Genomic DNA, 57,671 nt, shown 5'->3' with positions numbered 1-57,671 from the left:
GGCTCCTTTATGAAAAGCAATTAAATTAATTGCGGCGAATTTCTTCAGAAGTTTTTTCAGCAGTGCCAGTTACCGCTTGACCTGCTTTAGACACATCTTTACCTACGCCTTTAAAGGTGTTACATCCAGTTAATACAAAAGCCATGACCAAAGAAGTAGCTAGAATTTTTTTCATCATCATCTCCGTAATTATCAATAATAAAATTATTATGATGTGGAGTTAGAGTAAAAAATATACGCTACAAACAGTATGTGGTTTTCATAGTGCTTCGGTAAATAAATGTAATAGAAGTAGATTAATTTATGGAATCAAGGGTGTAAATTTCATCTGCCGATACATATAAAAATCCTGACTGCATTGTTTCTTATATAAACCATCTGTCCACCAGAGGGCAGGATCACTGGTTGGATCTACTTCTGGATAAATCCATTCATGGCGTTGCAGGCGATAATAAGCCTCTGCTTGATGGGGAATGTGATGATCCCATAAGCCAATGCGCCGTTGAGTATTGACCCAATCAGGCAATTCGTTAGGGTTGATATGAGGTGGGATGTATAGTTGTCCTTTCAGCATGCAAAAGCGTCTTTCAATCTGATACCCGAGAGCATCTTCAAATTGGAACTGCTTTTGGGTGAAATGCTTTAGTTTTCGTTGTAGCGTGTCACTACGATTGAGTCCATACCAATGTGGCAAACTTAAATCAGCTTCTGCTAAATAATATTTTAAAGCCACTTCCCAATGCTCAATCTGTTGGGTTTGATTGTTTAAAATAACAAAATCCAATTCACCGAGCGTTCTTGGTCCAGCAATTTTTTGAATACTATGACCGAGTAAGGTGTAGTGATGATAGGCATCATCCAAAAGCCAAAACCAAACGAACATTTCAAAGCGTAAGCCCAAACGGGTACTTTTTAAGGTGCTCACAAAATCAATGAGTGCCGTCGGATCGCGATCTAGTTGTATTAAACGCGGATGATAAGCGTCTAAATGAGCTTGCCACACAATATCAGAATGCAACTCAAAATCATGATGGATCTCAAGTTCTTGTGGGATTTGACAGAGAATATTGGGACTGCCAATGGCAAACGCCAATTGGCGCACTAAAGGATGTTGATAAGATAGCCATGCTTCATTGAGCTCGGTCTTCAACTGGGGAGAGGGCATACAACATCCTATTTGAAATGTTTTAAATACAACGAATACAACCAAAACACTTTATACTACCGCAATTGTGTGCTTAAGGTTGTTTTATGAAAACGTTGTTTTGGCGAGGCTTGGTAATACTATTTGTATTGCTTGGTTTTATCGGTGCATTGCTTCCGGGTATGCCAACGACGGTCTTTTTGATTCTTGCGGCATGGGCAGCATCAAAAGGTTGGCCACAAATGGATGCGTGGTTGCTCAATCATCCTAAATATGGCGCAACCTTACGCGCATGGCGTGAAAATGGCACAGTTCCTCGCAAGGCAAAATGGTTTGCCAGTAGTATGATGTTGTTGAGCGGTATCATTATGCTGTTTACCAATGCCCCAATTGCCGTGAAAATATTTACCGATTTAACTATGTTGATTGTGGCGATTTGGTTATGGCGCCGTCCTGAACCTCAAACGCAGATCTTAAAAACACAAAATGATGAATGATATGTCTGTTAATTCGATAGAAAAGCTTAGGATTGATCAGGTTGATATTTTGATTGATTTAGCAGCCCAAAAACTTTATCTGCCAAAACTCAACAAAAGCTATAGCGTGTCCACGGGTTTAAATGGCATTGGCGAAGCGGAAAATAGTGGCAAGACGCCACGAGGTTTCCACTGCATTGCAGAAAAGTTTGGTCATGATCAACCGATGAATAGTGTATTTATTGCAAGACAAACGACTGGTGAAATTTATAGCGCTGAATTAGCACAACAATATCCTGAACGGGATTGGATTCTGAGTCGTATTTTGCGATTAGGCGGTTTAGAGCCTGGGTTCAATCAAGGCAAGGGCTGTGATAGTTATCAGCGTTATATCTATATTCATGGGACACCCGATTGTGAGCCGATGGGGCAGCCTTTATCGCATGGCTGTATCCGGATGCGCAATAAAGATGTAATTGAACTGTTTGATCTCGTCGATGAACACGCCTTGGTTTATATTTCAGAGCATAGCATTTAAGGTTGTGCTTTTTTTTAGATGGATCGAAGTGGATGTGTACTGCGCCATAAAAAGAACAAAGCAGCCGTTATAAAAGAAGACTTCAATAAAAAAGTGAATATTCTCGTATTTTGAATCCTTGATTAAAAAATGGGATGAAAGTTTTTAATGCTCTCATCTGTATTGAAATCCAATAAAAGCACTTTTGATTATTTTTTGGTCTTAAACGATCGTTAAAATAATAAGAGCCGACTCCTATAGCGGTTGAGTCAGTGATCTTGGTTTAATTAATGTGCAATAAAGGTGGGGAAAGCCTTTTTACAGAAAAAGATTCTTAAAAAAACTAAGTCAGTTTTAGCTAAGCAATAAAATTTTTTCGCTATAAACTTAAAAAATATACAAAAAGTGTTGTTTTTTTTAACAATTAACCTATTTTTTAATCACTCGTAACTAAAAAGTGGAAAACAGTCAGAAAAGCGTTTGACACACCGTGAAGATTCTCTATAATGCACCTCATCAAGCGATGAAGTCGATTTGAAAGGGCGCTTAGCTCAGTTGGTAGAGCGTCTGCCTTACAAGCAGAATGTCGGCGGTTCGATCCCGTCAGCGCCCACCAAGTTTCTTTCATTTTTGAGATTTTATAGTGCAGCGGTAGTTCAGTTGGTTAGAATATCGGCCTGTCACGCCGAGGGTCGCGGGTTCGAGTCCCGTCCGCTGCGCCATTTTAAAATCTTGATCATTCGTTTGCCACAATAGCGACATTGTGAAATTGCAGCGGTAGTTCAGTTGGTTAGAATATCGGCCTGTCACGCCGAGGGTCGCGGGTTCGAGTCCCGTCCGCTGCGCCATTTTACGATAGACCTTTTGAGGGCGCTTAGCTCAGTTGGTAGAGCGTCTGCCTTACAAGCAGAATGTCGGCGGTTCGATCCCGTCAGCGCCCACCAGATTTTTTTGTGATGCAGCGGTAGTTCAGTTGGTTAGAATATCGGCCTGTCACGCCGAGGGTCGCGGGTTCGAGTCCCGTCCGCTGCGCCATCTTAAGAATCAAACAGTTTGACCCTTTAAGGGCGCTTAGCTCAGTTGGTAGAGCGTCTGCCTTACAAGCAGAATGTCGGCGGTTCGATCCCGTCAGCGCCCACCATATCTTTGAAAGATATATGCGATGCAGCGGTAGTTCAGTTGGTTAGAATACCGGCCTGTCACGCCGGGGGTCGCGGGTTCGAGTCCCGTCCGCTGCGCCATTTTTCATTCCTGAGATGAAAGATGTGATCAAAACACCAAGACGACACACTTCGTTTGTCTTGCGTCATAAAAGCAACACTGTTGTTTTTATTCCTCAGGGCGCTTAGCTCAGTTGGTAGAGCGTCTGCCTTACAAGCAGAATGTCGGCGGTTCGATCCCGTCAGCGCCCACCATATTCTCTTCTTGCTTAAACTCTCAATTTTCCATAAAATCCAAATCTATAATAATTTTAAGATTTCATGGCTATGAGAAATCCATATCAACGCAAGGCTGCGTCTAAAACTCAAAATTCCGCTTACGATCCTCTACAAGTCTACAAATCGTTTATTGAAACTATCGTGGCTCAAGCCAGTATTTATGCCTTATATCAGGATGGATGGGCACTTTGTGCAACACCTACTGGCCAAAAAGCATTTGCAACGTGGCAAAGTAAGGGGCTTGCAAAGTTACTGATAAAAGATAATTGGGAAAAATACGAAGTTCAGGAAATCACCTTAAAAGATTTTGTAGAAAAAGTGATTCCTTTTTTACGTCAAGAGAACACCACATTGTCTTTAGACTTGACGCCTGAAGGGCAGAATATCTTGGTTGCACCAGAAAAATTTCTCTTAGATATCAAAAATTATCTTTATCAGATTTATGTTCAAAAACCTGAACTGTTTAAAAATGCTGCCATACCACTACCACGCCAGATTCGCCTGAATTCTTAATGTACTTTAACGATTAATATTCATTCAATAGCCAACCACTGATATAAGCAAAATATTCACGTAACCATGAATGATAGCGAATATATAGTGGGGTATCTGCACTGACAGCGATGATCTGTTGATAGCCTTGATGTTTCGCAATAGCTTGAGCACGTAATAAGTGGAAATCGCTGGTTACAATGGCAATAGGTTGCGTGAGCGAAATACTATTTGCATTCAAGATGTCTTTTGAATAACTTAAATTTAATGCAGTACTGGTACTGCGATCTTCCTGCACAATTTTATTTTTTAAATTTGGATGTTGCTGTAATAAATATCGATGCATGACAGATGCTTCATTATAACTTTCTCCTGAAACTAAGCCACCCGATACAATCATAAGGGCTGATGGATAAGTTTTTGCATAATATGCAGCAGCATCTAAACGTTTTCTTAGACTTGGGGTGGGCTCAGCACGTTCAACACCACCACCTAAGACAATAATTGCTTGCGGTGGTTGTTGATCAGTTTGAAATTTGGCATTGAATTGAATGTAGCTAAAAAATACAGCCACAGTAAACAGCCATAGCCATATACCTGCCCAAAGGCTTTGCCATATTCTTTTTCTTAAAATAGAAGAATTGTGCCAAAGCTGAATTCTCTTGAAAAAGAGAAAATAAAGGCTCAGGAAAATACCGAAAAATAACGTCACGAAAATACCGAAATGCATCTTTTCAAGACTCATCAGCCATAGGCTGTATGTCACTAAGACAAAGCCAATCACTAAACTGAATATTCTTTTAAGCTGATGAAGCATTTTTTAACCTTGAACCTTTTTGTAGAATCATTATAAATAAAAAAACCGAGCACGATGGCTCGGTTTTTAGGTTTTGATTTTTATGGATTAATAGACATCACGGCGATAACGTCCATCTAAACGAAGTTGATCAAGATGTGCTTCGCCAAGAATTTGACGTAGAGCATGGTCAACATCGCTCGCCATACCATTGATGCTACCGCAAACATAGATCACGGCACCTTGATTGATCCAAGCTTTTAATTCTTCGGCATTTTCTTGCAATTTATGATGCACATAGACTTTTTCAGCCTGATCGCGTGAGAAGGCAAGATCAAGACGTTTTAAGGTACCCATTTGCAGCCACGTTTGTAATGTTTCTTCATAGAAGAAATCATGTTCACGCTGGCGTTCACCAAAGATCAGCCAATTGTCAGTATATTCTAAACGATGACGCGCATTTAATAGACTCATTAAGCCTGCAATGCCCGTACCATTACCGATATAAATAATTGGACGATTATCTGCAATTAAATGGAACGATTCATTGGTGCGAATACGTAAAGCAACCTCGGCGTTGATCTCGGCATGTTTAGTTAACCAGCCTGAACCGAGTCCTAATTGACCATGTTCATCCGATTGTTGGCGTACCACTAGACGCAAAACTTGTTGTGCAGGCACGCTGGCAATCGAATATTCACGTGTTGGTAGAACAGGGAACTGTTCAAGCCATTGATCTAAAATTGCAGTTTTAGGCACATCAACCGTAAGATCTCGATTCCATACATAGTTTTCAATGCTTTGACCTAAAACCTGTGTATTTGGATTCAGTTCATATTTCGCTAAGAATGCCTGAATTCGTTCACGGCTATTTGCAGGTTGAATTTCAGCAATATCACCAGCTTGCCAATGTGCACCTTCAGGCATTTTAAACTCAATATTAAATGCTGGTGCACCTAAACTATTCGGATTCAATAGCTCACGTTTACTCAATGTCCACGTATCAAAAGTCTTATCAATGTGCATGGTGTTCAGCTCTAACTCTGTTGCTTGTGCTAGAGCAGTATTCCAAGCTTGAATCTGTTCAGGATTCGCATTGTCCACTTCAATAGTATTAAACATCGCTTGAGCTGAATTTTGACTTAGCCACTGATCAATACGATGACCGAAGCTACAGAACGTGTCTGGATATTCTTTAGAACCCAGAGCAAGTACTGCATAGTTTAAATGGCTTAAATCTACTTGAGTTGTTAATATTTTTTTCGCAAAACTTGAGGCTAAATCCGGTGCTTCACCTGTACCGTAAGTACTTGCAATAAACAGGACTTGTTCAAATTGCTTTAAATCATCAATAGTTAAGTGTTGTACTGCTTTAACCGTAACGGGTTGTCGTGCTTGTTGAAGTGATGTTGCTGTGCGCCAAGCCAATTGCTCAGAGACACCTGTTTGTGATGCATATGCAATCAGCCATGGTTTTGCATTTGGATCGACGGTCACCGCGACATTATTTTGACGTGCAGCAGATGTTAATTTCTTCTGTTTACGACGTTTTAAATACAATAACCAACCCGTCACAAAGAACAGCGGCATTGAAAGTGCAGCAAGCATGGCAAAGAATTGATAAACAGGACCGAAGAAGCTACCGCGATGCACGGGCAATAAGCTGCTCATGATTTTTTCATTGAGCTTTTTATCTTCGTAGAGTTTTACGTCTTTGAATTCAGCGGTTTGATAATCAAATTTTGCATTATTACGTGCACGTTCATGTTGAATGTTGGCATCAACAAAGCTGAGTTCAATTTGATGATCAGGTTTTTTGGGAATATTGAAAGTTACTGATGAATAGTTGGTGGCAAATTTTTGATTAAATGCAGTCCATGACTGATTCAACGCATAATCAATTTCTTGTGCAGGCAGTAGTTTTTCCTCACCATGACCTTTTTGCCCGTCACGAGATTTGGCTCCTGCGTGCTCTTTATCAGGCGATTTTTCAGAATGACCAGACTTTTCGCCAGGACCTGATTTTTCACCTTTGCCGCCTTGATTACCCTGCATTTGGGCTTTCGGAGGCTCTACGCCAAGTACAGTGTATAAACCATTTTTCCACCAGCTATACGACCAAGTTAAACCTGTGGTCGCGATAATCAAATAGAAAATGGCTACCCAAGTGCCGACAACCGCATGCAGATCCCAAATGAAATTACGACCTTTTAGCTTTGGCTTAAGCATAAACCATTGCTTAATGGTGTGACGTTTCGGCCAGCGTAAGTACAGACCTGACAACACAAAGAACAGCAGCATTAAGGTACATGCACCTGTAATCTGCTTGCCGACAGGACCAACTGTTAAATTGCGATGCAGTTGCTCCACAAATTTGAAGAATTTTTTACCTTTAATTTCAGGTAAAACTTCAGCAGTGTAGGGGTTAACCAGCATGTTATAGCCACGACGTTCACCTTCTTTGGCAATATTGACCGTGCTGGCTTGTTCAGGCAGTGCTGCAATTGTGACACTATTAATTTTGATGTCTGGTTCTTGTTTTGTGAAATGCTGATAAAGCTCGGCAGGGCTTAGCTTATTTTGATTTTGCACCTCAACGACATAGCTGTCTGGATTCATCCATTTTAGAATTTGTTGTTCGTATGAATAGATGGCACCAGTGACACCCATCAGCGACAGAATTAAACCTGCAGTGATACCGAGGAACCAGTGGATTTGAAAGAAGGTTTTTTTGAACATAATCGTGAATATAACGAATAAATATCAAGAGATGTGCGAAGTATAACGGAACATTTATGAGCTGTAATGAATTTTACAAATAATTTTCATTCTCATTTGCATTTAAGTTAAAAAAAACCTCCAAGTCGAAACTGGAGGTTTTTTTGAAAAGTGGAGCGCTTAGATTTTTTTCGCTGCGCCTACTTCTTCATTTAAATGTTTACGAATCGTGCTGAATGGGAATTTATTGCTGTCCATACGTTTTGGCAAGATATAAGCACCATCTTGACCTTTGACTTTGAAATTGACAAGAATAAATTCAGGTGTGTCATACCATTCATGAATATCTTTCCAGCCCACAGTCATTGTACCCATATTGGCACCGACACGTTGCTGCATTGAAATACCATGTGGTTGTACACCCATGCGTAGCCCTTTAATTTCTTGCACAGGAACTTCATTCAGTTTGCGTTTGGCATACCATTCAATCCCGAATTTGCGGACTAAAAAGTAAATCACGACACAAACAATCGCTACCCAACAAAAAATGGTTGAGTAGTTTTTGATGAAGATCAAGCCCAAGATTGCAAGAGCAATAATCGCACCCATAATCAACCATGCTTTTTGGCCGATTTTGAAGTTGCTACGAGACAGCGCGAGTTGAGCATTGCGCTGCTCTTGTTCAGAAATTTCATAGTTCACAGGTTGTAAACTATAAGCGTATACATTTTTGGCGGTCATAATGAAATTAACAGATTTAAAACTGTAAAAAGTTTAGCATTATTTGTGCCTATTCAGTGAGTATATTGTTTCAAAATCAGCCAAATTATATTGCGACTGATTGTGCAGGTTTATCGGTGCCTTCATGGCTTAACGTCTGTTTTAAACGATTGAGCTGTTTCAAAATACTGAAAATCAAAGAGACTTGTTGCAAGATAATCAGCGATTTATGATCTTCAGGAATACTTTGCACCAAACGCTGACGAATATTTTGCAAACGTTCATCAATATTGAAGTCAAGCGCTTCGTCACGTAATAATGTCGCTTGAATCTGCGCGAGCGCATCTTCCATCAACTGAATAACCTCTTGATCTTGAATTTGCTCACGATGCGCGCCCAAAGCAGCAATGTAGCTCATAAAGGTATGGTTTAAACACAAGAACTCAAAGGCGAGGGTTTTTTCTTTAGGATCAAAATCAGGCTCAGTCGCTAATGTTGAAATCAGTGATGCCACTTCAGCTTCAGTGTTGTGTGCAGCACGGCGTACCATACGATAATTTAGGCCATGGTTATAACCCGATTTATACTGTGTGGTGACTTCGCTTAAATAATCACACTGGGCTTGCAATGAACGGTTGATGGTACGGGGAAGGCGACGGAATTTCCAATCGGGGAAAATGAAGCTCACACCGAACCATGCAATCGCACAACCAATGAGCGTGTCGAGCATTCGTGGTACAGATGCCATAGAGCCTGTACCATCGAGGTTAAAGTTAATGAGTGCCAAAATGGTAATAAAGGCAGTGGCATGCGCATACTGTTTACTACGTAAACTTAAGAATAACGTCCCGCCGATAATGAGGAAAATAAGCTGACCTTCTAAAGACGGAATGAAGTAAAGAATAATATCGCCAATAATAATCCCGACCAGCGTCCCCATCATCCGGGTATAGAGTCGACGTTTGGTGGCATTAAAGTTGGGTAAGCAAACAAATAACGAGGTTAATAAAATCCAGTAGCCATACTGTACATCGGTAAATTGCACCACCAAGTTACCCATAAACAGCACCAGTGATAAACGAATGGCATGACGGAACAGTACCGATTCAGGTGTTAAATGCTGTTTTATACGAACCTTAATATCTTCCCAGCCTTTCAGATCATCATCTTTAAGTTGATTGAGTACAGGGTTCTTTTTGTCGAGCAGAATATGCCGTTCGGTCTCGACGTTTTGTAATTGTGCGTCAATGGCTTTTAGGTTTTCGTACAAAGAAAACAGGGCATTGATCCAATCGGGGGCATATTGTTTTTCGCTACGTAGTTTATCGAGCGATTGTTTTAAATTGGCAAGACTATGTTCAAAACGTTTGTTGTGTTCATAAGTCGTACGTTTAAAAATACTGTTACTTAAGTCTTTACAGGCTTTGGCTTGCAAAAACAAAATGCGTTGGAAGCGGAATAAAATATCACTGTGTTCAAATACTTTAACCAATTTTTGATAATCGGTATGTGCAGAGTCAGCACGTTCATGAATGTCCAATGCAACAAAATAATATTGTAAGCTGCGACGGGTATCTTTTTGCCCACGGTCGCCTTTAAGACGCGTGAGTAGGACCGTTTTCATCTCATTAAAGATATTATTCAGCTGACTGTTCTTTAAAGAGACTTCAATCATGCTCTGTTGATAACTTTTTGCGGTCATATCGACATCAAAGAGATCGGATTTGGAGAATAAAAAGTCCCCTAAAGATGAATAGCATTCGGCAAGATTGTCTTGCGCTTGGCGCGCAGGGAACAATAAAAAGCTAATGGTCGATAATAATCCGTACCAAGCACCGCCAATAAACAGCAAAGTGGCTTGCGTATACCAGTTATCAAACAGTTCGACACCCAGCATGGCGTACACCGAGGCGACCAGACAGCCGTACGAGATACTCGAATAGCGCCTTCCAAGAGAGCCAAGTAAAATAAAGCCGACACAGGCAACAAGTAGACCAATGGCGAATAGAACAGGGTGGGGAAACAGTATATAAATACACACACCTGTAATAAAAAAACCAATATAGGTGTAGAGTGAATTCATGATACGCACAGAGAAGCGATCATCAATATCACTTAAACCTGCCGCAACCACCCCGAGAGAGAGGGGAATCGTTGCGATTTGCATGTCTAGATAGTAGGGAACAAAAGCCGTTCCTGCGAAAGCGATAATTAAACGCAGGTTATACATAAAGGTCGTGTTATACGTCTTTTGCTTTAGACGCGCGAGCCAAGAGTTCAAGAGTAATCCTTGCCAGAAAATAGGGTGAAGCAGGTAGAAATGGGGAGAAAGTGAAGAGAGTCACAGTTATATCGGTAAATAATACTATGTCTGGTGTAAACTTGTCTGCAAACACTTTGTAGAATCCGTCATTATTCTCATGAAAGTTCAACCAATAAAAAAACAATACTCCAATACGTGGATTCTTCTCCTTGCGTTATTAACCGCTTTAGGACCCTTGTCGATTGATATGTATTTATCGGCATTACCCGATATGGCGAAAGACTTTGGGGTCACGACCCAAATGGTGTCTAACAGTCTTCCGGCTTACTTTTTAGGGCTTGCCATTGGGCAGCTCATTTATGGTCCAATTAGTGATCGAATTGGACGTAAACCACCGCTTTATTTTGGCTTATGTCTTTATATCGTTGCGAGTTTACTTTGTGTTTTAGCGCAAGATGAATGGAGTTTGATTGCAGCACGGATCTTACAAGCATTAGGTGGCTGTGTGGGTGTGGTTATTGCACGTGCTGCCATTCGTGATCGTTTAGATTTACAGGCGTCTGCGCAAGCATTCGCCAGTATGATGATTGTGACCACCATTGCACCGATTGTTGCGCCAAGTTTAGGTGCGTGGGTTCTCGTCTTTTTTAATTGGCATATCATTTTTGTTGTATTGATGCTTTGCGGTTTAATCAGTTTGGCTTGCGTTCATTTCTTTTTTAAAGAAACGCTAGAGCCCGAACGCCGTCTCACGTTAAATTTTAAACAAGTGATTAGCTTATATGCCTCAATTGTGCAAGATAACAGCTTCCGTCGTCCGATGATGGCGGGTTGTTTTTCAAGTGCAGTGCTGTTTTGTTATATCAGTGCCTCTTCTGCAATTTTAATGGATCATTATCATTTGACTCACCAGCAATTTGGTTTTGCTTTTGGTGCCAATGCCATCGGTATTATGCTGTTTTCCACTTTAAATAAACACATTGCGCACCGTGTGCATGTCACCTCACGTTTAAAAATAGGCACGTCCTTGCAAATATTGGGCGTGATCGCACTGATTGTGCTCGGTATCGCACAATTGGATTCCGTCATTCCTGTGTTATGTGCCATGTTTATGGTGGTGGCAGCGATTGGTTTTACAGGACCTAATGCGATGGCATTGGCTATGGCTGAACAAGGTGCACGAGCAGGTACAGCAAGTGCGGTAATGGGCAGTGCACAATTTATGTGTGGCTTGCTTGGCGGTGTGTTGCTGAACTTTATGATGTGGAATGCGCTGTTGAATATGGCATTAGTAATGAGCCTGTTTGTGGTCATTGCATCATTCACGATTTTCAATCTGAAAAAAGTTTAGCTATTAACCATCAAGGTGACGGACAATCTTGATGGTTAAGATATTTGATCAAGAATGCTATTTAGTCGACAAATATCGTAAATTCTTCAACGGGCACACGTGGAGTAATAAAGGTATTCACAATATGTGCTGGGTCTGCATAACCGAGTGACATGCCGCAAATCAGCTCTTCATCCTCAGGTGCGCCTAAAATTTTTAAAATAATACTGTGGAATTGATTCCATGCGGCTTGCGGACAGCTGTCTATACCGCGTGCTTTCGCGGCAAGCATCACGTTTTGAATCATCATAGATGCATCCATTTTTGAACCAATGCCTAACGATTCATGCACCGTAAAAAATAAACCCACAGGCGCATCAAAAAATTCAAAATTTCTCATTTGTTGGCGTGCCATTTTCTGTTTGTCGCCCTTTTGAATATTTAACAACCCATACAGCCCCCAACCATTTTCACGGCGACGCTCTATGAAGGGCGATAGCCATTTTTCGGGGTAGTACGCAAATGTTTCTGTATATTTTTTGCTAAGTTCTGGCTGGTTAAAGATCTCCATTTGCGCTTTGCATACCTGTTTAATAATTTCAGCACGTTTTTCGCCTGTAACCACATACACTTTCCAAGGCTGTGAATTGGTGCCAGAAGGCGCGCGACTTGCCACCTTTAGAATGTCTGTTAAGGTTTCTTTGCTTATCGGGGTATCTAAAAAAGCCCGTACCGAATGACGAGATGTAATGACCTGATCGACGAGATTTACATGTTGCTGATCCATGTTGTATTGTCCATAGAGATTGATTGTTATTGTTTAATCCTAAGCATCTAAATTTACCTACACATTAGTCATGCTTTGAGTTCAAATGTCGCTAGGGTTGAGACTGAATTGATTTCACCAACCTTACTTTCTTATAGCACAAGCTTTCATCAGAAGCATGTCTGATGAATAGATTGAACTTTAGTGGGGTAAGTGCCTTGATGGGTGGGTAAATCGTTTATGTATTTCTATTCTGAAATTCAATTACAAGATGTTTTAGATCGTAGATTTGTAATAATTATTTAACTAAACTCAAAAAAAACGCTACATTTCTATTCATTTACAATAAATTATGAAGAATAGGGAAGTTGCTCAAAACGTGACTTATAATAATTTTTTATGTGTTTTATGATTATTGTTAATAAAATACAATAAAACTTTATCTCAAGACACAGCATAATGTGCGACTTTCCATTCTTTTACATATGCTTGCATGCATAGGTAAATGAGTGGATAAAATATTTTGAAATATCATTATTCCAATGGCTTGTGAAAGTCACTTAGGTTGAAAGTACGGTCTTATCGTTTGTGTTGGTTTATCTAAGATGTCGGTCTTACTTTTTTAAATATATATTTAGAATAAGACGGGTGACATTGCAGATAATGTTCAACACGGTACTTTTGTTAATCTCTCTTAGATGGGTGCAATTGTTGAAATTGTATTCATTCGTTTGAATCGGGTGAATGGATTAATTTTGGGTTTTTAAAACTGAGTTGTATGGTGAAATTTATGCTGAGCTGCAATTCAAATTTTATGCTGTAAACACAATTTTAAAAATGAGAAGTTCAAAATCATCTTGGGCAAATATTTATGGATTTTACTTTTAACGCATTTTATACCTTGATCGCAGCAGTAATTGTGTTATTGCTTGGACGATTTTTGGTAAATAAAATCGATTTTTTAAAACGGTACAATATTCCTGAGCCTGTTGCAGGCGGACTTGTCGCTGCAATTCTCTCATTACTTGTCCATAACTTTTGGGGTTACAGCATTACGACCAGTGCTGAGCTTCAAACCAGTTTCATGTTAATTTTCTTTGCCTCCATTGGTTTAAGTGCAAACTTTGCCAAGTTGCGTGAAGGTGGTATTGGTCTCGTTATTTTCTTAGTAACGGTCTCTGTTTTCATCGTTGTGCAAAATGGTGTCGGTATGACACTGGCAACATTACTCGGTATTGATCCTTTAATTGGTTTGATTGCAGGTTCAATTACCTTGACAGGTGGTCATGGTACTGCGGGTGCATGGGGTGAGATTTTCGAAGTTCAGCATGGTATTCAAGGTGCTTTAGCACTGGGTATGGCAAGCGCAACCTTCGGCTTGATTATCGGTGGAATTATTGGTGGACCTTTAGCGAAATTGCTGATTAATCGCCATAGTTTGGCGACGCCTCGTAGTGGTACTCAAATCGAGACACGCCACAATGCACCTGTTGATATTAATTCGACTGAATATGTGCCATTTGAATATCCACATCGTGTCCGTTTGATTACCTCAGACAATGCGATTACCACTTTAGGTTTATTTGCTGGTTGTTTGGCGTTTGCTGAGTTTATGACGGGCTTTAGCAAAGGAACCATGTTTGAATTGCCAACCTTCGTATGGGCATTGGCGGGTGGTGTTTTAATCCGTAATATCCTTGAGGGGATTTTTAAGGTTCAAATCTTTGACCGTGCAATCGACGTGTTTGGTAATGCTTCTTTATCGCTCTACTTAGCGATGGCATTGTTATCCCTTAAATTATGGCAATTGGCAGATCTTGCAGGTCCGCTTATGGTGATTTTAGGTGCACAAACCATCACGATGGGTCTTTATGCTGCATTTGTGACCTTCCGTGTCATGGGTAAAAACTACGACGCTGCGGTATTGGCTGCGGGTCATTGTGGTTTTGGTATGGGTGCAACGCCAACCGCTGTTGCGAACATGCAAGCGATTACCAACATGTATGGTCCATCGCATAAAGCCTTTTTAATCGTTCCACTCTGTGGCGCATTCTTTGTCGATTTAATTAATGCAACCGTGATTCAAATGATTTTGAAATTCTTTGCATAAGTTAAATTGGATTAAGTCATTAATTTAGAAATGAATAAGGAATCGCCAAATGAGTGATCAGTGGAATGAAACCCTGTTGTCTTGGGTGAATGCGTTAAATGGTCCGCTTTGGGATTTTCTCGTTGTCTTTTTGGTGGTGGTTGGTGTGTTTTACACCATCGCCACTGGTGCCGTACAGATTCGTCTGTTTTGGCACAGTGTAAAAGTCATGAAAGGCAGTCGTACGAAATGTGATGACGTGCATGGTATTACCCCTTTTCAGGCGTTTGTAACAGGTTTAGCCAGCCGTGTTGGTGTGGGTAATGTGGCCGGTGTTGCCATCGCGATTGCGATTGGTGGGCCCGGTGCCGTGTTCTGGATGTGGTTAACAGCATTTTTAGGGATGAGTTCAGCTTTTGTAGAATCTTCCCTTGCGCAGTTATTCAAAATTCGTGATACCGAAAATAAGCAGTTCCGTGGTGGACCTGCGTATTACATTACTCAAGGCCTAAAGCAAAAATGGTTAGGCGTGGTTTTTGCCGTTGCTTTAATTTTAACTTATGGTTTTGTATTTAATGCAGTGCAAGCCAATGCCATTATTGGTGCAACCTCACATGCGTGGGGGTGGGATCAAGCCAATGTCATGTTGCCTTTGGGTGGTTTTGACTTCGAGATTTCATGGTTAGGTTTGGTGTTGGTCATCATGACGGCTGCGATTATTTTTGGCGGTATTAAGCGAATTGCCAAAGTCGCAGAGAGTTTTGTGCCATTTATGGCCATTCTGTATTTGATGGTGGCGCTTTACATTGCCGTGATTAACTTTGATATCTTGCCATCTATTTTCCAACTCATCTTTAGCAAAGCTTTTGAATTTGAAGCAGCTGCAGGTGGCTTCTTCGGTGCCATGATTTCAATGGCAATGATGATGGGCATTAAGCGTGGCTTATTCTCTAATGAAGCGGGTATGGGTTCAGCACCGAATGCTGCTGCGGCATCGGATGTGAAGCATCCTGTGAATCAGGGCTTGGTGCAAATGCTGGGCGTATTTGTCGATACCTTCGTGGTATGTTCATGTACGGCGATTATCATTCTTGCATCAGGTTTGTATGAAAATGCGGGCTTTGAAGGGGTTGCCTTGACGCAAATGGCTTTAGAGAGCCAAATTGGGTCGTGGGGAGATGACTTCTTGGCTTTGATTTTGTTCTTATTTGCCTATTCTTCCATCATTGGTAACTATGCTTATGCAGAAGGCAATATCCAATTTATTAACAGTAGCTCACGTATGATGCTGGTGTTCCGTATCTTGGTATTGGTCATGGTTTACTTTGGCGCTATTGCCAGTGTGCCATTAATCTGGAGCATGGCGGATTTATTCATGGGTGTGATGGCAAGTATTAACTTAATTGCAATTTTATTGCTGATGCCATTTATCATGATGTTGCTGAAAGATTATACTGGTCAGTTAAAACGTGGTGTTAAAGAGCCTGAGTTTAAATTGGACAATCATCCGAAATTCAAAGACAAAGTGAAATCGGATATTTGGTAATTTTAAGCTGATAAAAAAGCCTCGACACTTTCGGGGCTTTTTTATGCAAGAATACCGTTGGGTTTGAAGATGCTGATGATAAAAGCCAAACGATACGGCATTCATCTTCTCTACCAGATCCCACTGTATAATCATACATGCAGTAACTTTAGCCCAGTGCTATATATTGCAAGCATTGAACATGGCGATCATGTGCAAAATAAATAGATCTTCATCCACCCATACGTTGGATTACGCATGGTCTGGATATTTTAAAACATTAAAAGGATGGCGTACTGCATGCAGAAACATGTGTTGAATTTAATGGCATTTGCTTCATGCATTTTGGTGGGTTGTCAGACGACACCTCAAAGTCAGCACTTAAAACCTGTGATTAAACCTGTTTTGGCATCGCACACTGTAGCCGAAGCACGTCCAAATCAGATCGATTTTAAAAAAATTAAAGAGACTCAGCATCGTCCAGTGATTGCTTTGGTTTTAGGCAGTGGTGGCGCGCGTGGGTATGCCCACATTGGTGCAATTGAAGTATTGGAACAAGCCGGTATTCATCCTGATTTTATTGTCGGCACTAGTGCAGGCAGTATTGTGGGTTCAATTTATGCCAGTGGCAAACCTGCGATTGAACTACGTAATATCGCGCTGAGCATGAAAGCCAATGATGTTCGTGATATTCGACTAGACATGAAAGGTTTTTTTGATGGTAAAAAAGTAGAACATTATGTCAATTTACAAGTCGATGAAACGCCTTTAGAAGCCATGAAAATCCCGATGTTCGTGGTGGCAACGCAGCTGAAACAAGGCAAAAAAGTGGTTTTTAACTACGGCAATACGGGGCAAGCTGTACGTGCATCTGTGTCTATTCCGAGTATGTTTATTCCTACCACGATTGCAAATTTGGAATATGTCGATGGTGGCTTAGTCAGTCCTGTACCTGTAGATGTTGCACGAGAATTAGGTGCGGATATTATTATTGCAGTCGATATTCTGGCGCAGCCTGAACATACCGAGACCACCAATGTATGGGGCTTGTTTAACCAAAATATTAATATTATGCAAAATCGTTTAGCGCAAGAAGAACTCAAACATGCCGATGTCGTGATCCAACCTGATTTACGTGAAAAAGGGCATATTTTTGATGTGAGAGGTCGTGAGCTCACCATGCAAGCGGGTGCCGATGCGACTTTGGCAAAGTTGTCTGAAATTCAACAGGTATTTAAGCAACATCAATATGATGCGGGTCAGCAGAGGCTCAAGCTTTTAACTCAGCAACATTAAGAGATCGCAACCAAACACCTAGATAATATTCTCGGATTTGAATCCATCAGCATAGAAAATGTTGAATTAAGCGTTTTTAGCAATAAATTGATTGGCAAAATCTATAGATACATCGTGTTTTTAGGTTTATAAAAAAATGAAAAATATTAAATCATTGAAATCTTTATTGATAATTTTAACGTAGTGGAATTTATTCTTATTTATTTATATAAGACTATTTTATTCATAGACTTAAGTTTATCAAATGTTAGAAAACTACAGAAAGCATGCCAAAATGTTTGAGATCATTCAGACATAATCATAGAGAAATTATGAATAACATTGAAATTGGCTGCCAAGTGCAACTGGCTCAATTTGAGCAATATATTTTTACGGTGACCCAACGCCATGCCGATGGCTCATTTACAGTCGAAACTGAACTGGATACCACGCAAAAATTGGTGTATCAACATGTTGCACAAGAAATGTTTAAAATCATTTAACATGAAAATCATGTGTGATCACTGAAATAAAACCATGTTATTGATTTGGATTTTGCCATATTACATATGGGTTTAGATTTAAGTAATCACGGTTATTTGAGTCATGACATACAGTTTGATGCAGCTTGTTTTTAGCAGGGTATATGTCTTTTCGTGTATGAAAATGATTTTGTCATAAAAAATTATGATGAATGAATTGCCGAATTGAACATTTCATCTTGTCTAAAAACGATATAATAATGGCACATATCATTGGCATTCAAAGAGTTCAAAGAAAGCGATGGCTCCTTTAGATCAAATTGCACCAGCTACAGATGAACAGTCTCAACTCACCATGAGCGTTTTGATGACCCCAGACATGGCGAATTTTTCAGGTAATGTACATGGTGGTACCATTCTGAAATTATTAGATCAAGTCGCTTATGCATGTGCAAGCCGCTATTCAGGTAGCTATGTGGTCACACTTTCTGTCGATAAAGTGAATTTTAAAGAACCGATTCATGTGGGCGAATTGGTGACTTTCTTGTCTTGTGTGAATCATGTCGGTCGTACGTCAATGGAGATTGGCATCCGTGTTGAAGCACAGAATATTCAAAAACGTACGGTACGTCATACCAATAGCTGCTATTTCACCATGGTTGCTGTCGATGAAAATGGTAAACCAAAGCAAATTCCACCGTTGAACTTGGACAATGATTGGAAACGTTGCCGTTTTGAAGCAGCGGAACAACGTAAAATTGCTCGTTTACAAGAAAATCATCATCCATCTTGTAGTATTTATAAAAAGACGCAAAGCGTTTAATACGCTAAATAAAAAAAGATCCTCCAGTAGGATCTTTTTTTATTTCTAATGAGTTTATGAAAGATATATGAAAAGCGTCATATTTATCTTATTATGAAACGATACGTATCGTTTTGTTTTAAATTCCAATGACTGAAGAAAAAACCTCACGCCGTCAAGATTGTATTTTAAATGCTGTTGCCGAAGCGTTGTCTGAATATGACTATGACCAATTGACCATTGAAGATATTGCAGCACGTGCTGGTGTTGGCAAATCCACAATTTATCGTTGGTGGAAACACAAGTCAGATTTGGTGTTGGATACTTTCAGGCGACATACCGCATCTGTATTTGAGATGGATCTGCAGCAAAGCTTGGCATGCAATCTCAAACAACAACTTTTTAAGCTATCTGTTGCACTGAATCATCCGATCGGTCGGGCGTTATTGGTGGTCATGGCAAATCATCGTGAATTGGCAGGAGAATTTTTTAAACATTATTTGCTGCCCCGTCGTGAAGAAACCTATGCACTCATTACTTTAGCGATTCAACGTGGTGAAATTCGCGCGGATTATCGTTTTGATTTATTGCTCGATTCAATTTATGCCCCAATTCATTATCAGACGATTTTCTTTAATACCATGCCTGATGAAGTTTATATCGGCGCACTTGTAGATCTCGCTTTAGCACCTGTGTTGCTCATGCCTACATCCGCTGTGGAGTCTTAAACATTGAGTACGCTAACGGAATCTGTACAACGTTTGTGGAATCGTTCTTTCACTTTATGCTTGCTCAATAATTTCTTTTTATTTAGTTATTACTATGCGTTATTGACTGTTTTGCCCATTTATATTTTGAAAGAATTGGGCGGAACGGTGCAAGAAGCAGGTTTAGCATTGACGCTATTTTTACTGTCCTCTATTACGGTACGTCCATTTTCCGGACTCATTATTCAAAAAATTGGTAAAAAATATGCGATGCGCGGTGCAGGGACACTATTTGCCCTGTTTGCCTTTGCTTATTTGCTGATTGATAGTATGTGGTCATTATTGGTTATCCGCTTTATGCATGGGATTTGGTTCAGTATATTAACCACAGTCGCTGTACCTGTTGCTACAGATTATATTCCTGAAGATCGTAAAGGTGAGGGCATTGGCTACTTTGTGATGTCAACCAATTTAGGTTTAGTGTTTGGACCACTGCTTGCACTCACTGTGATTCAATACGCTAGTTTTACAGTTTTATTTGCTGTCTTAGCAGCGATTATTTCAATCGGTTTACTGTTTAGTTGGTTGCTGAACATCGCAGAGCAACGCGTTTCTTTATCGAATACAGCAGCAAAATTCACAATTCATGACATTTTAGAAGTTAAAGTCCTTGCCGTGAGCATAGTCGCTTTATTAACAGCATGTGCCTATTCGAGCGTGATGAGCTTTATTACCGCCTTTGCGGAAAGTAAAGATCTATTAGCCTACACGAGTATGTTTTTTATTGTGTTTGCGGTGTCCATGTTGGTGGTACGTCCATGGGTGGGCAAGCTTTATGATCGCAAAGGTGCGAGTACGGTCCTTTATCCGTGTTTTATCTTCTTTGCGATTGGTTTACTGATCATTAGTCTGATTTCAAATCAGTGGGTACTGTGGTTGTCTGCAGTATTTATTGGTATTGGCTATGGCTCAGTATTTCCATGTTTACAAACCCTTGCGATTCAATCTGTCGAAAAAGCCCGTATGGGCCATGCCATTTCTACCTTCTTTACACTATTCGATATTGGGCTTGCGCTTGGTTCGGTCTGTATGGGTATATTGATTGCGTGGTGGGGCTTTGCAATTACCTATCAAATTTGTGCAGTGTTGGCGCTTGTGACGTTATGGGTATATCGTCATTTTGTTGTGGTGAAGCCTTTAATTTTAGATCAAAATTAAAAAATCACATGAAAGAAATGTTCAAAGTTATTTACATTCCCATGGTCTAACGCTGCCGAATAATCTCTCTAATGAGGCGATCATTCACGTGCTCCAGATTTTTATAATTTGTGATATTTCGTTTGAATCAGTAGATCGTGGAGTGAGTAAAAGCATATAAAAATGCTGAACCAACAGTGTTGATTCAGCATCGAGCGACATCTATTCAACAATAGGTTCAACCTACTGGAGATTTGTTGATAAAGACGTCTTAAACATCATGTTGAGGGGAACATGAAGAAGGGCTTATTGAGCTTGCTCAGTTTGTTCCTCTGCACTTGCTTCAGATGCAGGTTGTTCTGTCGTCGGTGCTGTCGCAGCTTCAGGTAATTCTTGAGTGCTGACAATCACGTTGTCTTCTTGGTCAGAAACGGTGGTTGATGTAGATGTAGCAGCAAAACTGCTCGCAGCAGCAATAGTTAATGTCGTTGCAATAAGCATTTGAGAGATTTTCATATCAGGCATCCTTTGTATTGTCATAAGTTTTACCAAGTGAACCATCACATTCATTTGGCAGGCGTTCATCCTAGGTCGATATAATTGGATGATCAAACCATTTCATAAAAGCGATAACGAACTGATAACCTTCGATATACAAAACTTGGAAACTTGTTTTTTTCTTGTAAGTTATGCACGTGAATAATCACTGTAAATGTGTGTAAATATTTCAAAACCATGTCGGATGAGTTGAACAAATCTTGTAAAAATCATCAAAATTTAGCTTTCATAATAATAAATCTCAGTTTTGAAACCTGACTTCAGTCAGTGAAATACATTCTTGCTATACTCAAAGTGCTTTGTTTTTTATGATGGGTTAGGTTTATTTTGAACGTACTTTCGAGCGCTGCTGCTGTGCCCGTGCACATTATTTCTGGCTTTTTAGGTGCAGGTAAAACCACCTTATTAAAACATTTACTGACTCAAAAACCTGAACATGAAACTTGGGCTGTGCTCATGAATGAATTTGGTCAAATTGGTGTCGACCAACAGCTCTTGCCTCAAGATCAAGGTTATGCCGTAAAGGAGCTGTTAGGCGGATGTTTGTGTTGCAGTAGCCAATTGCCCATGCAAATTGCATTGTCTCGCTTACTGTCTGAGTCAAAACCACATCGATTGTTTATTGAACCCACTGGGTTGGGGCATCCAAGTCAATTGTTAGAACAGCTGACAGAACCTCATTGGCTCAACCATTTAAATATGCAAGCCTTGGTCACGGTTATAGATGGCTCACGATTACATGACTCAGCGTGGACAAAGCAAAACTTATATGCAGATCAACTAAAAGCTGCACATATTGTCGTCATTTCACATGCCGATTTAATGACAGATGCAGATCAAAGCGCATTGGTACAGTTACAAGCTGAATACGCTGTCTATAAACAACAATGGCTCATAACCGAACACGGCAAATTAGATATTGCAGCGATTCAACAGGCATATGCAGGTTCACCGCGTCGAATTCAACCGTTATTGAAAATACAGCGCGAACAGGCATCAGAACAAGCAGAAACCATTATTCAACAATTACCATATCACTATGTAGAACAAGCACAGGGTTATACAGTCGCAGGTTGGAAATTACCAAAACGCTGGAAATTTCAATGTATGGACGTCCTTGATTTACTGTGTGAACAACAAGACTGGCTCAGAATTAAAGCGATATTTCATACAGATGAAGGCTGGAAAAGTTTTAATTTCAATCCTGAACAATTTAACTATCAATCTTGCGAAGAGGCGATTGATAACCGTATTGAAGTGATTTATCAGCATTCACATGATTGGTCAGACTTTGAAAGCAGTTTACTCAAATGTCGGATCGACGCATTGCCTTAAATCAGTTCTGCAAAATACGCTTAAATCTTATATGCTATGCGGCAAATTTGAGGAATTGAGTATGGCGCTTAAAGCAACGATTTATAAGGCGGATTTAAATATTGCAGATATGGATAATCATCGTTATGAAGATTTCCAATTGACGATGGCACAGCATCCGTCTGAAACAATCGAGCGTTTAATGGTTCGAATTTTAGCCTATGCACGCTTTGCTGATGAAGCTTTAGAATTCACCAAAGATTTATTTGAAACCGATGAGCCTGCATTGTGGCAAAAAGACCTCACGGGGCAGCTCATGAAATGGATTGAAGTCGGTAGCCCAGACGAAGATAAAGTGAAAAAAGCCAGTGCGCGTTGTAAACAGGTGGCAGTGGTGACATATGGATCTTCTGTAGATGAGTGGTACAAACGCAATACCAAACTTAAAACCTTGTCGAATGTTGAAGTGTGGAAATTATCGACTGCGAGCACTGAAGCGATTCAAAAACTCTGTGAACGTACCATGCAGTTGCAGCTCAACATCATGGATGGCGAGTGGACATTGATCGGTGATCAAGCGCAAGCTGTGATTGAATGGGAACAATTGCAATAATGGCACATGGCATATCAGGATTTTAAAATCCTTAAAGAATATGCAGATTGAAGCAGCAATCCATCAGACAGTGTGATGGATTGCTGCTTATAATATTTTGATTGATTGGCTGAAGGAAATGACGATGAGCGCTGAATTAGAAATTATTGATTTAACCGTAGGTGAAGGTAAAGAAGCAGTAAAAGGTGCATTAATTACCACACATTACACGGGTTGGTTAGAAGATGGCACGAAGTTCGATTCATCTGTCGATCGTGGTAATTACTTTGAAACTGTCATTGGTACAGGTCGTGTAATTAAAGGTTGGGATCAGGGCATTATGGGGATGAAAGTCGGTGGTAAACGCAAATTGATCGTTCCTTCACATTTGGCGTATGGTTCACGTAAGATGGGCAATGTGATTCCTGCAAACTCAAACTTAATTTTTGAAATTGAATTGTTTGATGTGAAAACCCGTGACTAATATGCGCTGCTGTTAAAATTTAAGGAATGAACAGTGCCAGATGCTGTTCATTCCTATTGTTTAAAATGATGTCATCAAAATACTCATGCCATATTCAGAGTGGCAATGACTAACAATAAAAAGAGAAATCACACATTTTTACTTAATTCTGAGTAGGTTCTCAAAGCTTTAACTTCATATTTAACGACCACACGTTTAGATGCCCATTGGCAATTTTATCCCCGTCAATTTATTATGATACCAAGTCTTGGTTTAAATACTCACATCGTGATGCTAAAGGCTTCTTTTAGCGATTCGATAACGAGTAAGCTGTCTGTAAAACATGCCTGAGCAGATGTCCGAAAAGCAAAGATTGAACATAGAAATCGCCCTGATGAGAAAGATTATGTAACCGTCAGCATCGGTGCTACCTGTACACTTCATGCACAGGATTTTCGAATGCTCATTGACTGATGAAAGCTGCAGATTTCAAGCGTTATGAAGTCAAAAATGGACGAGATCAATTAAAAATATAAATAGAGTGTTAGAACAAATATTTATACAGCGTCTGATTTAGATCGAGTCCAGAAGGTCGATGGGTTTGAAAGCCCAAATTCAAATAATAGGGAATAGACGATAAAGTACTGTCTACATCGATTTTACTGATGTTTTTTAAGCTGAGTTTACTGAGCATATGCTCATACAAGGCGCTGCCAATTCCCATTCTTTGCGAAGGCATGGCGACGAAATGCATTTTAATATGTCCCTGATCTGTGATCATGATAATTCCCACCACCTGATCATGAATAAGGTAGACCCAACAATCATTCGACAGCATGTCACTCATGAGCTGTGCATCTGTATAGCGTTCTAACCAAGCTTGAATGTCACTTTCATGACGATGATGGTCATCAACACAAGAACGGATACTGTCTTGAATGACGTTAATGATTTGTGGAATATCTTGAACTTTTCCTTCACGGATCATGGCAATTTCAGTATTTAATGTATGACAAGAACAAGATTACATTTCAGGCGAATTGAGTGCTTTTTTATAGGAAGGAATTGTAGTTTTTTAAGACTTAAAGATAATTTCAGCACATTTATCACATAAATTTTGTGCATTCTATGTAACTCAAAAAGTAATAAAATGAGATAAGTACACTATTTGATCATTATTATTTGGCATGATTGTTTATAACAGCTAAAAAATGAAAGCTTGGTATTTACCTTATCTAGCTAGACTTGCCGTTCAAGATTTCAGTGCATTTATAGCGCGATTTGGCGTTATACTTTATTTAAACGTTATCTGTATGACCTGTAAATGTCGCTTCAAAAATGAATAAATGAACAATAAAGTAGTGAGATGATCATGCTCAAATTATTGCTGTTATTACTCATCTTTATCTGTGTCTATGCACTTTGGATGGTTATGCAAAAAGTGCAGAAAAAGCAGCGTGCTGTGCAACGTTCATCTTCTTACCTGATAAATAATCAACACGTCGCTCAAGCTGATGTACAGAAAAAAGAGTTTAAGGATTCGATTCATCCTGATCAAAAACGTTTATTTGATGACATGGCGCAGCTTTTTTTGCAGCAGTATTACTGCCTAACAGAGATTCAGCAAGGACAAGTATTACAACAAGAATGGTTGAGCAAAATGCCGCTGCGAACCGTAACAGAAATTCGACAACTCGATTTAGGTGAATGGTCCATTGTTTGGAGTTTAGCGCAACAATCCCTTGAGTATTATGTGGGGACATATGGCTGGTTTTATACCCATGTCGACCTAAATGGTGTTGAACATCGCAATGAAATTCGGCAACCAGGCAAACTAAGCTAAGATATTCTTTATTCGCTCAGATTTTAAAGAATGGGAAAGCCTGCCGTGATCATTGATTTTCATCATGCACAGATTCAAAAGTTTCTGAATTTAGCGCAAGCTATTGTGCAAGTACCTGAGCAATATATTCAGTTTGATCATGTTTCAGATTTTTATAAAGCCGCTTGGCTTAAAGATTTTCCGCATACAACAACGTGGTATGTCACAGGTTTAGATGATGGTGCAGAAGATTTTTATATCTCAATTCAATTTGAAAATTATCATTTAAATATTCAAGCTGGCAGTCACGTCACTGCAGTTTTAACCCAAAAAGATTGACTAAAATGACCAATAAAAATCCTAAAACATGAATGACTTTGCGCAATAAATTGATTTAAATAGCATTGAAATACTTATTTTAAAGCAGTTGTTGGCATAAGCCTCAATTGAAATAAAAACAACAAAGGAACACAATATGGCGCATCAATTTACCATTGAAGCTAAAATTCAAGGGATTTCACTCGCGGATTTCACCCGTTTAGCAACAGATATCAAAATGCATGAAACGGTTTGCCAACGTATTCCTGCACAGAATTTGGAAATTTTAGAATCTCATTTAGACGGTGATATTTATACGCTGAAACGTGCCTATAACTTAGATGTTAAAATTCCAGATATGGCAAAAAAAATGCTGAAAGATGCTTTTCGTTTACATCGTACTGATGTGAGTAATTTTGCAAATATGACCTCAACCGTCAAGTTAGGTGCAAATTTACCGATTATTGCCTCATGCGAGCGTAGCGTGAAAGGCAATGACTCAGAGATTGAGCTTCGACTACAATGGACAGTAAATGTCAAAGTGCCTCTCATTGGTGGCATGTTAGAGAAACATGCGGAAGGTGAGATCCGTAAATTTAGCGGCATTGAAATCGACATTATTGAAGATGAACTTCGTAAACAACTCGTAGCATAACTTCTCATGTTCAATTAAAAAGAGCGCCATTAAGCGCTCTTTTTTCATGTCAAAATTTACATTATTTTTCGAATTTCGCGCGATAGACAAAGGTCGTTAAAACAGTCACAAGACAAATCGTCCAAATATAGTACAGCGCCCCAATATTGCTATATAAGCTTAGCCATTGTACCAACGGTAAGGTGATACCACCGGCAATTGCATAGGCCACGTTGTAGGAAAATGAGATGCCCGAGAAGCGAATTTGAGCAGGGAACATTTTGACCATGCTATAAGAAACCATGCCGACTGTACCCGAACTTAAGCCCAACAGCATATACAGCATGAACACGGTAGATGGTGCAACATGACCTAAACTGTTATAGAAAATACCTGCGATCAGCGCGACAAGTAACGCGCCGAAGAGCATCACTTTGCCCGCGCCAAAACGGTCAGCCAACAGTCCTGCTAAAATACAGCCGATCATTTGCATGACAATGGCAGCACTTTGCATTTTAAAGGCATCAGAACGTTCAAAACCGAATGCCCCGACCAATAAGTTTGGCATCGCTAAAATTAAAACCACCACACAACCAGTCAAGAACCATGTAAACAACATGCCAATGACAGTAGCTGTTTTATGATTGGCTAAGACTTGTTTGACGGGTAACTCTTTTGCTAACTCCTTTTTGGCTTGCATGGCTTTAAATACTGGGGTTTCTTTTAAATAACTGCGTAGGTATAACGCCACGAAACCGAAAACACCGCCTAAAATAAACGGAATACGCCATGCCCAATCTTTAATTTCAGGCTCGCTAAAGTTCAGTGAAATAAACAGTGACATTAACGCGCCAAGCAAAATCCCTAAGGATAAACCCGCAGTCAGCACACCATTGGCAATCCCAATTCGACGTTCAGGTACATGCTCTGAAACAAAGGTCCATGCTGCAGGAATCTCTCCGCCAATGGCAATGCCTTGCATCATTCGCATGAGTAGCAGCAAAATAGGTGCTGCATAACCAATCGATTCAAAGGTTGGCATTAAACCAATCATCAGGGTTGGTAAAGCCATGAGTAAAATAGACAGGCTAAATAGGCGTTTACGACCAATCAAGTCTCCAAAATGCGCCATAACCACGCCACCGAGGGGTCGGAAGAAATAACCCGCTGCAAAAATCCCGTAAGTATTGAGCATTGCCCAAAATGGACTTAAGGTACTAGGGAAAAAGAGTTCCGAAATCAATTTTGCGTAAAAGACATAAATCACAAAATCATAAAATTCGAGCGCACCACCGAGGGATGAAAGCCCTAAAGTGCGTTTATCGGCTCGGCTAAGACGTGGAGCTGCATCCATGCTTCAATTCCATAGGTTAAAAAAAGGGCAGATATATGGTTGATATTAAAAGATGATTTTTTTGTTGAATAATCAATCTTTCTTTTTATTCGCTCAACTAAAAGTTATTAAACAAAGCATCGAATCATTTTTTATTTACTTTTTCTTTTAATGAATAGATCCATCCTTTGAAAGGATTAGATGTCCTGATTGTTCATTGAAGAAAAATGGGTCCATTGCCCTGTTCGAATCGCATCTAAAAAAGCGGCGTGTTCGTGCTGATCAGCAACCAAGGTGTACTGATTATTGAAGTCTTGCTGTTTTTCATCCGGCAAGCTGGCAATAAAATCTTTGATTTTTGCGTGAAAATTAGGATGACCTGCTTGCAGCATGCTGAGCAAATAAAAGAAATATTGGTCTTGGAATTCGGCAGACTCGACATCTTTTAGTTTACTCAATGCCTTTTTATACAGTTGAGCCGCTTGGCTATAACAGGCTTCAATCTTTTTATCAGAACGATCCAATACTTCTAACAAAGTGCAATTGAGATAACGGGTGTCAGCGTTGGGTTGCAGATAAAAAAGTGCATTATTGAGTTTAATCGCTTCTTCAAAATGCCCCAACTGAATTTGAATGTCACTTTGCACTTGCAAGATATGCGGCGTATCGGATTGCGTTGGGGCAGTCAGCATTAACGCTGTTAATTTTTCCTGAAAACTCGCATCATCAGCATCTTGTAAATATTCATTTAAGGTACGTTGATAGCTTTGTATAAAGGCAGCTTCAGCAGGTGTTAAATCTGCATATATCGCATTTTGATGGCTGGGTTGACATGCGGTTAATACCACAAGCAAAGCAATATAGAAAATTCCATTTTTCATGTATTGAGTACTTTAGAAGATAAATAAATGAACGGTTTAAGAATGAATGTTCTATATTTATCATGAATGTTGACACAATCCATAGCTGATTTTAATCATTTCGATGAACTGTTGGTGTGCTTTCATTCGCCTAAGATGATGCGATGAATAAATAAAGGGGATACTTATGTCAGAGGTTTTATCCGTTGCGCAGCAAGGTGAAGAAATTTTAAAGCTCGTCGCAGCGCCTGTTGCTTTAACAGAAATCGGCAGTGAGTGGTTCAATCAATTGACTGTGGCGATGATGGCAACCATGCTTGAGCGTCAGGGTGTGGGTATTGCAGCCCCACAAGTATATGTATCAAAGCGGGTGATTATTGTGGCATCTCGTCCAAACTTGCGATATCCCGATGCGCCTGAAATGGATGCCATTATAATGCTTAATCCTGAAATTTTAGAGGCATCAAATGAGCAAGTCCTTGGACAAGAAGGTTGTTTAAGCGTTCCTCAGCAACGTGGAGATGTGGCACGCGCTGAACATATTCGTGTGCGTTATCTGAATTTACAAGGTGAACCATGTGAGCTTCATTTAAGTGGTTTTCCTGCGCGCATTGTGCAACATGAAGTAGATCACCTAAATGGGCTTTTATTTGTAGACCGAATGGATGCCATGCAACCATAGCATCGTGTTAGTTGGCTTTAATGGCTGTCCCTAGCGCGAATACTTCAACCATACCACCTTGCATGCCAAGTTCAGTCGTGTTGAGGCGTAAACCCATAATGTGTGTGGCACCCATCTGCTCAGCTTCTCGTTTTAAGCGCACAATGGCTTCTCGACGGGCACGTTCTACAATACTTTCATAACTACTTAAACGCCCACCGAAAAAATTTTGTATATTGGCAAGCACGTATTTGAAATAGTCATGAGAAATAACCACATTACTGCTGATCATGCACCCAGTATGTGTGGATACCGTAAAGCGATTGGTATCAATGCGAATATGTGCAAATTGTTTTTCAGCTTGTTCTAATTCGCGTAAATGCTTGTGTTCATTATGTCGACCAAAAGCAAAACCAATAATAAACAAGATGACAAATAGCCCAATTTTGAAGATCAGCGCATCCATAAGCTATCCTTGGGTCGGGAAGGGATCAGGAAGGTGGTGATGATTCGGGGTTACGACCACCGCAGTGCCATAAACAAACAGTTCTGATGCACCTTGCGCAATATTTGAGGTGGAAAAACGAATGCCGACAATGGCATTGGCACCCAATAAACGCGCTTTTTCAATCATTCGATTCATGGCTTCTTGACGCGATTCTTCTAATAGCTCGGTATAAGCTGTGAGCTCACCACCAACAATGTTTTTCAGACTTGCCATTAAGTCTCGTCCAACATGTTTACTGCGAACGGTACTGCCATAGACCACATCCAATTGTTTGCAAATGGTATGTCCTGGCATAGTTTCTAAATTACTCAATTGCATATTGCTTCAGTTCTTATATGAATGCGTCCAAGATAGAAAATTCGGCTTAAAAAAGCAATAAAAAAGCCCACCGAAGTGAGCTTTTAAAATTATAGCTGATGCAGCTAAATTATTGAGCTGTTTGACGTTCAGCGCTTGAAGCAGGTGCAACCACTTGTTGATTGGTTGTTGCTTTTAAACCGCCACCTAAAGTTTTATACACTTCAATTTGGTTGTTTAAATTGGCTTGCTCAAGTAGCAATAAACCTTGTTCAGCAGCATACGAAGTACGCTGTGCATCCAATACGGTTAGATAGCTATCGATCCCTGCACGGAAACGGGCATTGGATAAACGATAGGTCGTATTGGTAGCATCGACTAAACGACGTTGCGCAGCAACACGATCAGCAATATTTTGACGAACAGCTAAGGCATCATTGGCTTCACGGAACGCAGATTGAATGGCTTGTTCATATTCAGACAATGCAATTTTTTGATCTGTTTCTGAAATTTTGATATTGGCTTTACGAGTGCCCCAATCCCATAGCGGAATGTCAAGACTCGGACCAATAGACCAAGCAAATGAACCTGATTTAAATAAATCAGATAATTCAGTTGAGCCGTAACCCGCAGAACCCGTTAAACGAATACTTGGGAATAATGCCGCTTTTGCCACAGCAATATTGGCACCTGCAGCAGAAAGACGATACTCCGCTGCACGAATGTCAGGACGGTTGCTTAACAAGTCACTTGGCAAGCCTGCAGACAATGCTGTACTAGACGTTACCTTCGTTACACGTTGGCTAGGCAACAAGCTACTTGGCACTTGCTCACCGACTAAAAGGTTAAGTAAGTTTTGTGCTTGTGCAACTTGGGTCTTATATTCAGCAACATCGCTACGTGCTGTTTCAACAGAGATTTGTGCCTGACGAACAGGAACTTCACTATCAATACCAACATCAAAGCGTTTTTTATTGAGATTATACGATTCAAGTTGTGTTTTAAGCGTTTGATCGGCTAATTTCAAATTTGCATTGGCATACGAATAAGCCACCCATGCTTGGGCAACCTGACCAATCAAAGCAATTTGAGTTGCATCACGCGCACTTGCAGTCGCTAAGTACGTATCTAGAGCATTGTCTTTCAGGCTACGAACACGACCCCAAAAATCTAACTCATACGCTGTAACACCCAAGCCAACATTGTAAGCACTTGAAGCGCCACGCGTCGTTGCAGTATCTTGGCGCAGTACACTACCAGTTACCCCAATAGAAGGTAATTGGTTGTTTTGCGTGATTTGATACGCTTGTTGCGCGCGTTCAATATTGAGCGCTGCTGTGCGTAAATCGCGGTTATTGTTTAATGCCAAATCAAGGACTTGAATCAAGCGTTGATCTGCAAAAAACTCTTTATAACCTTGTTCAGCCACTGACGTACCAGATGCAGCACCAATATAGTTTTGTGGAATATTGCTTTGGGCAACGGGCTCTGGACCACGCATGCTTTGACATGCAGTCAAAGCAAGCGCAATTGCAGACACCGCAATGCTACGACCTGAAACAGACCATATTTTTTGCATCACAAGGTTTGCTCCTGATGATTTTGTTTTTTAGGTTTAAATTTGAAGATACTTCGGATCCAAACGTAGAACACCGGAATAAAGAAGATACCCAATAAAGTCGAACTGATTACGCCACCCAATACACCATAACCGACAGAGTGTTGGCTACCTGCACCTGCACCTGAAGAAAGGGCAAGAGGCAGTACACCAAAGCCGAATGCCAAAGTGGTCATAATAATTGGACGTAAACGCATTTTTGCAGCATGCAGTGTCGCTTCAAGTAAAGGCTCGCCTTTGTCTTCTTGCAGTTCTTTCGCGAACTCTACAATCAGGATCGCATTTTTTGCAGCCAAACCAATGACGGCAATAATCGCAACCTGGAAGTAAATATTGTTCGAAAGATTTGGATCTTTAAGCAGTACCATCGCTAAGAAGGTTAAGCCAATGGCACCAACAATACCCAATGGAATGACTAGCATCACTGAGAATGGAATCGACCAGCTCTCATACAATGCAGCCAAACATAAGAATACAATCAGCATAGAAAGTGCATACAAGCCAAGGGTTTGTGAGCCGGATTCACGTTCTTCTAACGATAAACCTGTCCACTCATAATCTAGACCTTGTACACCCATTTCAGGCAATTTCGCAATGATTTCTTCCATCGCAAGCATTGCATCACCTGAGCTTACACCCGGTGCTGGTGTACCTTGAATATTGACCGATGAAATACCGTTATAACGTTCAAGACGTGGTGAACCATAGGTCCATTCACCTGTTGCGAAGGCTGAGAACGGAATCATTTGACCTGCGTTGTTACGAACATGCCATTTGTTGATATCTTCTGGCATCATGCGGGCATCAGGAACGGCTTGTACATAGACTTTCTTAATACGACCACGGTCGATAAAGTCATTAATGTATGAACCACCCCAAGCAATACTCATGGTGCTGTTGATTTCAGAAATGCTCACACCCATGGCACTGGCTTTTTCGTTATCGACATAGATTTTGTACTGCGGCGTATCTTCTTGACCGTTTGGACGTACACCTGCAAGACGTTTGTCTTGTGCTGCCATGCCTAAGATCATATTACGCGCATTTAATAGACTTTCATGACCGTTACCCGCAGCATCTTTCAACTGCAAGTTAAAGCCAGCAGAAACACCCAATTCTGGCATTGCAGGAAGCTGCAATGGCATGACATAAGATGCATCTTTCGCAATCACATTCAACGCCATACCACGTTGAATAATCGCACCCACCTGTGATTCAGGCGATGTACGTTCGCTCCAGTCTTTCAACTTAATGAACGCAAGACCCGCATTTTGCCCGACACCGGTAAATGAGAAACCTGCGACACTGAATACAGAATCGACATTGGCTTTTTCACCTTCCATAAAGAAGCCAGTCATTTGATCAATCACTTTCTCAGTGCGGTCAAGTGTAGCGTTCGGCGGAAGCTGAACCAAAGTCATCACTACGCCTTGGTCTTCATCAGGCAAGAATGAACTTGGTAAGTTTTTAAATAGGAACAATAAACCAACGATGACGACCGCATAAATTGCACCGGCAAAGATTTTATGAATCAGCAGTTTGCCGACCCATTTTTGATAGCCTTCAGCGGTACGTTCAAAGCGGTCATTGAACCAACGGAAGAAGCGAGCAGGGAGGCTATTGCTTTGTGGTTTATTTGGATCATGTTGTTTCAACAAAGTCGCACAAAGCGCAGGGGTAAAGGTCAATGCCACAATCAGTGACAATACCATTGCAGTCACCAAGGTAATGGAGAACTGACGATAAATAACCCCTGTCGTACCACTGAAGAATGCCATTGGAACGAATACTGCGGATAAGACCGTCGTAATACCAATGAGGGCGCCCGAGATCTGACTCATCGACTTTTCAGTTGCTTCAACAGGTTCGAGATGCTCCTCCGACATGATCCGTTCAACGTTTTCGACCACGACAATCGCATCATCCACCAATAGACCGATGGCAAGTACCATCGCAAACATGGTGAGTGTGTTAATCGAGAAGCCAAATAAGTTGATGATTGCAAATGTACCCAAGACCACAACAGGCACAGCCATGGTTGGAATCAAGGTTGCGCGCCAGTTCTGTAAGAACAAGAACATCACCAAGAATACAAGAATAATCGCTTCAACTAAGGTATGAACCACACTTTCAATCGAAAGCTTAATAAATGGTGTGGTATCAAACGCCAACTGATCTTTTAAGCCAGATGGATAGTTTTTACGTAGCTGCGATAAACGCTCTTCTACAGCAGTTGCTGTGTCCAATGCATTTGCACCTGTTGCCAATTTAATCGCAACACCGCCTGCAGGCTTACCATTGAATTTAGACGTGAACTGATAGTTGTCCGAGCCTAATTCAACTTTGGCAACATCGCCAATGGTCACTTTTGCACCAGAACCTGCATTTTTCAAGAAAATGTTTTTGAACTGTTCAGGTGTTTGCAACAGGCTTTGAGCATTTACAGTTGCATTCAGTACTTGACCTTCAATCGCTGGCGCACCACCCAATTGACCTACAGCAACTTGCGCATTTTGAGTACGCAAGGCAGCAACCACATCACTTGGGGTAAGTTGATAGCTGCTGAGTTTTGCGGGATCTAACCAGATACGCATCGCATATGAACCACCAAATACTTGTACTTCACCGACACCTGCCACACGGCTGAGCGGCTCAGAAATATTAGAGTTCACATAATCTTTAATATCGGCATCGGTTAATTCACCATTCGGTGAATAGAACGCTAATACCTGTAAGAAGCTCGCACCAGATTTGGTTACGCGAAGCCCTTGACGTTGAACGTCTTCAGGAAGTAATGCAGTTGCTGATTGTAATTTGTTTTGTACTTGAACTTGGGCGATATCAGGATCGATACCTTGTTCGAAGTTCAATGCAATCGATGCCTGACCGTTACCCGCACTATTTGACGAGATATAACGTAAGCCATCTAGACCATTCATTTGCTGCTCAATGATCTGTGTCACTGTATTTTCTACAGTTTCCGCAGATGCACCTGGATAAGTCGCAGAAATGCTAACCGTTGGTGGAGCAATGGTTGGATATTGTGCAATGGGCATTTTTGTGAGGGTAAGAATACCCGCCAACATAATGACCAATGCAATCACCCATGCAAAAATCGGGCGATGAATGAAAAATTGAGCCATCTAGTCTACCCCTTATGATTTTGAAGTAGCTTTTTGTTCAGGTTTTGCTTCTGATGCGGCTTGTGCGTCAGCGGCTGGTTTTGCACCTGCATTGGCTTGTGGGGCAGCAGCTTGCGGTTGATACGGCTTAGCTACTACTTGTTGTTCAGGTTTTACTTTCGCAATACCATCCACAATCACTTTATCGCCTGGGTTTAGACCTTCAGTTACAATCCAATCTTTACCTTGAGAACCTGAAGTCACCACAGGACGCGCTTCAACTGCACCTTTCGCATTCACAATCATGGCCATCGCTTGACCTGTTGGGGTACGCGTTAAAGCAACTTGAGGAATCAAGTAAGCATTCGGCACTTCGCCTTGTACAATTTGCGCCGTAGCGAACATACCTGGCAGTAACATGTGATCTTTATTTGGGAACACGGCACGAAGAGTTACTGTACCTGTTTCCGGATTCACACTGGCATCAGAGAAGGCAAGACGACCTTCAACGGGGTAGACGCTGCCATCTTCAAGTTTTAACTTCACGCGAGTGTTGTTTGAACTGTTCAGGCTGCCTTTATTTAATTGCTGACGTAAACGGAGTAATTCAGCGCTTGATTGGTTGATATCCACATAAATCGGGTCAAGACGTTGTACAGTCACCAATGGTTCAGCTTGGTTTGCAGTCACTAAAGCACCTGCAGTCACCGTTGAACGGTTGGTTTGACCTGAAATTGGTGAACGCACTGTAGAATAGCCTAAGTTGATTTGTGCATTACGCAATGTTGCACGACTTGCATTCAACTCTGCTTCTGCCAATTTCACTTGCGCCACGATGTCATCAAATTCTTGTTTAGAAATGGCATTGCTACCCACCAATTGACGATAACGTCCTTCCTTCACACGAAGTACACCAAGATTCGCTTCAGCACGTGCAATAGATGCATTTGCATTGTCTACAGTTGCACGATTGGTACTTGAATCGATTTCATAAAGTGCCTGACCTTCGCGGACATAGCTACCTTCAGTGAATAGACGTTTCAAGACCACACCACTGGTTTGTGGGCGAACTTCTGAAATCTCAAATGCTGTTGTGCGTCCAGAGAGTTCTACTGACTGCTCGACACTTTGCGGCTGAGCAACGATTATGCCCACTTCAGTTGGGGGCATTTTCTGTTCAGCACCCGCTTGTTGGGCGTCTTTATCATTTTTGCTACAACCAACAAGCGCGATACTTGTTGCTAATGCGCAAGCAGTCAGGGCAGGTGCCCAAAGCTTTGCAGACATCATTGTTCCACCTCAGTTAGATTTTTATCTAAATTTTTCATTTGTATTCCACGCTATATTTTCTTAAAACCAAATACAACGCAGAAATCCAAATAAAACTAATACTCCAGCCGGATATTACATCCGAAGGAAAATGTACCCCTAAATAAACTCTAGAAATGCCCATACAGGACATCCAGATCACAGCGCATAACGCAATGATTGATCGCTGAGGATGATGCTGATAAATCAACAGCATGAGTCCAGCAATGCAAGCGGCATAAGCACTATGGGCACTAGGAAAGGAACTTCCAAAGCTCTCAACTAAATGTAAATGTGCATCAGGTCGAGGGCGTGCATAAAGAAACTTGAACAGCCAACTTAGGGATATTCCTCCAAGAATTCCGATACATATAAAAATTATATTCGTATACTTTTTATACCACACTAAATAAATACACCAAAGTGTGGTGAAAAGTAATACAAATGGCATGCCACCCATGACTGATAAAGCTTGAGTAATTTGATTGAATAATGTGCTGCGATGTAAGCTCATCCAAAGCACTGCTATTGTATCGAAGTCGTTTAAACCCGAGATCGAAAGAATCAATATGCTGATTATTAAAAAGAATATACCAAAGCTCAGTAACAGATAATGCATACCGAAAATCCTTGTCCATTTGAATCGATCTTCAGTCGATCAACTGTCTGCCTCGAAGTGTACTTGTCAGTACACTTTTTTTCAAGCGCGTGTAATTTGTGCAAAAAGCAGAATTTTCATGAAATAAGATGCTTGAAAATTGGGCATATTATCTCAATTTTGTGATTTGTTCGATGTATGATTTTCGTCAATCGTATTGTTTTTCTTAGGCGGCCAGAAGAAATCACTTGGACGTGTTAAGAAGTGTGTCATCACCAATTTGGCTAAAGGTTTCCATTGTTCAAACCGAACTCGGCGGGCACGTAATGCCACGATAATCGTCAAAGTGAAGCTTACAAATAAGTTGGTTAAACCAATCAAGAGCACGCCCATAAAGGACACGATCACCAAACCGATATCAGGGCCATTAATATGCATTAACCCTTGAATAAAGTTTGCAGAAGCAAATGCAATATGACGAATATCGAGCGGTAAACCTAAAATAAAGCCAATCGTGCCCATGCTCCCGAGCATGACCCCAAAAATAAAATTACCCGCCAGTGCACCTAAATTGCGCTCAATATAGTCAGCAAAGCGCGTGAGACGTTCTTGCCCCATCATTTTTGCTAAAGCTACATGTGCTTTAATCCGCGGACCGACTTTACGATACACCGCCATATTGTCAAAGTAACCGGCAAGTAAGCCAGATAAAAATAGACAAACTCCCGCAATGGCAGCATGAGGAATCGCGAGTGACGTGAAGGGGTTAAGATCGTGCAGGGTTTTAGACGCTTTCACGTGCGACATGAGTGGTTCATGTAAAGCGCTATCCCACAGAAATGCAATCAAAGCCGCAGTCGGAATCGCAATAGAGATATTCCCTAAAATTGCAATAAACTGGGTGCGAATAATATTCACAATCAATGCTGCCAATTCAGCAATTTGTGCCATGCGCGAGCCTTTACGCTGTTGCACGGTAGAGGCAAGTGCCGCAGCCGTCATGGCGGGCTGTTTGGTCGCAACGGTAAAATGCAGGACATGAATTAACATAAAGCCGAGTGAGTAATTCATACTGTAGCTGAAGGCTTGCATCAAGGGTGCTAAGGACACACGTGCCATTAAGGTTTTTAAGGTCGCCATAATGGCAATGATGACACCGGCACCAGCAGCTGACTTATACATGGCAAAAAAGCCTTTTTTGTCAGTGCTTACATAATGCTCACCCGTTTTACTGGCATTTTCCGTGACTTGTAATGCCAATAACTCACTGTTCGTTGCTAATAAAGCCCGCACACTACGTTCGCTATAAATGGCTTCGGTCAGATCAACTAAAAAATGCCCAATCGATTGATAACGCAATTGGTCATCATCCATCATCATGTTCAGTAGAATTTCAATGCGTTCTAAACATTGTTCGAGTAGCGCCAACATATAGGTCAGGCTGACACTAACTCCAATACGTTTGGTCGAACGGCGTATCTTTGCGACCACATCATGACATTGCTCGAGCATCACCAGTGCTTGAGAGGCATCGGGTGGGGCAATCGCATCCACAATATTCACATCGTTATAGCGTTTTTTATATTCTTGAATAAACTCATTGATCTCACGGTTCTGAACCAAAAAGGGGGATTCATACTCCATGAGTTCTGGTTGTGCATTAATAAATTCGGGGTGTAAACCAATACCACTAATTCGATAAGACAAAATGGTTAAAGCTTTGACCATCTCATCTTTAATGCGTATTTTCTCAAATTGATTAGAATGCCCTTGATTGAATACACTAAATAAACGATGCCAATGTTTATTTTCTAGATGATCAAGCCAGTACTTATCGGTACTTTTATAAAAAATTTGACGGACGAGTTCTTGTAGATTTTGACGATCAGGAATGAGGGGCAGAATGTGTGCACCCATCCGCTGATTCAGCTGATTCCAAAAACCATCGAGCGATAAAATCCCGCTGTCGGAAAATAAACTCGTTTGCTTATAACGAGTAATAACCCGTAATACAAACGTTTGTAAGGTTGACACCGCATCAGGGGTAATTAATAACGCTTGTACAAATGCATTAAATTTTTCCTCAATCTCGGTGCTATCTTTAGTGTCTTCTGGTCGAATTCGATTGACCAGTTCTATTAATAAGCTTTCATCCAACACAGCTCGTGGCTGTTCGAGCTGTTGCTGCATGCTTTGGAAAAGATCGAGAAAATGGATATGCATAGGCAAGTTTTACTTTTATTGAATACGATGAAGGGCAAGTTTAGCCAAATTAATGAGCGCTTGGCGATATTCTGAATCTGGAAGTTGGTTCACGGCAGCAATTGCTGCTTCAGTTTCTTCGGTCGCACGTTGACGGCAATAATCCAAAGCACCTGATGCATTTACAATACGAATCACATCACTTAAATGTTCAGTGCCGCCAGTGGCAATACTTTTACGTACCAAATCAAAGTCAGTGCCTGAAGTGTTTTTCATGGCTGCGATTAAAGGCAAGGTCGGTTTACCTTCCATTAAATCATCGCCAATATTTTTACCTAAGGTGTCTGCATCCGAGGTGTAATCTAAAATGTCATCAATAATTTGGAAGGCATTACCAAAGTGACCGGCAAATAAACGCAGCGGTTCACGATATTGTTCAGTGCCAGATAAAATAGCAGCGCCTTCAGTCGCCAATTCAAATAGGCGAGAAGTCTTACCATGAATAATACTTAAATAGGTTTCTTCAGTCGTGTCCGGTTGATGTTGCGCTTGCAATTGTAAGACTTCACCTTCCGCAATCTCACACGTACCAGTCGAGAAATCTTTCAGTAATACTTTACTGTCGAGATCGACCAGTAAATCGAAGGCACGTGAAATGAGGAAATCGCCGACCAAAACAGCAGTTTGATTATTCCACGTTGCATTCGCTGTAGGACGACCACGGCGTAAATTCGATTCATCGACCACATCATCATGGACCAATGTTGCGGTATGCAGCATTTCAATAATCGCTGCAAGCTTACGATGACGTTCTAAATCATCTGCACCACAAGCTTTTGCCGCAAGTAAGCACATAATTGGGCGCATACGTTTACCGCCAGCTTCGACCACATGTTTACTGACTGCCATCACCAATGCCACTTTTGAGGTGATACCTTCGTTAATAAATGTGTCCATCGCAGCAAAGTCGTGAGCAACAGGCGCGAGAATATCTTGCTTAAAGTCGATGGTCATGTGAAAGGAAGCCTCTATGGTCGGTAAATCTCAAATCTTAGTTTAACAATTTATAACAGTTGTGTAAGAGAAGAAATGCACAAACAATCCTTAAAATCAGGTTTTAAGGTTTATTCGGATGTATTTTTAAGATGATTCTCATGAAATCGCCTTCTTTATCTCATCTCGAGCGCTGAATTATTTTGTGCAAAATACTAAACCAAACCAAATAAAAAACAATGTTGCTTTTTGTTGATCTTTGAAATGTGAATATCTGATTTTATTTAATTAATTTTACTGCTTATCTGTTAGACAGTATAGAACGATATTATTTAGCTAAAATGGCTTGTTGTTTTTTTGATTATCCCTTAAAATCCTCGCCCTTATATATCCCCAGTGGCGTACGTCTTAAGATCGATATCTTCCTTTATCGGCACGACGACACGGGCTTGTTTGGAGTACAATATGTACGCAGTAATCCAAAGCGGTGGTAAACAACACCGTGTAGTTGAGGGTGAAACCCTTAAAGTAGAATTATTGAAAGCTGAAACTGGCTCAACAATTACGTTTGATGACGTGTTGATGCTTGTTAACGGTGAAAGCATTCAAATCGGTGCTCCAGTTGTTGCTGGTGCTACTGTAACTGCTGAAGTAGTTAGCCATGGTCGTCACGACAAAATCCGCATCATCAAAATGCGTCGTCGTAAACACTATCGTAAACAACAAGGTCACCGTCAATGGTTCACTGAGTTGAAAATTACAGCTATTTCAGGCTAATTACGAGGAGTAAATAGACATGGCAACTAAAAAAGCCGGTGGTTCGACTAAAAACGGTCGTGACTCGAATCCTAAAATGTTAGGTGTTAAAATGTACGGCGGTCAATCTGTGACTGCTGGTAACATTATCGTTCGTCAACGTGGTACTGAATTCCACGCTGGTCAAAACGTAGGTATGGGCCGTGACCATACTTTGTTTGCGACTGCTGACGGCGTAATCAAATTCGAAGTGAAAGGCCAATTCGGTCGTCGCTACGTATCTGTTGAAGCGTAAGCTGAAATAGAAAAAAGCCCGCTTTATAGCGGGTTTTTTTAGCACTGTATTTTTCTTATCATTCGCTATGTTCTTCATCATGATGGATAAAATCCGACATTTTGCATAAATAAGCATACAAAACATCTTATTTTCTCGCATTTTGCGATTTCAATTTGGTTTAAGATAAAACAATGATAAACATTGCAATGATGCAAATATAAAAGGTGAAAGTATGAATATGCTTCGTAAAACTGTTTGTGCAATTGCACTTGGCGCAGCAACACTTGCAGCACCTGTAATGACGACAACTGTATTTGCTGCGACTGTTGCGGCATCGGAGCAACAAGCAACTGCGAACCTTGTTAAACACTTAACCAATATTCGTAGCTTAAGCGCAAACTTTGAACAAACCACGAAAGTGACCAATCCTAAAGCTGTTCAAAAGAAAGGTTTGGGTTCACAGCACATGAATCACACCTTTAAGGGCACCATGAAAGTGGCGCGTCCAGGTAAGTTCTATTGGGAAACTTCATCACCATCAAAGCAAACCATTGCAACTTCGGGTAAAACAGTATGGATTTATGATCCAGACTTACAACAAGCGGTACGTCAAAGCCTAGATGATCAAGTGGCAAATACGCCGGCACTGTTGTTATCGGGTAATACCAGTGAAATCATGAAATCGTATCGTGTGACACAGCCGAATAAAGCCAAAACCTATTACACCTTGTATCCAAAAAAACCAGATGGTGTGTTTGAAAGCTTAACCATTAGTTTTGGTGCGAATAAAGCGCCAAGCTTAATGATTTTACAGGATTCATTGGGTCAAACCACGTATATTAACTTTAGTAATGTCAAAGTGAATCCAACGCTTGCGGCATCGACTTTTAACTTCACTCCGCCAAAAGGTACGGATATTATTGATCAATAAGCGTTGATGAATACGTTGGACTGATGGAGCGTAAAGGGCGACTAGATTTTAGTTGCCCTTTTTTATTGCTTGCGAGAAGGGTTGATCGGCATTCAGGTTGCTTTGTATAAATAGAATGAAGCAATCAATATTTCTCTCCTTTACGCTTAAAAATAAGAAGATTTTGAAATACCAATATCCATTCGCTATTGTTCTAATAAGGCGCAGCTATTGCTGTGAAGGCTGTATTTTTAGCGATGAAAAGCTTACACTATAGCCAGTTTTTTTCTTAACCAAAGATTGGCTATGATCGACCCGAAATTACTCAGAAATAATATTGAGGCTGTAAATTTAGCCTTGGCAAAACGTGGTGTCCAACTTAATGTAGAAGAATGGGCATCGCTTGAAGCGCGTCGCAAAGACATTCAATCTAAAACTGAATCCTTGCAAGCGGAGCGTAATGCTGGTGCGAAACAAGTGGGTCAAATCAAAAAATCAGGTGGCGATGCCTCTGAGATCATGGCGCGTATGTCTGCCATTGGTGACGAAATTAAAGCAGCTGAAGCTGAGCTAGCACAGCTTCAAGCGGAACTAGAAGAAAAATCATTGTCTATTCCGAATTTACCAGATGAATCTGTGCCGCATGGTAAAGATGAAAGTGACAATGTTGAAATTTTAAAATGGGGTACACCACGTACTTTCGATTTTGAAATCAAAGACCATACTGACCTTGGCGAAATGATGGGTGGTTTGGAATTTGAGACAGCGACCAAACTTACAGGTTCACGTTTCAGTGTTTTAAAAGGCCCTCTAGCGCGTCTACAACGTGCCATTACTCAGTTTATGCTTGATACGCATACCGATAAAAATGGTTACACTGAAGCTTATGTGCCATATTTGGTCAATGCAGATAGCTTACGTGGCACAGGTCAGCTACCTAAATTTGAAGAAGACTTATTCAAACTTCAAGGCGAAAAAGAATTTTACCTAATTCCAACGGCTGAAGTGCCTGTAACCAACTTTGTGCGTGATGAAATTATCGACCCACAACGTCTACCATTGAAATATGCAGCGCATACACCATGTTTCCGTAGTGAAGCAGGTTCTTATGGTCGTGATACACGTGGTCTGATTCGTCAACATCAGTTTGATAAAGTAGAGATGGTTCAGATTGTAAAACCTGAAACCTCTATGCAAGCCTTAGAAGAATTAACGGGTCATGCTGAAGGTATTTTGCAAGCCTTAGGTCTACCATATCGTAAAATCATTTTATGTGGTGGAGATATGGGCTTTGGCGCAGTGAAAACCTATGATTTAGAAGTATGGGTGCCAAGCCAAAATACTTATCGTGAAATTTCTTCATGCTCATGCATGGGTGATTTCCAAGCGCGTCGTATGAAAGCACGTTACCGCGCAGACCAAAAGAAAACTGAATTTGTGCATACCTTGAATGGTTCAGGTTTGGCTGTAGGTCGTACTTTACTTGCGGTAATGGAAAACTATCAACGTGCCGATGGCTCGATTGAGATTCCTGAAGTGTTACGTCCATACATGGGCGGTTTGACCTTCATCGACTAAGTTTATTGGTTGATTTGAATAGGGTCTGTTGTCTTTAGCTTGTTTTACAAAATAAGTTAAATTGACAATAGACCCTTAAATTTGCACAGTCAGTACATTATTTGAGGCTATATCGTGGATATTTTTCCGATCTCTTTAAAGTTGCAGCAGCAACCTTGTCTGATTGTTGGCGGTGGTCGTATTGCCTACCGTAAAGCGCTGTTACTCCAAAAAGCTGGCGCAATTATTTCAGTGGTATCTCCTGAGATTGAAGCTGAATTATTGAATATTGTTGAGCAAACGCAAGGTCAATATTTAAAGATTTCTTTTGATACAACACTTCAACTCCGCTCTTATCGTTTAGTTATTGCAGCAACTGATGATGCTAAAACCAATCAACAGGTCTTTGAAGCATGTGAAGCTGAAAATGTGTTGGTCAATAGTGTTGATGATCCACCGCATTGCCGCTTTATGGTACCTGCTATTGTCGATCGTTCACCGCTTGTGGTGTCCATTGCAACCAATGGTGCTTCGCCCGTTTTAGCCCGTCAAATCCGTACCCAATTAGAAGCTGCTGTCCCGCAAGGCATGGGTAAGCTTGCTGAATTTTCTGGAAAATGGCGTAGTCGAGTCAAAGCCAAAATCGCTAATCCAGATGAACGCCGTATTTTTTGGGAAGACTTGTATGCCAGTCCCTTAAAAGAGCAGGTGTTTAATGACCATATTGCTGAAGCCGATCAACTGATCGAGCAAGCCTTAATTGAATGGCAAAAACCAAAAGGTGAAGTTTATTTGGTCGGTGCGGGACCGGGTGATCCTGAACTCTTGACGCTTAAAGCATTACGCTTAATGCAACAAGCGGATGTCATTATTTACGATCGTTTAGTCTCTCAACCAATTATGGATTTATGCCGACGCGATGCCGAAAAGATCTATGTTGGTAAAGCACGCTCCAATCATGCCGTACCCCAAGAAGGGATTAATGCGTTATTGGTTAAATATGCCCATGAAGGCAAACGCGTTTGTCGTCTAAAAGGCGGCGATCCGTTTATCTTTGGACGTGGTGGCGAAGAAATTCAAGAGTTGTTTGAAGCAGGCGTAGCATTCCAAGTCGTGCCGGGGATTACCGCAGCATCAGGCTGTTCAGCTTATGCGGGTATTCCGTTAACGCATCGTGATTATGCGCAAAGTGTCCGTTTCCTAACAGGGCATTTAAAGGAAGGTTCACCTGAACTGCCTTGGCATGAGTTAGTCTATGAAAACCAAACCTTGGTGTTATATATGGGCTTGGTCGGATTAGAGAAAATCTGTGAAAAACTCATTGCTCATGGTCAACGACCGAATATGCCTGTCGCACTTATCTCGAAAGGGACGACCCCAGAGCAAAAAGTCGTGGTGGGTACATTAGCCGATATCGCCTCTAAAGTAACTGAACATCAAATCCATGCACCGACCTTAACCATTATTGGTGAGGTGGTACGTTTACGTGAACAATTACAGTGGCTCTAAGCTGCTGCATTTATACAAGTTGAGAAATCCTGTGATCCATGTTGTCTTATACGAGCCTGAAATTCCTGCAAACACAGGTAATATCATTCGTCTGTGTGCAAACACTGGGGCACAACTTCATCTCGTCAAGCCGTTGGCTTTTGATTTGGATGATAAAAAATTACGTCGTGCAGGTTTAGACTATCACGAATGGGCACACATGAAAGTGTGGGAAAACTTCGCTGACTGTGTTGCACATTTAGAAAGTGAAGGCATTAGTAAAGATGCCATTTATCCACTCACCACCAAAGGTTTTGAAACACCGCATACTTCGAATCTTAATCGTCCTGTTGCGTTGTTGATGGGGCCTGAAACCCGTGGTTTACCTGAAGATGTGCGCATGATGTTCCCAAAAGAGCATTGGATTCGTTTGCCGATGGCAGCCAATTCACGTAGTTTGAATCTTTCGAATGCGACTGCGGTCATTTTATATGAAGCTTGGCGTCAGCAAGATTTCCAAGAATTGAAATAAATATGACTTGTTAAAAGCCACCTTCGGGTGGTTTTTTTATTTATGTAACGAGGTAAGCATATTGTTTTGATTTCAAGAAGTTATTCGGTATAAAGAGGAAATAGAGAAGAAAAGGAAAGAGGGAAATGCGAATTTTAGTCTGCAGTCTAGCTTGTACGCTGAGTTTGTTTGCGCATGCTGAGGAAACTAAAGCACCGATTGAGATGCCAAAAGTCGTGCCAGAAGTGCAACCTTTTAGCAAAGCTGAGATTCAACAAGGTTTGCAGGAAATGCAGCAGCGGCTCAATACGAGCATTGAAGATTGGGGCAAGACATTAAAAAGAGAAGATTTTGAATGGTCATGGCATGGGCGCCAACTCAAACAGCCTAAGCGTCAGGAAGTGTGTAATATTTTCCAAGGGGTGGTCAATGACACCTATAACATGGCACAGAAAAACAAAGCACGTCTGAATGTCGAAGATCAAAAACTCTTAGAAAATCGACATCTCTTTATTGAAGCCTTGGGCTATGAAAATAATATTGTGGATACCAAAATGGGGTTTGATTGTCGTCTACATTAAGCTTGAAATTTAAATATTAAAAAAGGCGCATTTAGCGCCTTTTTTAACATCAACACGACTGAATTTTATTCAAATTCATTATGCTGTGGTGCAGGGTGCTTAAAGCCTTTGGTTTTATAACCTAAGTATAAAATACCAAACATTGCCCACCATAAACCGAATTTCAATGCAGTTGCTTCAATCTCAACCCACATTGCGAAAATACTGATAAAGCCCAGTAATGGAATCACAATGAAGCTAAAGATATCTTTCGCTGTTTTGGTACGTCCATCACGTAATGCATAACGTGAAATGACCGATAAGTTAACGAAAGTAAAGGCAGTCAATGCACCGAAACTGATCATCGAAATCACGATGTCTAGATCCATAAAGCCTGCAGTCAAAGCAACTACGCCTACAATTAAGATGTTGTAAGACGGTGTGAAGCTTTTTGGACTGATATGACCAAAGATCTTTTTATTGATCACGCCATCACGACCCATCACATACATTAAACGTGATACGCCCGCATGTGCCGAAATACCAGATGCCATAACGGTCACAATTGCGAAGCCAAGTACATAGGCTTGGAATAATGAACCACCCACCAAAAGTAAGATCTCAGGCTGAGTTTCTGCAATATTTTTAAAGTAATTACCAGGTGCAGAAGGGAAGTATAACTGCATAAAGTAAGTACTAATAATAAAGATCACACCTGCAATTAAAGCAGTTAAGAAAATCGCTTTAGGCAGGGTTTTTTCAGTATCTTTGGTTTCTTCAGCCAGTGAGCTAAGTGAGTCAAAGCCTGTGAATGAGAAGCACAGTAACGTTGCACCTGTAATCAGTGGACCAACTTCAGTCAAGCTATTCCAAAACGGCTCTAAGCTCCATAACTGAGATGCAGCCTCTGGGCTAATCACGCCATCAGCGTTGTAACCTGCTTGAAGCTTGCTGTAGACCAACCAAGTGAATACACCAATCACGATCAACTGCACCAATACAATCAGGCTGTTGAAGTTCGCGACAAAACGCGCCCCGCGTAAGTTAATACCTGTCATGAATGCAGTCAGTACAATCACCCATACCCAGTGATTCACGTCAGGGAATAATGCTTCTAAGTAAATTACCGCAAGGATGATATTCACCATTGGCGATAATAAATAATCCAACCAAGATGACCAACCTACCATGAAGCCCACGTTGGGGTGAATGGATTTTTGGGCATAGGTATACGCTGAACCCGAAGATGGGTAGCGACGGATCATATGACCATAACTAATCGAGGTGAACAAAATTGCAATGAGGGCAATAATGTACGAAGTAGGAACGTGAAAATGACTTTCTTCTGATACTAAGCCAAATGTATCAAATAAAGTCATTGGTTGAATGTAAGCTAAACCAATAATGATAATGTGCCAGAGACCTAGCGTTTTTTGCAGTTTAGCTGCCGATTGAGTCCCAGTGATATTAGTCAACGGCGTTATCCTCTTAATCGTTGATCAAGGATCAGTCAGATCGAATAAGGATCGTTTGAGACGAACGATCCCCCCTAGTTTTTAAGTAAAAGCGCGCCAATTTACTTGAAAAACACGCTTTTTACCAGCAAGATTTTGAATTTCTAGGTTGCATAAAATATGCCAAATTTAATTTGCAATCTTATGCAAGATAAAAGCCCGATGTTTAAAAAAACATCAGGCTAAAATTTTCGCTATATTGGCTTATTTTTCAGTAATTACCAAGCTTTTTTTAAGATAGATTTTAAATCGTCTAAAGTGGCTTCTTTCGGGTTGTAAATGATTGAACCATCATTCAAGGCTTTTTCTGCAATTTCATCAAATTGTGCTTCAGTGACTTTGCCAGTTTCACTTAACGTGCGCGGTAATTTGGTGAGTGCATAAATACGATCACGCATCGCGGCAATGCTCGCAATTGCTTTGTCAGCACGTAAATGCGCAGGCGTCTGTGCAAAAAGATCCGCACCCGCTAAAGGAAGCAGTAAATCTGCAATTTTATCGCCATTGACTGCTTTGTTGTATTCAAGCACATAAGGCAAGAATAGGTTCATGCAGAGTCCGTGTGGCAAATGTGCGACTGCACCTAAAGCATGACCCAATGAATGAACCAAGCCCACCATCGAGTTTGAGAAGGCAATACCCGCCATTGTAGAGGCTTGTGCGAGTTCTAAGCGACCTTGTGCGTCGGTTGGATTGTCTAAAACTTTGAATAGATTTTCGCTGACTTTTTTCACAGCCGCTGTTGCATAGGCATCTGAGATAGGATTGGCTGCCATACAGGTATAAGCTTCTACGGCATGCGTCATCGCATCCATCGCCGTCATTGCAGTTAAATGCGGTGGTAAGGTTTGGGTCATACGCGGGTCTAAAATTGCCGCATGTGGCATCAAGTAATACGATGCAAATGGCATTTTTAGATTTTTTTCAGTGTCCGAGACCACCGCAACCATGGTTACTTCTGAGCCTGTACCTGAAGTCGTTGGAATCACAAAAAATGGTTTGAGTGGTTTCGGTAGGTTATGCGCACCAGAATATTTTAGTAAGTCATCACCGCCTTCAGAGACCAAAATATTGGTGGCTTTAGAGGTATCAATCACTGAACCACCGCCCACAGCTAAAATAGCATCACAGTTGTGCTGACGATAAAGCTCGGCAGCTTTACGAACTGTTTCTAAGCTTGAATCAGGTGGAACATCATCAAAGATAAAACCAATCTCGACATCTGTATTTTCAAATGCCGCTTCAATCGGAGCAAGTAAGTTATTTGAACGTACACCTTTGTCGGTAATAATGAGCGGACGTTTCGCCCCTAAAGTTGAAAGTTCAAATGGAATGTGTTCAAGCGCAGCGTGTCCTGCAATAACTTTAACGGGACAGAAAAATTCGTAATAAGGCTTCGCCATGGTTAAACACTCCCTTTTAAATATGATTGTGCGACTTTTAGGTAAATATTACTCGCACCCATTAATTTTTCTTTTAAGCTTAAATTTTGCGGATACTCTTTGACGGCTAATTCTGCAACCAGTTTTGGCAAAATTAACGCTTCCATCTTGTTTAGGCAGCGCACTAAGCGAATCGCAAATGAAATATCGCCATTGGCAATCATACGGTCATTGGCAAAGGCTTGAGAAGTACTTTCCTGAAAAGAAAAAACCAAAAATGCATGATGCAAATGCTTAAAGGTAATGGTCAAATCTGGTTTCTGATGGAGATGTTTGACCAATTCCAATTGCTTGTTTTCAGTCACGCGTGCAATAAATGCAGGGCCATTGGGGAAAACATTCATTGAAAGGGTGAAGTTGGCAGGGAATGCTGCCACTTCACGTTTGATTTCGTCATCGACTTGACTTGCCATCGCTAAGCCTCTGCCAATCACGTCCATCATGAGTTTGACATAGGCCAGTTGCAAAGCGGGTTTTACGGATTTAGGTGCAATCACGTGATGATCCCTATCTTCAGTATTATGTATTTAGAGTAAATACTCTAATTTATTTATTATTAAAAAGCAAAGCCTTTATCTTTGCTCAACCTTTACATCTTTAAAGTAACCGCTGTTGTTTAAAGTTTCAATAATTTCAGCGCATAGGTCTGTAAATTTTGGCGCTGGCTGAACAAGGTCATTGATTCTTACCATTTCTAGTCCTGCATAACCACATGGGTTAATGGTATGGAAACCATGCAAATCGCAATCAATATTTAACGATAATCCGTGGTAACTGCGACCTTTACGAATTTTAAAACCAAGCGAACCGATTTTACGCTCTGCAACATAAACACCGGGTGCATCAGCTTTGGCATAGGCATCGATATTATATTTTTTAAGTAGTTCAATCATTAAATTTTCAGCATATGACACCAGTGTGCGCACATTCCAGCCCAAACGATTTAAATCAAACATAAAGTACGTGACCAATTGACCCGGTCCATGCCAAGTGACTTGACCACCACGGTCAGTCTGTACCACAGGAATGTTAGATGGAATAAGAATGTGCTCAGGCTTGCCGGCTTGACCTTGAGTCAGTACATCATGATGTTGCAAAATCCATAATTCGTCAGGGGTGTGCTCATCACGCGTTTCGGTGAATTGTTTCATCTCTAAAAAACGGTCTTCATAAGCTGTAAGCGCATTATATTGACGAATAATCAATGACGGTTTTTGAGCCACATCAGTCACAAACAGTGTCCTTAGTAAATGATTGCAATGTTTTTATTATAATGATTTTAGCGTGTAGATAGGGGAGAGATATTGAAGGTTTTTATATGCAATCTTTAGGCAGAAAAAAACACGCTCGAAAGCGTGTTTTTTTGTACTCTTAAAGAGCAGTCTTAATCAGTGGGCATGCTGCAAGGTCGGCATAAACGGCATGAACTTGTTCAAGTTCTTCAAAGCGTAAATTCGCAGTCACAGAATGATATTTACCTGTGCGAGAAGGCGTTACTGTCATGGTGCTGCCGTCAAATTCTGGGAAATGTTTCACAAAAATATCATTCACCGCTTGGCGAAGTTCATTGCCGGCAAGACCAATCAATTTAATTGGATAGTCCATCGGGAACACCCAAAGATGTTCTTGTAATTCGCGTGATGGCATGCGATTCGTCATGTCAGTCATAGGACACCTCTTCATTAAAAATACCTGCTATATGCAGGTATTTTGTTTTAATTGCTACATGCTCATATTATGGGGGAGTGCCCCCCATATTCAAGCCAGTATTATCCTATGGATAGATTAGTCATTCTCAAGGAATGAACGTAAATGTTCAGAACGAGATGGGTGACGAAGTTTGCGTAATGCTTTTGCTTCAATCTGACGAATACGTTCACGTGTCACGTCAAATTGTTTACCGACTTCTTCCAAAGTATGGTCGGTTGGCATATCAATACCAAAACGCATTTTCAAGACTTTCGCTTCACGTTCAGTTAAGTTCTCTAACACTTCACGAGTTGCTTCTTTTAAGCCTTCAGAGGTCGCAGCATCAATCGGAGAGGTAATGTTACCATCTTCGATAAAGTCGCCAAGATGCGAATCTTCATCATCACCAATCGGTGTTTCCATCGAAATAGGTTCTTTCGCAATCTTAAGTACTTTACGTACTTTGACTTCGTCCATTTCTAAACGTTCGCCCAATTCTTCAGGTGTCGGTTCACGACCCATTTCTTGAAGAAGTTGACGCGATACACGGTTGATCTTGTTAATCGTTTCGATCATATGTACTGGAATACGAATCGTACGCGCCTGATCGGCAATCGAACGCGTGATCGCCTGACGAATCCACCAAGTCGCATAGGTCGAGAATTTATAACCACGACGGTATTCAAACTTGTCCACCGCTTTCATCAAGCCGATGTTACCTTCTTGAATCAAGTCGAGGAATTGCAGACCACGGTTGGTGTATTTTTTCGCAATCGAAATGACCAGACGTAAGTTTGCTTCAACCATTTCTTTTTTGGCACGGCGCGCTTTCGCTTCACCAACCGCCATACGTTTCGCAATGTCCTTGATGTCTTTAACCGTCAGACCCAATTCTTTTTCGATATCGGCAATCTTTTGTTGGAACGCAAGTACATCAGGACGAACTTTTTCTAAATACACTTTTTGATCGGCAGGCGCTTTAGCAATTTGTTCTTCTAACCAAGCTGGATTTGACTCTTGACCTGGGAAAGAAGTACGGAATTGCGTACGATCCATACGACCACGACGTACTGCATAGCGCATCACTTCACGTTCAGCACCACGAATTTGATCATGAGTACCACGAATCATTTCTGAAATGATTTCAAATAAACGTGGAGTAAATTTAAACATCATGAACACAGTTGCAAGTGCTTGAAGTGCTTCTTCGCCTTGTTTGCTGTTACGACCGTGTTTTTCAAATACAGTACGGGTATTTTTCCACGCATTCGCAAGTTCAGTGAAACGTGCTTTCGCAATTTCAGGATCTGGACCAGAATCCGCTTCTGAATCATCATCAGAATCAGCTTCTTCTTCTTCGTCATCGTCCAATTTCACATCTTTCGCTGATTTAGCAGTGGTTGCTTCAACAACAATTTCTGCTTCTTCTTCTAAAACTTCAGGAATTGGATCATTTGATTCAGGGTCAAGGTAGCCTGAAAGAATATCGGCTAAACGGCGTTCGCCTGCTTCATAATCTTTATATTCTTGTAGAACCACTTCAACCGCGTTTGGCCAATATGCAATCGAATGCAAAACGTCACGAATACCTTCTTCGATACGTTTTGCAATGCTAATTTCGCCTTCACGGGTTAAAAGTTCAACTGTACCCATTTCACGCATATACATGCGGACAGGGTCAGTGGTACGACCTGGTTCGTTTTCTACCGATGCAAGTACTGCTGCAGCTTCTTCTTCTGCAACTTCATCGGCAGCTTCTGCAGTGTCCTCGAACATCGTATCATCAGATTCAGGTGCGCGATCGTGTACGGGAATACCGACGTCATTCAACATTTGAATGATATCTTCAATCTGTTCGCTTTCTGTGATCGAGTCCGGGAGATGATCGTTAACCTCAGCGAAGGTTAAGTAACCTTGTTCTTTGCCTCGGCTAATCAGAGCCGCTACTTGAGAAGTAGGGGAAGTCATATCGCTCATCTTTGCTTACTCTTCGTTGAATCTGTGGCAGTAAAAAAAACCGTACAATCATTGCACGATTCATCTCATTAAATTTTATGAATAGCTCAGGTATTTCATCAGTAAGTACAACGTAAAACGCTGTCTGATAAAATATTTAAAAGTGAAATTCAGTAATTTAAGATGGGGGTGAATTTGTTATTTTCAAGTTCAACCCGGTACGCACTGTTTTCTTAAAAATTCGCTAAAACTGTCAAAAAATATCAGGACGCAGGGTGGATTATATCATGCCACACATTTCAGTCAGAAAAAAAGCCCTATTTTTAAATTTAAAATCTTAAAAAACAAAATAAAACTTGACTTAGTTTTTTAGGCACGATAAATAGCGCTAAAACCATTTACATTTTTCACCATGAGGAAGTTTTAGTGTCTTCTACAGATTTTGAACTAGATGATAGCTTCAGTGATGATGATGTTAGCTTCGATGAGGCTTCCACGACCAAGCTGACAGCCAAAGAGTCATTGGAAAAACGCCGCCTAATCGACGATTTGTTAGTACAACGTCGTTTGGAACGTGAACTCAAAGATTTTGACTATGACTTCGACGACGATGACGATTTCGACGACGAAGATTAACGAATTCGGATTTAGCATAGCGTCAATAAATGCTATGCTAAGTCTTTCGGTATTTCGAAGTTTGGATATTAAATGAGTGCTTTTGATTTAGACCAGTTGAGTGAGTTTTTAGATGGCGACCAAAATGAATTTGGTCTAGATTTTGCTGCCACTCACGGTTTCTTATGTGCCATTGCAGTCGGACCTAAATTCGACAAATGGTTAGATGAGCTTTTTGAAGGCAATCAGAAAAAGGCACCTGCTGCGATTATTACGCAAATTCAAGCATGGTTGGAGTCTATTCGCCAAAACCTTGCCAATGAAGAAGGGATTACCTTCCCATTTGAAATTGAAGAAGCAGATACAGAATCAAGCTTAGGGGATTGGAGTGTCGGTTTCGTCGATGCGATGTTCTTGAATGAAGATGCTTGGTTCGCAGAAGAGTATGAAGAACAATTGGTCGATTTAACGCTGCCAATTATGGTCTTCAGTGGCATTGATGACGAAGATCCACAAATGGAAACTTTCCGTCGCAATGGTCAATTGATGGATGAACTTGCAGAAGAAATTCCAAACAACCTAAATGAATTGTACTTAATGTATCATTCACCTGAATAAGTTGAAGTTTGAATAAAAAAAGCACCGAGTTCGGTGCTTTTTTTATGGCTGATCAATTTGGGTCAAGCGCATATTTATGCATTAAAGATTTAATGTTTGGTACGATCCCATGCATCTTTAATTGCATATTTGGCTTGTTCCCATGTCAAACGTGATGAACCTTTGACTTGTTCCCATTTCGCCTTAAGTTCGTGTTCGACATCCTCAAAACGCGTGGTGGTTTCATAATGTGGACGGTTTTCATAACCGACACGATAAGCACTCTGATAATCACGATCGTAATCGAGATCGGAATAAAGCGAACGAGTATCCGTGTAGTAAGAGGTATTTAAACTGTTCTCACGCCAATATCGATCTTCTTCGGTTGGGTTCATGGCTTCGGCAGCACCTTTGCCACCTAAACCGCCGACTACGGCACCAACGGCACCACCCACCAAAGCACCGATAGGACCACCCATCGCGCCAATTGCGGCACCTGCAGCAGCACCACCTGTTGCACCTACACCTGTTCCAACAGGATGTGCACCTGGTTCACCTGTAATAGGATCCGCATTTAAACGATCACGTTCTTCTTTTGGTAAGTTTTTTACGACTTCACGATCAATCTCTTGGTTACGCTCAATATCAGTCATTTGATCACCTTATTTTAATAGATACGTTATATTGGGTTTACAAAATGCAATGCGCTTTAATGAGCAAGCTATAGCTTCGCTCGAAAGCATTGCTATAACTTATGCAATGCATAAGCTGACTTATATAGAAAGATGATATGAGTTCGATAAGCTGTCTGTATCCATGTAAAAATTTGTAGGCAAATTGCAGAAAAATAAACGAAAAATGTCGCTTCTCGTGAGTGATTCCGAGTCATTTTAAATGATTGGAATCACTTAAGAATAACGTGTTAAATACTCTAAAATTAATTTTATAGTTTAGACTTTCGTTGTTGGCGACGATACACAAGCCAGATCACAATAACGCCTACTATCGCAAGAATCACATAACCCACACGGCTGAAAATTTCGTGCATCAAGGCTTGATTTTCACCAAAATAAAAACCAACACTGGCGAGGAATGTTGTCCAAATAATGGTGCCTAGACCACTAAACAGCATGAACTTCCAAAAAGGCATTCGACTCATGCCTGCCGGAATACTAATTAAAGAACGTACCGCAGGAATCATCCGTCCGAAAAACACAATCCGATGTCCGTAGTGCTCAAACCAAGTTAACGATTTTTTGACATCTTTAGATTGAATAAACAGATATTTGCCATAGCGGTCGACAAATTTGAAGAGAGATTCGTGTTTGAATTTATAACCCACCCAATAAAGCAGGGCAGCGGCTAATAAAGAACCGATTGAACCAGCAATGATGACACCGAAAAGAAGAAGTTGACCTTGAGATGCAGAGTAGCCTGCAGAAGGCATAATGATTTCAGAGGGAATGGGCGGAAAAACATTATCAAGGAACATGAGTAGGGCAATCCCCCAATAACCCAATTGCTCCATGATCGAAATGATCCACTCTGTGATCTTCATAATTTTAATATCAATGCATATATGTGCTGATATTCTAAGCACATGTTGTGGGCAAATAACAAGAGAAAAAGCGATTATAAATAAGTGCGAATAAGCGTATGAATATAAATTTTACGGAGTCCATAAGCCAAGCAAACAGGCAAGATACTCAGCAGTAAAAAATGGATTGCACTGGTATGAATATGGTAACCCACGAACAATGCGAGGGTTGCACCAATGAGCGTACCTAATACCACAATCAGTAAATGCGATTCACGTTCTAACTCGCGTGCCATCTGATTTAGTCGTTGTGTTTTAACATTATGCCTTGGTTCAAACGGCACAATATTATCCTCAAGATGTGCGAGTGCTTTGCCCATTTCTCATCTCCTATTCACTTTATGCTTTCAGTTCATAATGAAAGACTTAGCAGTGAAATCTTTGAATTGAATCGAGCTTAACAAGTGCCATGATTTTTTGATGATAATCTTGGTTAAACGAGGTGTATTTTTTATTGCGGGTGTCATTTTTATGTAAATAAAAAGCCCTCAATTGAGGGCTTTTGTATATCGGTTTATATAATCGACATTAAAGACGTTTACGTTTAGCTGCCAAAATTTGCGATTGACGCATACGGAAACCTTCTTTTTGCTTTTCAGTGGTTTTTTCAATGCAATATACACATGAAACGCCATGTTCATAGCTTGGAAGTTCGACTTCTTCAGGCGTTAACGGCCAGCCACATGCGTGACATTTGGTATTTTCGCCTTCTTCCATACCATGTTTCACCGCAGTACGACCATCAAAAACGAAGCATTCACCTTCCCATAGGCTTTCTTCGGCAGGGGTTTCTTCGAGGTATTTTAAAATACCACCTTTAAGGTGATAGACCTCGTTAAAACCTTCTTGTAAAAGCAAAGAGGTTGATTTTTCACAACGAATACCACCTGTACAGAACATGGCAATTTTCTTATCTTTATGCTGTTCAAGGTTGTTTTTAACGTATTCAGGGAATTCGCGGAAGCTTTCAGTTTTAGGGTCAATAGCGCCTTTAAATGTGCCCGCTTTATATTCGTAATCGTTACGCGTATCGACAAGAATCACATCATCACGTGCAATCAGTTCATTCCATTCTTTTGGATCTAAATAGTGACCCACTAAATCACGTGGTTTGACTTCCACGCCCAAAGTTACAATTTCTTTTTTGAGTTTAATTTTCATTTTACGGAATGGCTTATCAGAGCTTTCAGACTCTTTATATTCCATATCGTTGAAGCCTTCATCTAATAACAATTGATGAACTTTATCAATCGCTTCACGGTCGCCCGCAACTGTACCGTTGATGCCTTCGCTGGCAACAATCAGAGTACCACATAGGTTGATGGTTTTTACCAAGTCTAATAGACGTTGTTGAAGACCTGCAGCGTCTTCGACTTCTTTGAATTGATAAAGTGCGGCAACAACCCAACCAGTCGTCGCTTGCTGTTCTACAGGTGCAAGCTGTTCTACAGTAGCGTTCATGGAGTACTCCAAGGTAACAATAGAATTTAAAGGCGCGTATTTTAGCTTGATTCGCATGAATATGCGAGACAATCCAAGCGCTTTTCTAAGACTTCAATTCATTTCATGGAGCGTGTATAGTCATGCCCACATTGTTAGGCAATGCCCACGTTAAAACTGACTGCGACCAAATGGAGTGAATTTTGAGTTCAGAGCATCATATTTCATCCTTAACCCCATGTGCGGGACGCTGTTCGACGGTATTTGGCGATGCAGTGTGTCGCGGCTGTCGACGTTTCAATCATGAGGTGATTCATTGGAATCGTTATGATGCGAAACATCACACGCTGGTATGGAAACGCTTGGATGCACAGCTCGATCAAATTTTAGTGCCAATGTTGCCGCATGCCAATTTGGCGGAAGTTGAGGCATTTGTTCGTTCAAAAAGAGTGCGATTGCGTGATGATGCTAGTCAAGGGCGTAAGCTGTATCACGCATTAAAATTATGTGAAAAAAACCGGCATTTTACCGACGAAAGCGGGCTAGGGATTCACTATAAGCAGGTACGCCCAATTTGGGATCAATTTGAAAGACGCGTCTTGGCACTCGCCAATGCCAGTTATGATTTGGCATTTATGCGCGCTGATGAAATGAGCCAACATCTCATTCCGTTGTATAACGAGGACGAATAAGTCCTCTTTTTTTTAGCTCTTAGATTAGCATTTGAAGTGCAACACCATGTTGTTGCCATAATACCTGACTCGGACTTTTAAAGCCGAGTCTTTTTCTTGGACGATGATTGATACGGGCTGTTATTTCTGAG

58 protein-coding genes and 8 tRNA genes (1 of these 66 only partly in view) are annotated in these 57,671 nt (G+C 40.9%); 36 read left to right on the top strand and 30 right to left on the bottom strand.

The features are described 5' to 3' along the window. Positions 1-25: 25 nt before the first annotated feature. Both GFH30_RS09865 and GFH30_RS09860 read right to left on the bottom strand, forming a co-directional pair. Positions 26-175 carry an entericidin A/B family lipoprotein gene (locus GFH30_RS09865; protein WP_153372200.1) on the bottom strand — a complete coding sequence of 50 codons (150 nt, stop codon included), beginning with the start codon at positions 173-175 and terminating at the stop codon, positions 26-28. A gap of 126 nt (positions 176-301) precedes the next feature. Beyond that, the gene (locus tag GFH30_RS09860) at positions 302-1,165 is read right to left on the bottom strand and encodes a DUF1853 family protein (protein ID WP_153372198.1); all 864 of its coding nucleotides are present in this window, start codon (positions 1,163-1,165) and stop codon (positions 302-304) included. A gap of 86 nt (positions 1,166-1,251) precedes the next feature. On the opposite strand from GFH30_RS09860, the gene GFH30_RS09855 reads away from it, so the two are divergent. The 11 genes from GFH30_RS09855 (at position 1,252) to GFH30_RS09805 (ending at position 4,089) form a co-directional block, all read left to right on the top strand. Then, positions 1,252-1,641: a YbaN family protein gene (locus tag GFH30_RS09855; RefSeq protein WP_153372196.1), complete on the top strand. Its 390-nt coding sequence runs from the start codon at positions 1,252-1,254 to the stop codon at positions 1,639-1,641. A 1-nt stretch (position 1,642) separates the two neighbouring features. Further along, positions 1,643-2,158, top strand: a complete 516-nt coding sequence (elsL, locus tag GFH30_RS09850) for a cell wall-recycling L,D-carboxypeptidase ElsL (protein ID WP_153389219.1) — start codon at positions 1,643-1,645, stop codon at positions 2,156-2,158. Between the two features lie 519 nt (positions 2,159-2,677). After that, positions 2,678-2,753 (top strand) — tRNA-Val (locus tag GFH30_RS09845). Positions 2,754-2,782: 29 nt separating this feature from the next. Beyond that, positions 2,783-2,859, top strand: a tRNA-Asp gene (locus GFH30_RS09840). Between the two features lie 49 nt (positions 2,860-2,908). Further along, positions 2,909-2,985: transfer RNA gene (locus tag GFH30_RS09835), tRNA-Asp, on the top strand. Between the two features lie 20 nt (positions 2,986-3,005). After that, positions 3,006-3,081: transfer RNA gene (locus tag GFH30_RS09830), tRNA-Val, on the top strand. A gap of 14 nt (positions 3,082-3,095) precedes the next feature. Continuing rightward, positions 3,096-3,172: transfer RNA gene (locus GFH30_RS09825), tRNA-Asp, on the top strand. 30 nt (positions 3,173-3,202) lie between these two features. Further along, a tRNA-Val gene (locus tag GFH30_RS09820) sits at positions 3,203-3,278 on the top strand. Between the two features lie 23 nt (positions 3,279-3,301). Further along, positions 3,302-3,378 (top strand) — tRNA-Asp (locus tag GFH30_RS09815). A 98-nt stretch (positions 3,379-3,476) separates the two neighbouring features. Beyond that, positions 3,477-3,552: transfer RNA gene (locus GFH30_RS09810), tRNA-Val, on the top strand. A 72-nt stretch (positions 3,553-3,624) separates the two neighbouring features. Next, positions 3,625-4,089: a DUF2750 domain-containing protein gene (locus GFH30_RS09805; protein ID WP_067730887.1), complete on the top strand. Its 465-nt coding sequence runs from the start codon at positions 3,625-3,627 to the stop codon at positions 4,087-4,089. A 13-nt stretch (positions 4,090-4,102) separates the two neighbouring features. Here GFH30_RS09805 and GFH30_RS09800 read toward each other — a convergent pair whose 3' ends face one another. From GFH30_RS09800 to yccS, 4 genes are all read right to left on the bottom strand, one after another. Continuing rightward, positions 4,103-4,885 carry a YdcF family protein gene (locus tag GFH30_RS09800; RefSeq protein WP_153372195.1) on the bottom strand — a complete coding sequence of 261 codons (783 nt, stop codon included), beginning with the start codon at positions 4,883-4,885 and terminating at the stop codon, positions 4,103-4,105. An 87-nt stretch (positions 4,886-4,972) separates the two neighbouring features. Next, complete coding sequence (locus GFH30_RS09795) at positions 4,973-7,603, bottom strand: PepSY domain-containing protein (RefSeq protein WP_153372193.1); 2,631 nt, start codon at positions 7,601-7,603, stop codon at positions 4,973-4,975. Between the two features lie 159 nt (positions 7,604-7,762). Beyond that, positions 7,763-8,323, bottom strand: a complete 561-nt coding sequence (locus tag GFH30_RS09790; RefSeq protein ID WP_153372191.1) for a YcxB family protein — start codon at positions 8,321-8,323, stop codon at positions 7,763-7,765. Between the two features lie 85 nt (positions 8,324-8,408). Beyond that, positions 8,409-10,583, bottom strand: a complete 2,175-nt coding sequence (yccS, locus tag GFH30_RS09785) for a YccS family putative transporter (protein ID WP_153372189.1) — start codon at positions 10,581-10,583, stop codon at positions 8,409-8,411. A gap of 139 nt (positions 10,584-10,722) precedes the next feature. On the opposite strand from yccS, the gene GFH30_RS09780 reads away from it, so the two are divergent. Further along, on the top strand, positions 10,723-11,916 hold the full coding sequence (locus GFH30_RS09780; protein ID WP_153372187.1) for a multidrug effflux MFS transporter: 1,194 nt from the start codon (positions 10,723-10,725) through the stop codon (positions 11,914-11,916). Between the two features lie 61 nt (positions 11,917-11,977). On the opposite strand, the gene GFH30_RS09775 is transcribed toward GFH30_RS09780, so the two are convergent. Further along, positions 11,978-12,682 (bottom strand): nitroreductase, encoded by a 705-nt coding sequence (locus GFH30_RS09775; protein WP_153372184.1) that lies wholly within the window; start codon positions 12,680-12,682, stop codon positions 11,978-11,980. Positions 12,683-13,532: 850 nt separating this feature from the next. Here GFH30_RS09775 and gltS point away from each other — a divergent pair. From gltS to GFH30_RS09745, 7 genes are all read left to right on the top strand, one after another. After that, entirely contained in the window at positions 13,533-14,771 is a 1,239-nt protein-coding gene (gene gltS, locus GFH30_RS09770) for a sodium/glutamate symporter (protein WP_153372182.1), read from the top strand. Between the two features lie 49 nt (positions 14,772-14,820). Continuing rightward, entirely contained in the window at positions 14,821-16,296 is a 1,476-nt protein-coding gene (locus tag GFH30_RS09765) for an alanine/glycine:cation symporter family protein (protein ID WP_153372180.1), read from the top strand. A gap of 279 nt (positions 16,297-16,575) precedes the next feature. Next, positions 16,576-17,571 (top strand): patatin-like phospholipase family protein, encoded by a 996-nt coding sequence (locus GFH30_RS09760; RefSeq protein ID WP_153372178.1) that lies wholly within the window; start codon positions 16,576-16,578, stop codon positions 17,569-17,571. Positions 17,572-17,882: 311 nt separating this feature from the next. Then, a complete protein-coding gene (locus GFH30_RS13310; protein ID WP_171500991.1) occupies positions 17,883-18,053 on the top strand; it encodes a hypothetical protein in 171 nt (56 codons plus the stop codon). 280 nt (positions 18,054-18,333) lie between these two features. After that, positions 18,334-18,855, top strand: coding sequence for an acyl-CoA thioesterase (locus GFH30_RS09755; protein ID WP_153372176.1), 522 nt, complete (start codon positions 18,334-18,336; stop codon positions 18,853-18,855). Positions 18,856-18,983: 128 nt separating this feature from the next. Next, positions 18,984-19,562, top strand: a complete 579-nt coding sequence (locus GFH30_RS09750) for a TetR/AcrR family transcriptional regulator (protein WP_153372174.1) — start codon at positions 18,984-18,986, stop codon at positions 19,560-19,562. Positions 19,563-19,565: 3 nt separating this feature from the next. Then, on the top strand, positions 19,566-20,759 hold the full coding sequence (locus tag GFH30_RS09745; protein WP_153372171.1) for an MFS transporter: 1,194 nt from the start codon (positions 19,566-19,568) through the stop codon (positions 20,757-20,759). A 285-nt stretch (positions 20,760-21,044) separates the two neighbouring features. Here the strand turns inward: GFH30_RS09745 and GFH30_RS09740 are convergent, their stop codons facing one another. Next, positions 21,045-21,254 (bottom strand): hypothetical protein, encoded by a 210-nt coding sequence (locus tag GFH30_RS09740; RefSeq protein ID WP_153372169.1) that lies wholly within the window; start codon positions 21,252-21,254, stop codon positions 21,045-21,047. 369 nt (positions 21,255-21,623) lie between these two features. On the opposite strand from GFH30_RS09740, the gene GFH30_RS09735 reads away from it, so the two are divergent. The 3 genes from GFH30_RS09735 to GFH30_RS09725 all read left to right on the top strand — a co-directional run bounded on the left by GFH30_RS09735 (position 21,624) and on the right by GFH30_RS09725 (position 23,686). Continuing rightward, positions 21,624-22,631 carry a CobW family GTP-binding protein gene (locus GFH30_RS09735; RefSeq protein ID WP_153372167.1) on the top strand — a complete coding sequence of 336 codons (1,008 nt, stop codon included), beginning with the start codon at positions 21,624-21,626 and terminating at the stop codon, positions 22,629-22,631. A 61-nt stretch (positions 22,632-22,692) separates the two neighbouring features. After that, positions 22,693-23,223, top strand: coding sequence for a YaeQ family protein (locus GFH30_RS09730; protein ID WP_153372165.1), 531 nt, complete (start codon positions 22,693-22,695; stop codon positions 23,221-23,223). Positions 23,224-23,347: 124 nt separating this feature from the next. Next, a complete protein-coding gene (locus tag GFH30_RS09725; RefSeq protein WP_153372163.1) occupies positions 23,348-23,686 on the top strand; it encodes an FKBP-type peptidyl-prolyl cis-trans isomerase in 339 nt (112 codons plus the stop codon). Positions 23,687-24,209: 523 nt separating this feature from the next. Here the strand turns inward: GFH30_RS09725 and GFH30_RS09720 are convergent. Beyond that, complete coding sequence (locus GFH30_RS09720) at positions 24,210-24,653, bottom strand: GNAT family N-acetyltransferase (RefSeq protein ID WP_153372161.1); 444 nt, start codon at positions 24,651-24,653, stop codon at positions 24,210-24,212. A gap of 384 nt (positions 24,654-25,037) precedes the next feature. On the opposite strand from GFH30_RS09720, the gene GFH30_RS09715 reads away from it, so the two are divergent. The 3 genes from GFH30_RS09715 to GFH30_RS09705 all read left to right on the top strand — a co-directional run bounded on the left by GFH30_RS09715 (position 25,038) and on the right by GFH30_RS09705 (position 26,460). Continuing rightward, entirely contained in the window at positions 25,038-25,508 is a 471-nt protein-coding gene (locus GFH30_RS09715; RefSeq protein ID WP_153372159.1) for a hypothetical protein, read from the top strand. Positions 25,509-25,553: 45 nt separating this feature from the next. Then, the gene (locus GFH30_RS09710) at positions 25,554-25,826 is read left to right on the top strand and encodes a hypothetical protein (RefSeq protein ID WP_153373439.1); all 273 of its coding nucleotides are present in this window, start codon (positions 25,554-25,556) and stop codon (positions 25,824-25,826) included. Positions 25,827-25,962: 136 nt separating this feature from the next. After that, positions 25,963-26,460: a DUF2505 family protein gene (locus tag GFH30_RS09705; protein WP_153372157.1), complete on the top strand. Its 498-nt coding sequence runs from the start codon at positions 25,963-25,965 to the stop codon at positions 26,458-26,460. Positions 26,461-26,521: 61 nt separating this feature from the next. Here GFH30_RS09705 and GFH30_RS09700 read toward each other — a convergent pair whose 3' ends face one another. Both GFH30_RS09700 and GFH30_RS09695 read right to left on the bottom strand, forming a co-directional pair. Then, on the bottom strand, positions 26,522-27,793 hold the full coding sequence (locus tag GFH30_RS09700; protein WP_153372156.1) for an MFS transporter: 1,272 nt from the start codon (positions 27,791-27,793) through the stop codon (positions 26,522-26,524). A gap of 176 nt (positions 27,794-27,969) precedes the next feature. Then, positions 27,970-28,653: a hypothetical protein gene (locus tag GFH30_RS09695; protein ID WP_153372154.1), complete on the bottom strand. Its 684-nt coding sequence runs from the start codon at positions 28,651-28,653 to the stop codon at positions 27,970-27,972. A gap of 166 nt (positions 28,654-28,819) precedes the next feature. Between GFH30_RS09695 and def the strand changes: the two genes are divergently transcribed. Then, positions 28,820-29,314, top strand: a complete 495-nt coding sequence (def, locus tag GFH30_RS09690) for a peptide deformylase (RefSeq protein WP_153372152.1) — start codon at positions 28,820-28,822, stop codon at positions 29,312-29,314. 7 nt (positions 29,315-29,321) lie between these two features. Here def and GFH30_RS09685 read toward each other — a convergent pair whose 3' ends face one another. The 8 genes from GFH30_RS09685 to sdsA all read right to left on the bottom strand — a co-directional run bounded on the left by GFH30_RS09685 (position 29,322) and on the right by sdsA (position 39,960). Further along, on the bottom strand, positions 29,322-29,759 hold the full coding sequence (locus GFH30_RS09685; protein WP_153372150.1) for a YbjQ family protein: 438 nt from the start codon (positions 29,757-29,759) through the stop codon (positions 29,322-29,324). Positions 29,760-29,762: 3 nt separating this feature from the next. Then, positions 29,763-30,119, bottom strand: a complete 357-nt coding sequence (locus tag GFH30_RS09680) for a YbjQ family protein (protein WP_153372148.1) — start codon at positions 30,117-30,119, stop codon at positions 29,763-29,765. A gap of 109 nt (positions 30,120-30,228) precedes the next feature. Then, the gene (gene adeK / locus GFH30_RS09675; protein WP_153372146.1) at positions 30,229-31,677 is read right to left on the bottom strand and encodes a multidrug efflux RND transporter AdeIJK outer membrane channel subunit AdeK; all 1,449 of its coding nucleotides are present in this window, start codon (positions 31,675-31,677) and stop codon (positions 30,229-30,231) included. Then, positions 31,677-34,859 carry an efflux RND transporter permease subunit gene (locus GFH30_RS09670; protein ID WP_153372144.1) on the bottom strand — a complete coding sequence of 1,061 codons (3,183 nt, stop codon included), beginning with the start codon at positions 34,857-34,859 and terminating at the stop codon, positions 31,677-31,679. Before GFH30_RS09670 ends, adeK begins: the two co-directional genes overlap by 1 nt. Positions 34,860-34,871: 12 nt before the next feature. Then, positions 34,872-36,128, bottom strand: a complete 1,257-nt coding sequence (locus tag GFH30_RS09665; RefSeq protein WP_153372142.1) for an efflux RND transporter periplasmic adaptor subunit — start codon at positions 36,126-36,128, stop codon at positions 34,872-34,874. A gap of 34 nt (positions 36,129-36,162) precedes the next feature. Beyond that, positions 36,163-36,765 carry a phosphatase PAP2 family protein gene (locus tag GFH30_RS09660; protein ID WP_153372140.1) on the bottom strand — a complete coding sequence of 201 codons (603 nt, stop codon included), beginning with the start codon at positions 36,763-36,765 and terminating at the stop codon, positions 36,163-36,165. A 153-nt stretch (positions 36,766-36,918) separates the two neighbouring features. Next, the gene (locus tag GFH30_RS09655) at positions 36,919-38,967 is read right to left on the bottom strand and encodes a site-specific recombinase (RefSeq protein WP_153372138.1); all 2,049 of its coding nucleotides are present in this window, start codon (positions 38,965-38,967) and stop codon (positions 36,919-36,921) included. 15 nt (positions 38,968-38,982) lie between these two features. Continuing rightward, positions 38,983-39,960 (bottom strand): All-trans-nonaprenyl-diphosphate synthase, encoded by a 978-nt coding sequence (gene sdsA, locus GFH30_RS09650; protein WP_153372136.1) that lies wholly within the window; start codon positions 39,958-39,960, stop codon positions 38,983-38,985. 444 nt (positions 39,961-40,404) lie between these two features. On the opposite strand from sdsA, the gene rplU reads away from it, so the two are divergent. The 7 genes from rplU (at position 40,405) to GFH30_RS09615 (ending at position 46,019) form a co-directional block, all read left to right on the top strand. Further along, on the top strand, positions 40,405-40,716 hold the full coding sequence (gene rplU / locus GFH30_RS09645; protein ID WP_068911959.1) for a 50S ribosomal protein L21: 312 nt from the start codon (positions 40,405-40,407) through the stop codon (positions 40,714-40,716). A gap of 19 nt (positions 40,717-40,735) precedes the next feature. Next, entirely contained in the window at positions 40,736-40,990 is a 255-nt protein-coding gene (gene rpmA, locus GFH30_RS09640; RefSeq protein ID WP_005097774.1) for a 50S ribosomal protein L27, read from the top strand. A gap of 214 nt (positions 40,991-41,204) precedes the next feature. Further along, a complete protein-coding gene (lolA, locus tag GFH30_RS09635; protein WP_153372134.1) occupies positions 41,205-41,903 on the top strand; it encodes an outer membrane lipoprotein chaperone LolA in 699 nt (232 codons plus the stop codon). A gap of 285 nt (positions 41,904-42,188) precedes the next feature. Then, positions 42,189-43,460, top strand: a complete 1,272-nt coding sequence (serS, locus tag GFH30_RS09630; RefSeq protein ID WP_153372132.1) for a serine--tRNA ligase — start codon at positions 42,189-42,191, stop codon at positions 43,458-43,460. Between the two features lie 114 nt (positions 43,461-43,574). Then, positions 43,575-44,948 (top strand): siroheme synthase CysG, encoded by a 1,374-nt coding sequence (gene cysG, locus GFH30_RS09625; RefSeq protein ID WP_153372130.1) that lies wholly within the window; start codon positions 43,575-43,577, stop codon positions 44,946-44,948. A gap of 31 nt (positions 44,949-44,979) precedes the next feature. Beyond that, on the top strand, positions 44,980-45,459 hold the full coding sequence (locus tag GFH30_RS09620; protein ID WP_153372128.1) for a tRNA (cytidine(34)-2'-O)-methyltransferase: 480 nt from the start codon (positions 44,980-44,982) through the stop codon (positions 45,457-45,459). Between the two features lie 203 nt (positions 45,460-45,662). Further along, a complete protein-coding gene (locus GFH30_RS09615; RefSeq protein WP_153373437.1) occupies positions 45,663-46,019 on the top strand; it encodes a hypothetical protein in 357 nt (118 codons plus the stop codon). Between the two features lie 65 nt (positions 46,020-46,084). On the opposite strand, the gene GFH30_RS09610 is transcribed toward GFH30_RS09615, so the two are convergent. The 6 genes from GFH30_RS09610 to rpoD form a co-directional block, all read right to left on the bottom strand. Continuing rightward, complete coding sequence (locus GFH30_RS09610; protein WP_153372126.1) at positions 46,085-47,473, bottom strand: APC family permease; 1,389 nt, start codon at positions 47,471-47,473, stop codon at positions 46,085-46,087. A 257-nt stretch (positions 47,474-47,730) separates the two neighbouring features. Continuing rightward, complete coding sequence (locus tag GFH30_RS09605; RefSeq protein WP_153372125.1) at positions 47,731-48,915, bottom strand: iron-containing alcohol dehydrogenase; 1,185 nt, start codon at positions 48,913-48,915, stop codon at positions 47,731-47,733. Positions 48,916-48,917: 2 nt separating this feature from the next. Further along, entirely contained in the window at positions 48,918-49,451 is a 534-nt protein-coding gene (locus tag GFH30_RS09600; RefSeq protein ID WP_153372123.1) for a hypothetical protein, read from the bottom strand. A 75-nt stretch (positions 49,452-49,526) separates the two neighbouring features. Then, positions 49,527-50,186 (bottom strand): lipoyl(octanoyl) transferase LipB, encoded by a 660-nt coding sequence (gene lipB, locus GFH30_RS09595; protein WP_153372121.1) that lies wholly within the window; start codon positions 50,184-50,186, stop codon positions 49,527-49,529. Between the two features lie 139 nt (positions 50,187-50,325). Then, positions 50,326-50,613 (bottom strand): YbeD family protein, encoded by a 288-nt coding sequence (locus GFH30_RS09590; protein ID WP_153373435.1) that lies wholly within the window; start codon positions 50,611-50,613, stop codon positions 50,326-50,328. A 126-nt stretch (positions 50,614-50,739) separates the two neighbouring features. Then, the gene (gene rpoD / locus GFH30_RS09585; RefSeq protein WP_153372118.1) at positions 50,740-52,620 is read right to left on the bottom strand and encodes an RNA polymerase sigma factor RpoD; all 1,881 of its coding nucleotides are present in this window, start codon (positions 52,618-52,620) and stop codon (positions 50,740-50,742) included. Between the two features lie 405 nt (positions 52,621-53,025). Here rpoD and GFH30_RS09580 point away from each other — a divergent pair, with 405 nt between their 5' ends. Both GFH30_RS09580 and GFH30_RS09575 read left to right on the top strand, forming a co-directional pair. Then, positions 53,026-53,235 carry a PA3496 family putative envelope integrity protein gene (locus tag GFH30_RS09580; protein ID WP_153372116.1) on the top strand — a complete coding sequence of 70 codons (210 nt, stop codon included), beginning with the start codon at positions 53,026-53,028 and terminating at the stop codon, positions 53,233-53,235. Positions 53,236-53,307: 72 nt separating this feature from the next. Beyond that, on the top strand, positions 53,308-53,832 hold the full coding sequence (locus tag GFH30_RS09575; protein WP_153372114.1) for a YecA/YgfB family protein: 525 nt from the start codon (positions 53,308-53,310) through the stop codon (positions 53,830-53,832). 89 nt (positions 53,833-53,921) lie between these two features. Here the strand turns inward: GFH30_RS09575 and GFH30_RS09570 are convergent, their stop codons facing one another. The 4 genes from GFH30_RS09570 to trhO all read right to left on the bottom strand — a co-directional run bounded on the left by GFH30_RS09570 (position 53,922) and on the right by trhO (position 56,869). Continuing rightward, on the bottom strand, positions 53,922-54,464 hold the full coding sequence (locus GFH30_RS09570) for a hypothetical protein (RefSeq protein ID WP_153372112.1): 543 nt from the start codon (positions 54,462-54,464) through the stop codon (positions 53,922-53,924). Positions 54,465-54,754: 290 nt separating this feature from the next. After that, the gene (locus GFH30_RS09565; RefSeq protein WP_153372110.1) at positions 54,755-55,369 is read right to left on the bottom strand and encodes a DedA family protein; all 615 of its coding nucleotides are present in this window, start codon (positions 55,367-55,369) and stop codon (positions 54,755-54,757) included. A gap of 74 nt (positions 55,370-55,443) precedes the next feature. Beyond that, positions 55,444-55,728 carry an FUSC family protein gene (locus tag GFH30_RS09560; RefSeq protein ID WP_153372108.1) on the bottom strand — a complete coding sequence of 95 codons (285 nt, stop codon included), beginning with the start codon at positions 55,726-55,728 and terminating at the stop codon, positions 55,444-55,446. A gap of 208 nt (positions 55,729-55,936) precedes the next feature. Next, on the bottom strand, positions 55,937-56,869 hold the full coding sequence (gene trhO / locus GFH30_RS09555; RefSeq protein ID WP_153372106.1) for an oxygen-dependent tRNA uridine(34) hydroxylase TrhO: 933 nt from the start codon (positions 56,867-56,869) through the stop codon (positions 55,937-55,939). A gap of 182 nt (positions 56,870-57,051) precedes the next feature. Here trhO and GFH30_RS09550 point away from each other — a divergent pair, with 182 nt between their 5' ends. Next, positions 57,052-57,540, top strand: coding sequence for a DUF1289 domain-containing protein (locus GFH30_RS09550; protein ID WP_153372104.1), 489 nt, complete (start codon positions 57,052-57,054; stop codon positions 57,538-57,540). 19 nt (positions 57,541-57,559) lie between these two features. Here the strand turns inward: GFH30_RS09550 and GFH30_RS09545 are convergent, their stop codons facing one another. Next, positions 57,560-57,671, bottom strand: the end of a protein-coding gene (locus tag GFH30_RS09545; RefSeq protein ID WP_153370942.1) for an IS30 family transposase. Its footprint extends 836 nt past the window's final position; the window shows 112 of its 948 coding nt (coding positions 837-948); its start codon lies beyond the right edge, outside the window; the stop codon is at positions 57,560-57,562.

The organism is Acinetobacter wanghuae (genome assembly GCF_009557235.1).
GTDB lineage: Bacteria > Pseudomonadota > Gammaproteobacteria > Pseudomonadales > Moraxellaceae > Acinetobacter > Acinetobacter wanghuae.
Note: the sequence above shows the minus strand (reverse complement) of the source record. Positions and strands in the feature narration are given on the sequence as shown.

What these genes read in the sequence shown, in the direction of transcription:
- GFH30_RS09865 (WP_153372200.1), bottom strand. Translation starts at nt 175, where the DNA reads ATGAAAAAAATTCTAGCTACTTCTTTGGTCATGGCTTTTGTATTAACT.
- GFH30_RS09860 (WP_153372198.1), bottom strand. Translation starts at nt 1,165, where the DNA reads ATGCCCTCTCCCCAGTTGAAGACCGAGCTCAATGAAGCATGGCTATCT.
- GFH30_RS09855 (WP_153372196.1), top strand. Translation starts at nt 1,252, where the DNA reads ATGAAAACGTTGTTTTGGCGAGGCTTGGTAATACTATTTGTATTGCTT.
- elsL (WP_153389219.1), top strand. Translation starts at nt 1,643, where the DNA reads ATGTCTGTTAATTCGATAGAAAAGCTTAGGATTGATCAGGTTGATATT.
- GFH30_RS09805 (WP_067730887.1), top strand. Translation starts at nt 3,625, where the DNA reads ATGAGAAATCCATATCAACGCAAGGCTGCGTCTAAAACTCAAAATTCC.
- GFH30_RS09800 (WP_153372195.1), bottom strand. Translation starts at nt 4,885, where the DNA reads ATGCTTCATCAGCTTAAAAGAATATTCAGTTTAGTGATTGGCTTTGTC.
- GFH30_RS09795 (WP_153372193.1), bottom strand. Translation starts at nt 7,603, where the DNA reads ATGTTCAAAAAAACCTTCTTTCAAATCCACTGGTTCCTCGGTATCACT.
- GFH30_RS09790 (WP_153372191.1), bottom strand. Translation starts at nt 8,323, where the DNA reads ATGACCGCCAAAAATGTATACGCTTATAGTTTACAACCTGTGAACTAT.
- GFH30_RS09780 (WP_153372187.1), top strand. Translation starts at nt 10,723, where the DNA reads ATGAAAGTTCAACCAATAAAAAAACAATACTCCAATACGTGGATTCTT.
- GFH30_RS09775 (WP_153372184.1), bottom strand. Translation starts at nt 12,682, where the DNA reads ATGGATCAGCAACATGTAAATCTCGTCGATCAGGTCATTACATCTCGT.
- gltS (WP_153372182.1), top strand. Translation starts at nt 13,533, where the DNA reads ATGGATTTTACTTTTAACGCATTTTATACCTTGATCGCAGCAGTAATT.
- GFH30_RS09765 (WP_153372180.1), top strand. Translation starts at nt 14,821, where the DNA reads ATGAGTGATCAGTGGAATGAAACCCTGTTGTCTTGGGTGAATGCGTTA.
- GFH30_RS09760 (WP_153372178.1), top strand. Translation starts at nt 16,576, where the DNA reads ATGCAGAAACATGTGTTGAATTTAATGGCATTTGCTTCATGCATTTTG.
- GFH30_RS13310 (WP_171500991.1), top strand. Translation starts at nt 17,883, where the DNA reads ATGAATAACATTGAAATTGGCTGCCAAGTGCAACTGGCTCAATTTGAG.
- GFH30_RS09755 (WP_153372176.1), top strand. Translation starts at nt 18,334, where the DNA reads ATGGCTCCTTTAGATCAAATTGCACCAGCTACAGATGAACAGTCTCAA.
- GFH30_RS09750 (WP_153372174.1), top strand. Translation starts at nt 18,984, where the DNA reads ATGACTGAAGAAAAAACCTCACGCCGTCAAGATTGTATTTTAAATGCT.
- GFH30_RS09740 (WP_153372169.1), bottom strand. Translation starts at nt 21,254, where the DNA reads ATGAAAATCTCTCAAATGCTTATTGCAACGACATTAACTATTGCTGCT.
- GFH30_RS09730 (WP_153372165.1), top strand. Translation starts at nt 22,693, where the DNA reads ATGGCGCTTAAAGCAACGATTTATAAGGCGGATTTAAATATTGCAGAT.
- GFH30_RS09725 (WP_153372163.1), top strand. Translation starts at nt 23,348, where the DNA reads ATGAGCGCTGAATTAGAAATTATTGATTTAACCGTAGGTGAAGGTAAA.
- GFH30_RS09720 (WP_153372161.1), bottom strand. Translation starts at nt 24,653, where the DNA reads ATGATCCGTGAAGGAAAAGTTCAAGATATTCCACAAATCATTAACGTC.
- GFH30_RS09715 (WP_153372159.1), top strand. Translation starts at nt 25,038, where the DNA reads ATGCTCAAATTATTGCTGTTATTACTCATCTTTATCTGTGTCTATGCA.
- GFH30_RS09705 (WP_153372157.1), top strand. Translation starts at nt 25,963, where the DNA reads ATGGCGCATCAATTTACCATTGAAGCTAAAATTCAAGGGATTTCACTC.
- GFH30_RS09700 (WP_153372156.1), bottom strand. Translation starts at nt 27,793, where the DNA reads ATGGATGCAGCTCCACGTCTTAGCCGAGCCGATAAACGCACTTTAGGG.
- GFH30_RS09695 (WP_153372154.1), bottom strand. Translation starts at nt 28,653, where the DNA reads ATGAAAAATGGAATTTTCTATATTGCTTTGCTTGTGGTATTAACCGCA.
- def (WP_153372152.1), top strand. Translation starts at nt 28,820, where the DNA reads ATGTCAGAGGTTTTATCCGTTGCGCAGCAAGGTGAAGAAATTTTAAAG.
- GFH30_RS09685 (WP_153372150.1), bottom strand. Translation starts at nt 29,759, where the DNA reads ATGGATGCGCTGATCTTCAAAATTGGGCTATTTGTCATCTTGTTTATT.
- GFH30_RS09680 (WP_153372148.1), bottom strand. Translation starts at nt 30,119, where the DNA reads ATGCAATTGAGTAATTTAGAAACTATGCCAGGACATACCATTTGCAAA.
- adeK (WP_153372146.1), bottom strand. Translation starts at nt 31,677, where the DNA reads ATGCAAAAAATATGGTCTGTTTCAGGTCGTAGCATTGCGGTGTCTGCA.
- GFH30_RS09670 (WP_153372144.1), bottom strand. Translation starts at nt 34,859, where the DNA reads ATGGCTCAATTTTTCATTCATCGCCCGATTTTTGCATGGGTGATTGCA.
- GFH30_RS09665 (WP_153372142.1), bottom strand. Translation starts at nt 36,128, where the DNA reads ATGATGTCTGCAAAGCTTTGGGCACCTGCCCTGACTGCTTGCGCATTA.
- GFH30_RS09660 (WP_153372140.1), bottom strand. Translation starts at nt 36,765, where the DNA reads ATGCATTATCTGTTACTGAGCTTTGGTATATTCTTTTTAATAATCAGC.
- GFH30_RS09655 (WP_153372138.1), bottom strand. Translation starts at nt 38,967, where the DNA reads ATGCATATCCATTTTCTCGATCTTTTCCAAAGCATGCAGCAACAGCTC.
- sdsA (WP_153372136.1), bottom strand. Translation starts at nt 39,960, where the DNA reads ATGACCATCGACTTTAAGCAAGATATTCTCGCGCCTGTTGCTCACGAC.
- rplU (WP_068911959.1), top strand. Translation starts at nt 40,405, where the DNA reads ATGTACGCAGTAATCCAAAGCGGTGGTAAACAACACCGTGTAGTTGAG.
- rpmA (WP_005097774.1), top strand. Translation starts at nt 40,736, where the DNA reads ATGGCAACTAAAAAAGCCGGTGGTTCGACTAAAAACGGTCGTGACTCG.
- lolA (WP_153372134.1), top strand. Translation starts at nt 41,205, where the DNA reads ATGAATATGCTTCGTAAAACTGTTTGTGCAATTGCACTTGGCGCAGCA.
- serS (WP_153372132.1), top strand. Translation starts at nt 42,189, where the DNA reads ATGATCGACCCGAAATTACTCAGAAATAATATTGAGGCTGTAAATTTA.
- GFH30_RS09615 (WP_153373437.1), top strand. Translation starts at nt 45,663, where the DNA reads ATGCCAAAAGTCGTGCCAGAAGTGCAACCTTTTAGCAAAGCTGAGATT.
- GFH30_RS09605 (WP_153372125.1), bottom strand. Translation starts at nt 48,915, where the DNA reads ATGGCGAAGCCTTATTACGAATTTTTCTGTCCCGTTAAAGTTATTGCA.
- GFH30_RS09590 (WP_153373435.1), bottom strand. Translation starts at nt 50,613, where the DNA reads ATGACGAATCGCATGCCATCACGCGAATTACAAGAACATCTTTGGGTG.
- rpoD (WP_153372118.1), bottom strand. Translation starts at nt 52,620, where the DNA reads ATGAGCGATATGACTTCCCCTACTTCTCAAGTAGCGGCTCTGATTAGC.
- GFH30_RS09575 (WP_153372114.1), top strand. Translation starts at nt 53,308, where the DNA reads ATGAGTGCTTTTGATTTAGACCAGTTGAGTGAGTTTTTAGATGGCGAC.
- GFH30_RS09570 (WP_153372112.1), bottom strand. Translation starts at nt 54,464, where the DNA reads ATGACTGATATTGAGCGTAACCAAGAGATTGATCGTGAAGTCGTAAAA.
- GFH30_RS09565 (WP_153372110.1), bottom strand. Translation starts at nt 55,369, where the DNA reads ATGAAGATCACAGAGTGGATCATTTCGATCATGGAGCAATTGGGTTAT.
- GFH30_RS09560 (WP_153372108.1), bottom strand. Translation starts at nt 55,728, where the DNA reads ATGGGCAAAGCACTCGCACATCTTGAGGATAATATTGTGCCGTTTGAA.
- trhO (WP_153372106.1), bottom strand. Translation starts at nt 56,869, where the DNA reads ATGAACGCTACTGTAGAACAGCTTGCACCTGTAGAACAGCAAGCGACG.